Below are 57,671 nucleotides of genomic sequence, written 5' to 3'. Positions count from 1 at the left end.
CGGTCCGCGCGGAACGGCTGCGGGCACTCGGGCTCGCGGATATCCTGCCGGAGGCCGGTCTGACGCCCGAAATCGTTGCCAATGCGGTCAGCGCGGCGCTCGCAAAACCGCGGGCAGCCTCGGCATTGCTCGATCTCGGGGGGGCCGGCAAAACGGCATCAATCATTCGGTCCATGATCGGGTGAAAGCCTCGCACTTTGCAAAAATGATGTGATATAAACAACGTCCCGGCGAGAATCGGCATGACGATGGAAATCCGATGCGCCTTGTTTTCGTTATGAGATACGGCGGTCCGGTTGCATGATCCTGTTTTCGGCATTCCCTTTGGCTTCGCCGCAGGTTCACTGCCCCCAGATTTCCCAGGCAACTGACGGTTAGCAATGGAAAAAAGCCTCGCGCGTTACATCTGGTCGAACACGCGGCTGCAGCAGCTCTGGATTTTGGCAGTCGTTGCAGTCTCGATGATCCCCTACTTTCTGTCCTTCGACCTGCCGAAGCAGATCGTCAACGGACCGATTCAGGGCTCGGGCTTCGAGGGCGAAGGCGCAACGCAAACGTTCATGCGGTTGTCCTACACCTTCCCGGTCATCGGCGAGGTAGAGTTCTTCAAGGGCCTCCAGCTTGACCGCCTGCAAATGCTGATGGGGCTCAGCCTCGTTTTCCTCGCGCTGGTCGTCTTGAACGGCCTCTTCAAATTCTACATCAACACCTACAAGGGACGGCTTGGCGAGCGCATGCTGCGCCGCATCCGTTTCGAGTTGATCGACCGGGTACTCCGCTTCCCGCCGTCGCAATTCAAGCGCGTCAAGTCCGCCGAAATCGCAACGATGATCAAGGATGAAGTCGAACCGATGGGCGGCTTCACGGGGGATGCCTTCGTTTCGCCTGCCCTGCTCGGCGGGCAGGCGCTGACGGCGCTCGCCTTCATCATCGTGCAGAATTTCTGGCTCGGGATGATTGCCGCGGCGATCGTCGGCGTGCAGGCGGTGGTGATCCCGCGCATGAGAAAGCGCCTGCTCGAGCTTGGCCGCCAGCGTCAGCTGACAGCCCGCGAGCTGTCCGGCCGCGTCGGCGAAATCGTCGACGGCATCGGCACGATTCACGGCAACGACACATCGAATTTCGAGCGCGCCGACATCGCCACCAGGCTCGGGCTGATCTTCTCGATCCGTTATGACCTCTACCAGTGGAAGTTTCTGGTCAAATTCCTGAACAACTTCCTGGCCCAGGTCACTCCATTCCTGTTTTACGCCATCGGCGGCTATCTCGCGCTGCAGGGCCGACTGGACATCGGTCAGCTCGTTGCGGTCATCAGCGCCTACAAGGATCTGCCGGGTCCGCTCAAGGAACTGATCGACTGGGATCAGATGCGCCAGGATGTGCAGGTCAAGTATCAACAGGTCTACGAGCAGTTCAATGTCGAGCCGCTGATCGACGGCAAGATACAGGATATCTCGTCAGAAACGATCGGCGCCCTGACGGCTCCGCTCGTGGTCACAAATCTCACTGTGAGTGACGACAGTGGCGCGCGGCTGGTCGACCACGTCTCGGTCGAAATCAAGCCCAACGAAACGGTCGCGGTCGTCGGCCCGAACTCGAGTGGTGCCGAAGCCTTCGCGGAAGCCCTCGGTCGGCTTGTGTGGCCGGATTCCGGCCGCGTGACGATCGATGGCCATGACCTTCTCGATCTGCCTGAATCCATTACCGGCCGGCGCATGTCCTACGCCTCCGCTGACGCCTACTTCTTCCACGGGACGCTCAGGGACAATCTTCTTTACGGCTTGAAGCATGCCCCGATGCGCGACCCGCAGTACGACGGCAAGGAGGCTCTTGAAGCCAAGTGGCATGCCGAGGAGGCCGTCAAGGCCGGCAACCCGACAATGGATATCAACAGCGACTGGGTGGACTATCAGGCCGCCGGCGCAACCGGCCCCGAGGACATCCTGACGGCAATCCGTCCTGTGCTCGATGCGGTCCTCATTTCGCAGGACATTCTAGACCTAGCGCTTCGATCGACCGTCAACACGAGCGTGCATGTGACGCTTGCCGGACATATCGTCGATCTGCGTACGGCACTTCGCAAGCGCATGCAGGAGTCGGATCTTGGCAATATCGTCGTGCCGTTCGATTTCGATGCGTTCAATCCGCAAGCCACCGTCGGCGAGAATTTGCTCTTCGGCTCGATGAAACGGCCGATGATGAACAATCGCCGGCTGGCGGCTCATCCCTATTTCCAGGCGCTCTTCCGCGACACCGGCCTCAGCGACGATCTCTACGCCATGGGCTTGGAGATCGCGGAGAATGCCGTCGAACTCTTCCATGATCTGCCGCCGGATCACCCGTTCTTCCAGCAGCTGACCTTCATGACGGCTGACGATATCCCGACCTATCAGGCGCTGCTGCAGAAATTGCAGAGCCGACGGTTTGATGATGCAACGCCCGAAGAGCGCTCTGCAATCATCCGTCTCAGCTTTGCCTATATCGAGCCGCGGCACCGTTTCGGTCTTCTGACCGACGCGCTGATGGCCAAGATCGTCAGCGCCCGCAAACAGTTCCATGAGAATATTCCGGATGATCTTTCCGCCGTCATCGAGCGGTATGATCCGGAGGACTTCATCTCCTCGGCAAGCCTGATGGACAATGTCCTGTTCGGGCGCATCGCCTATCAGCAGGCTGACGCGTCCGACCGCATCCGGGCCATCATGGGCGAACTCTTCGACTCTCTCGAACTCTTCGACGACGTCTTGTCGATTGGGCTTGAGTTTGATGTCGGTTCCGGTGGCAAGCGCCTGACGATGGCGCAACGGCAGAAGCTGAACCTTGCCCGTGCGCTTCTCAAACGGTCTGACTATTTTGTCTTCAACCGGCCGCTATCCGCGCTCGACCAGCGTGTTCAGGATCAGATTACCCGAAATGTGGTCGAGGGATTGCACAAGGAAGGCGAACGGCCGGCCATCATCTGGGTGCTTTCGAACGCAAAACTTGCGGAATTGTTTGATCGAATCCTGCTGTTTGACCGCGGTGCGCTGGCCGAAGCAGGCAACTTTCCGGAGCTTTCCGAACAAAACGGTATGTTCAAGGAACTGTTATCGTAATATCCTAAAGGGGGACAATAAAGATGGTGCCCCCTTGCGAGGTGCCACGGTCAAGCGTCGCGCACCGGAAAGCGTGACGGGGGTAGTACGTATATGTTGCTGAGAGACGAAGTCGAAATGCTGCGGCGGGTGCCGATTTTCTCGCGAATTGCACCTGCAAAACTCAAATTGTTGGCCTTCACTTCCGATCGCATGACATACAACGTCGGGCAGGACCTCTTCCATCAGGGAGATCCGGGTGATGCAGCCTATGTCGTCCTGTCCGGAACGGCCGACATTCTTGTCCACTCACCTGCAGGCGAGATCAAGGTCGCCGATGTGGAACCCAACTCCATCGTCGGTGAAATCGCCATATTGTGCGACGTATCGCGTACCGCGACGATTCGCGCCACCTCGCCGCTGGAAGTGCTGCGCATCAGCAAGGAACACTTCCTTAAATTGCTCAGCGATTTCCCCGAAATGGCTGTCGAGATCATGCGCGTGTTGGCAGACCGTCTGAACCATACAACAGCGGAATTGACCGCAGCGCGCGCGGCGAAGCAGCCGCAGGTAGCCGCGATGTAGCGATTTCATCATCTCTGAATGCAAAGGCCTGCCTACAGGAACCTGAGGCAGGCCTTTGCTGTTTCTCGTGACTTTGGAACAGATCCTGTTCAATCCGGGTCATATCTGCAGCCCCGGCAGTTTGCGCATTCTGCAGGTGTCCAGACGCTGCTGGGGTGGATGAACGGCAGGTTGTTCCTGCTTGAATGTTGAGAAAGTGTTGGCGGCGATCCTCAAATTGGCGAGGTTGTCGTTATGGACGACCTGTCGTCCGCAAAACAGCCGATGTGAGCGAGGCTACCACGCACGCTGGGCTCACTCATATTTTCCGCTGCTTTACTGGCCCGACCGCAATGCCATCGAAAGCCTGTTCTCGAAATTGAAAGCCATGTTGCGGGCCGGGCGGAGCGTACGGCAGATGATTAGGGAACGCGGTTGGCGCGATCCCCGTTCACGTTTGCAGATTGCACAACCTACTTCAGAGCTGCAGGTTGGACCCGGATTGAACAGGGTCTTTTCTACTCGCGCTGTTCGAGCGCCCTGCTGAAGGCCAATGCCGCAAGCGTGCAGACCGCGCCGGACAGCAGGTAGTAGCCAACGAAAGGCAGTCCAAAGTGGCTGGACAGGGTCAGTGCGACGAGCGGGGCAAAGCCGGCGCCGACGAGCCAGGCAAGGTCGGAGGTAAAGGCCGCACCGGTATAGCGATAACCTCTGCCGAAGCGCGACGAAATCGAGCCGGTCGCCTGGCCAAAGGACAGTCCGAGGACGCCGAAGCCGATGATCACGAATGCACTCTGTCCCCCGGAGCCGGCTGCCATCAGGAGCGGACCGACAAAGCTGAAGATCGCAATCAGCACGGCACAGATCGCAAGCTGGGCACGCCTGCCGATGAGGTCTGCGATCATGCCGGAGACGACGATCGCGACGAGACCGACCACGGCGCCAATGATCTGCACGACCATGAAACCGCCGATCGGCTGAGTTCCGTAAAGATACACCCAGCCCAGCGGGAAGATCGTCACCAGGTGGAACATCGCGAAGCTCGCGAGCGGCACGAAGGCGCCGAGCAGGATGTCGCGACCATGGATACGCACCACGTCGCGGATCGGTGCCGCCTCGAGCTCGTGCTGTTCCAGTGCGGAGCCGAATTCGGGCGTCATGACCAGACGCAAACGCGCAAACAGCGCAACCACATTGATCGCAAAGGCGACAAAGAACGGATAGCGCCAGCCCCAGCTCAGGAAGTCCTCACTGGACAGATTGGCGATGAAATAGCCGAAAAGCGCGCTTGCCAGCGCAAAGCCGATCGGGGCACCGAGCTGCGGGATCATCGCATACCAGCCGCGGTGGTTTGGCGGCGCGTTGAGTGCCAGCAGCGACGCCAGGCCGTCCCATGCGCCGCCGAGCGCAAAGCCCTGCCCGAGCCGGAAGAGGGCGAGCAACGCGATCGACCAGGCTCCAATCTCGCTGTAGCCTGGCAGGAAAGCGATCGAAGCCGTCGAGCCCCCAAGCAGGAACAATGCAATGGTCAGCTTGGCGCCGCGGCCATAGAAACGGTCGATGGTCATGAACACAAGCGATCCCACCGGGCGCGCCAGAAATGCGAGCGAAAAGATCGCAAAGGAATAAAGCGTTGCCGTCAGTCGATCGGGCGCGAAAGGAAAGACAAGCTGAGGGAAGACCAGCACGGATGCCAGGCCGTAGACGAAGAAATCGAAAAATTCGGACGCGCGCCCGATGACGACGCCCATCGCGATACTGCCGGCTGATATCGGCTTGTCGGCATGAATTCGCCGCGCGTCCTGCTCCATCGATGTGGACGATGGTCCGTAGTGTGTTGTGCCTGCCATTAAATGCCTCCCTCATTGAGGCACCCTGTGGCAAAGCGCCTCACTAGCGATCTTGATCAAACCACTGCGCTTATCAAGTCCGATTGACGCAAATAGTTCATCATCCGGCTTGAAAATCAGATGTGGATGAAAAATCACGGTCATGCCGCGAAATCGGTCTGCAAAAGACTGGCATGATCGGCGTGTACGGATATATTAGCCCCTCAAAATGGATTGTGCGCAAGAATCCTTCGAATTTTCCTCAGGATTTTGACATCGTGCGCCACGTGCCTTATCCCGCAGTGCGGCATTTCTGCTGCACTGCGACCAAACACCTCATGTTGCTATCAGGTACGGTGCTTTAGTCGCGGTCTGGACGAAACAACAAGAGCATAGAGACGTGCAAAAACTGCCAAAGTTTTCCCGCCATCTCCTCATTCTGCCCCTGCTTCTGACGCTGGCGGGATGCAATTTGGTGGTCATGTCGCCTTCGGGCGATATCGCCATGCAGCAACGCGACCTGATTATCGTGTCGACGGTTTTGATGCTGCTGATCATCGTTCCGGTGATCTTCCTGACGCTGCTGTTTGCCTGGCGTTATCGCCGTTCCAATACGGCTGCCACCTATGATCCGGAATGGCACCATTCCACCCGTCTCGAAGTGGTCATCTGGTCAGCACCGCTGGCCATCATCATCGCGCTCGGGGCCATCACCTGGATCAGCACGCACAAGCTCGACCCATTTCGTCCGCTCGATCGGATTGATGCCGAGCGCGCCATCCCGGCCAATACCAAGCCGCTGACCGTCGAAGTCGTCGCACTCGACTGGAAATGGCTGTTCTTCTATCCCGAACTCGGGATTGCGACCGTCAATGAAATGGCAGCGCCAGTCGATGTTCCGATCAGCTTCAGGATCACCTCCTCGTCGGTCATGAATTCCTTCTACGTGCCTGCGCTTGCGGGCCAGATCTATGCAATGCCCGGCATGGAGACCAGGCTTCATGCCGTCATCAACCAGGAAGGCATCTTCGACGGCTTTTCGGCCAACTATAGCGGCGCGGGTTTCTCCCACATGCGCTTCAAGTTCCATGGCGTAAACCAGCAGGGCTTCGACCAATGGGTTGCGCAGGTCAGGGAAAAGGGAACTGCGCTCAATAGGGATACCTATCTCAAGCTCGAACGGCCGAGTGAGAGGGAGCCGGTGCGTTACTTCGCGACCGTCGACAAGGATCTCTTCAACGCGATCCTCAACATGTGCGCGGCCCCCGGTCAGATGTGCATGAACGAAATGATGCACATCGACCGTATGGGTGGCGGCGGCAAGGAAAGCGCCGAAAATCGCGAGAAGCTGCTCTACGACAACCGCCACTCCGATCAGGCCGGTGGCGGTCACGAAACGCCTGCGGGCGAAAGCCCCGATGCCAGCGAAACCAAGCCGGCAGACGCTCAAAACGGCGCCGGCCAGTCTGGCGGCACGCAGATGCCAGGAATGCAGCATGACGGGCACACGATGCCCGGCATGGACCACGGCACCGGCAGCGACCCGGCGCCTGCGCAATCAAACAGCAATTAGACCTGGCGCTTTGCGTCGATACGACATCAATGAACGGGTTCATCCATGTTTTCCAATCCTGACCTCCTGAAGTTCATCTTCGGTCGGTTGACCCTAGAATCGATCCCCTATCACGAGCCGATCCTGGTCGTGACCTTTGCGGCAGTCGCACTTGGCGGCATCGCGCTTCTGGGTGTTGTTACCTATTTCAAGCTTTGGGGTTATCTCTGGCGCGACTGGCTGACGAGCGTCGATCACAAGAAGATCGGCATCATGTACGTCATCCTGGCGCTCATCATGCTGCTGCGCGGCTTTTCCGACGCGATCATGATGCGTCTGCAACAGGCAATCGCCTTCAACGGATCCGCCGGCTACCTGCCGCCGCATCACTACGACCAGGTCTTCACGGCCCATGGCGTCATCATGATCTTCTTCATGGCCATGCCGTTCGTCACGGGCCTGATGAACCTCGTCGTGCCGCTGCAGATCGGCGCCCGCGACGTTTCCTTCCCGTTCCTGAACAATTTCTCGTTCTGGATGACGACCGCCGGTGCGATCATCATCATGATCTCGCTCTTCGTCGGCGAATTCGCCCAGACCGGCTGGCTTGCCTATCCGCCGCTGTCGGGAGCCGCCTATAGCCCGGGCGTTGGTGTCGACTATTACATATGGGGTCTGCAGGTTGCCGGTGTCGGCACGACGCTATCGGGCATCAACCTGATCGCGACGATCGTGAAGATGCGCGCACCCGGCATGAGCTTCATGAAGATGCCGGTCTTCACCTGGACCGCGCTCTGCACCAACATCCTGATCGTCGCGACCTTCCCGATCCTGACGGCGACGCTGGCGCTGCTGTCGCTCGACCGTTACGCCGGCACGAACTTCTTCACGAATGATCTCGGCGGCAATCCGATGATGTATGTCAACCTCATCTGGATCTGGGGCCACCCGGAGGTCTACATCCTCGTGCTGCCGGCATTCGGCATCTTCTCGGAAGTCGTTGCCACCTTCTGCGGCAAGCGTCTCTTCGGCTACGCCTCGATGGTCTACGCCACCTGCGTGATCATGATCCTGTCCTACCTCGTCTGGCTGCACCACTTCTTCACGATGGGTTCGGGTGCCAGCGTCAACTCCTTCTTCGGCATCACCACGATGATCATCTCGATCCCGACAGGGGCGAAGATGTTCAACTGGCTGTTCACGATGTACAGGGGACGCATTCGCTACGAAGTGCCGATGCTGTGGACGCTCGGCTTCATGGTGACCTTCGTCATCGGCGGCATGACCGGCGTTCTGCTCGCCGTTCCGCCGGCCGACTTCGTGCTGCACAACTCGCTCTTCCTGATCGCCCACTTCCACAACGTCATCATCGGCGGCGTGGTGTTCGGCCTGATGGCTGGCGTCACCTACTGGTTCCCGAAGGCGTTCGGCTACAAGCTCGATCCGTTCTGGGGCAAGATGTCCTTCTGGTTCTGGCTGATCGGCTTCTACTTCGCCTTCATGCCGCTCTACGTGCTCGGCCTGATGGGCGTCACGCGCCGCGTGTCGCAGTTCGAAGATCCGTCGCTGCAGATCTGGTTCATCCTTGCCGCCTTCGGCGCCGTCCTGATCGCGATCGGCATCGCCAGCTTCATCATCCAGCTCGTCGTCAGCTTCTTCAAGCGCGAGGAGTTGCGGGATACGACGGGAGATCCCTGGGATGGCCGCACGCTGGAATGGTCGACCTCGTCGCCGCCGCCGGACTACAACTTCGCCTTCACGCCCGTCGTCCATGACCATGATTCCTGGTACGACATGAAGGCGCGTGGCTATGCCCGTCCGCTGGAAGGCTTCAAGCCGATCCACATGCCGAAGAACACCGGAACCGGTGTCATCCTCGGCGCGATCAGCGTCGTGCTGGCATTTGCCCTCATCTGGTACATGTGGTGGCTGGTCGTGCTTTCGTTCGTCGCCATGATCGCCGTCGCGATCGGCCATACCTTCAACTACAATCGCGACTTCTATATCCCCGCCGAAGAAGTCACGGAAACGGAACGCAAGCGTACCGCGCTGCTTGCCGAGCAGGTGTAAGACCATGAGCGATGCTGTGATCGACAAGGCAGACAAGCCTGAATTCTACCTCACCGAGGAGCACCATCCGGAAGGCAGCACAATGCTGGGCTTCTGGCTCTACCTGATGAGCGACTGCCTCATCTTCGCGGTGCTGTTTGCAACCTTCGCCGTCCTCGGCCGCAACTTTGCCGCGGGCCCCTCGCCGGCCGATCTCTTTGATCTGCCGCTGGTGGCGATCAACACCTCGATGCTGCTTCTGTCCTCCATCACCTACGGCTTTGCGATGCTGCAGATGGAGCGGCAGGAGAAGGGCGCCACACTCTTCTGGCTGGCCATTACCGGCCTCTTCGGCCTGGCCTTCCTTGGGATTGAACTCTACGAGTTCTCGCACCTGATCCACGAGGGCGCAGGTCCAACCCGCAGTGCCTTCCTGTCCGGCTTCTTCACGCTGGTCGGCACACATGGTCTGCACGTCACCTTTGGTATCGTCTGGCTGATCACCCTGATGGTGCAGGTGTCGATCCGTGGCCTGATCCCGGAAAACCGCCGCCGCCTGATGTGCCTGTCGATGTTCTGGCACTTTCTTGACGTCGTCTGGATCGGCGTCTTCTCCTTCGTCTATCTTATGGGAGTCCTCGGATGACCTCTAACGCACCAGTAACCGAGGACGCCCACGAAGCCCATCATGGTCACAGCCATGGTCATGTGGCCGCCCACGGCACCTTCAAGAGCTATATGATCGGCTTCGTGCTGTCGGTAATCCTGACAGCGATCCCGTTCTGGCTGGTCATGGCCGGCGTCTTCGAAAATCCATCGGTAACGGCCGCATGGGTCATGGGGCTCGCGGCTGTCCAGATCGTCGTTCATATGATTTTCTTCCTTCATATGAACCCGCGCTCGGAAGGCGGCTGGACGATGATGGCGTTGATCTTCACGCTTCTGCTCGTCGCCATCGCGCTCGCCGGCTCGCTCTGGGTCATGCATCATCTGAATACGAACATGATGCCGATGAGCCCGGAAATGATGAAGAATATGCCCTAAAGGCAAGAGCGGGCGGTGGTGACGCCGCCCGCCAAGGTTTTCTGGCAATGGCCGACATCCCCTCCGAGAAAGCACAAAGACAGCATACTGCCGCCGGGCTTGCGATATTCTGCGGTCTCATGCTGGTGCTGATTGTAGCACTGCTTGCGCTTGGTGTCTGGCAGGTCGAGCGGCTTTCCTGGAAAGAGGATCTAATTGCCCGCGTCGATCAGCGCGTCCATGCGGAGCCGGTTCCCGCGCCAGTGCGCGCGCAGTGGGGACAGGTCAGCCGCGCCAATGACGAATATCGCCATGTGACTGCCGAAGGGATCCTGCAAAACGACGAGGAAACGCTGATCTACGCGTCGACGTCGCTCGGGCCCGGCTATTGGGTGATCACTCCCCTCAAGCTGGCCGACAGCACCTCGGTCCTGATCAACCGCGGTTTCGTCCCGACGGACAAGCGCGATCCGGCAACACGCAGCGAAGGGCAGATTGCAACCCCGGTGAAAATCGCCGGACTGCTGCGGATTACCGAGCCTGGAGGCACGCTGGTCAAGTCCAATGATCCGGCCAATGATCGCTGGTATTCACGCGATGTCGCCGCGATCGCCGATCGTCGCGGCGTGGCAGATCCCGCCCCCTACTTTATCGATACTGATGCGACGCCAAACCCAGGCGGCCTGCCGGTCGGTGGGCTGACGCAGATCGCCTTCCCCAACAACCATCTGGTTTACGCGATCACCTGGTTTGCACTTGCTTTCATGGCCGCTGGACTGCTCGCTTTCGTCGTCCGCGGCGAGTTGCGCGCGCGTCGGTCCTGATCAGACGGCCTTGCTCCGGGGATAGAAGCGCTCAGCCATATGTTCGCCAACCGCATAGGCCTGGCTGACGATCTCGGGCACGAGGTCGATGTCAGGCAGACTGCCAAGGCCGAGGGGCCCGACGGCAAACAGTCCATCGACCATTGATCCATCCTCAAGACAGGGCTGGCCCCGCTGATTGACGGCAAGTCCGAGCGACAATTCATCTGCGAGGGCCAAACCTCCGCTCACAAGGCTTGCCAGCAATGGCGAGGTCAGTTGCGGCGCGCGGCAGCGACAATCCAGGATACGCTCGGCATGAACGATCTCGTCGGCGTGCGAGCCGGCGGGCCGGAAGAAGAGACCGCTCAGGCCCTGCCGACCCACGACGCCACGACGCAGTACGGTATTGCCACTGGCGAGCTCGCTTTGGAGACGGGCGTAGATGGCCTCCGGCAAGCGGTTGCGGTGGCTGTCATAGATCGCCCGCAAGTGCCGGTTGAACTGATGCTTCTGATGGGCTGGCAGTGCGCGCCACAGAGAGCGGGCGTGTTTGCGCAGCCCGTTCATGACGGATTGCCAGCTTCTGCCCTCTTCCTCTGCCTCGCGGCAGGCCGTGCGGATGAAGCGCAGGATGTCAGGGAGGTTTGTTGGCAGCGCGTCGGCCGGAAAAACCGGGTCGGCGGAGTTCGGCGTATGGCTCTGCGGCAGGAAGCCATGTCGGGAAAGGATGGTAACCTGCCCTGCGTAGCCGGCGTCGCGCAATTGCAGGAGCTGATCGACAACCCTGATGCCGCTGCCGAGAAGGACCGTGTGTGGGCGCGCAACCAGGCGCTGGGCTCTCACCTGCGACGGCTCCTGCTCAGTCTCCTCGGTCTCAGGCAGACCATAGCCAGTGGCCAGTATGACGGTGTCGAACAGGGGATTGGCTGGATTGGCGCTTTCGAGAAGGAAACGGTTGCCGTGGCTCTTGCGGATCGCCACAACCGGTTCATGGCAGACCTGAACCGTAATGTCCTTGCGGGCGGACAAGGCTTCCGAGAAGCGCTGGTAGACGTAGTCGCTGAAAATGTCTTTCGGGACGAAGATCTGGCGAAATCCCGGGATCGCCGCAGGCACGGCGGCGCGGAACTCCGCGTTGCTACAAAGCCAGTCGTTGAAATCATCCGTATCGCCCACCGAGACGGAAAGATCGCGAACACGCGTATTCAGGATCGTGGAGGTCCGGGCCGACGAGAGTGCCTGCCCCCCGCTCACCGAAGAGTTGGGGTCGAAGAGTTGCAGATGAAAAGGCAGGCGCACTGTTTTCATCAGCGCGATCGCCATCATCATTCCGGAAAAGCCGCGGCCGACAATGGCAAAACGCGGCACGGCGGAGATCTTTGCTGCCGCCGCTGACTTCGAAGAAAACAAGCCTTGAACCGTCATCTCAACTCCCTTGCGACCGTCTGCGCATCGTGTCTCGATTGGTTTCAACGCGGGAAAAAACGCTCGCGCGTTGAGCTGGTTCACGCGGTTTTGAACCGCCCTATAGTCTATCAAACTGGTCGTGTATCAAAGCGCCAAAAGATGATTTAGGCAAGCCTTTGTTCCGAGTGCCAGCGTCTGGAGCGGATAAGTGTCTGAAACCGTTTCGACATTTCGAGACGCCATGGGCGGTCAAAATGGTGCTTCCCAGTCTTTGTTGCACTCACGATAAAATAACCAGTTGGTGAATTCTTGACTTGAAGGGCCGAAAGGAATCGGCAAAAGTAAGGGTGCTAATCAATCCCTTCATGGATTCGACGTCTTTCCGGACCAACGTCCGACCACACCTCTGTTTTGGAATATGACCGTGAGCAGCAATGCTTTAACACGCACGACGAAGCCATCCGCTTCGATGGCGAAGGCGACTGCGGCAGGCTGGGGCAAGGGCCTCTTTACGCTCGTCCGCATCACCGTCATGGCGTTCCGCCATCCCTGGCAATCCGGTTTCGCCATCGGCGCAACCCTTGTCGCCTCGACCTTCCAGCTGATGATCCCGCGTCTGCTCGGTCGGGCGGTCGACCACACGCAGGTTGCGATGGAAGGCGGCCAGGCGGGACAGATCGCACAGGATGCGCTGCTGACCACGGCGCTGATGCTGCTCGGCGCCAGCGTTCTGCGTGGCATCTTCACGATGATCCAGAACTACTACAGCGAGAGCGTCGGCCACCACATGGGCTACGAGCTGCGTCTTGCCTGTTACGAGAAAATCCAGCGCCTTTCCTTCAGTTTTCATGACAGCGTCCACTCTGGCGATCTGATCACCGTCGGTCTGCTCGACCTTGAAGGCGTGCGCATGTATTTCTCGACGGCGCTGGTGCGCATGGTGCTGTTGGCCACGCTGATCGGTATCGGCGCCTACATGCTGCTTTCCACCGATGTCGTCCTCGGCTTGCTTGCCTTGAGCTTCGTGCCCTTCGTTGCCTGGCGTTCCTCGGTCACGCAGTTGCGGTTGCGCGCGACGTGGCTCGACCTGCAGGAGCGGCTGTCGGTGCTGACCCGGATCATGGAGGAAAATCTCGGTGGCATCCGCGTGGTCAGGGCCTTTGCCGCCCAGGCGCACGAGATGATGAAGTTCGAGGGCGCTTCCAAGAACGCCTTGACGCTCGCCCACCAACGCGTCGGCATCCGTGTCATCAATACCAGCGCCATGACCTTCTCCTTCTTCGCTGCCATGGGCCTCGTCCTCTGGGTTGGCGGTGGCAAGGTGATGGCTGGCGAGATGACGGTCGGTACGCTTACTTCGTTCCTGACCTTCATGACGATCCTGCAGATGCCTGTCCGCCAGCTCGGCCTGATGGTCAATGCTTTCGCCCGCGCCTCCACCTGCGGCACTCGGCTGTTCAACCTGCTCGACCTCGAAATTGCCGTGCGGGATGCCCCTGACGCCAGGGATCTGGCGCTGACCGATGGGACGCTGCGCTTCGAGAATGTAAGCTTCGCCTATCCGAGCTCACCGATGCACGAGGTCCTGAGCAACGTCTCCTTCGAGGCAAAGCGCGGCGAGACGATCGGCATCGTCGGGCCACCCGGCAGCGGTAAGTCGACGCTTGCCCATCTGATCCCGCGCTTCTACGACGTCACCAGGGGCAAGATCACCATTGATGGACAGGATATCCGCAAGGCGACGTTGCAGTCGCTTCGTCGTGCGATCGCCGTTGTCCAGCAGGACTCCTTCCTGTTCACAACCTCGATTGAAAACAACATCGCCTATGGCGACCCCTGGGCAAAGGAAAGCCGCATCGAGCGCGCGAGTGAAAGTGCCCAGCTGCACAACTACGTGCTCGGCCTGCCGACCGGCTACGGCACGGTCGTTGGAGAACGCGGTGTGTCGCTCTCGGGAGGACAGCGCCAGCGCCTGTCGATCGCCCGTGCCCTGATGTTGAAACCCGCCGTCATGGTCTTCGATGATTCAACGGCGGCAATCGATGCGGCCACCGAACAGCGCATTCGCTCCGCGATGCGCAAGTACGCGGCTGATCGCGTGACCATCATTGTTGCGCATCGCCTGAGCTCGCTGATGCATGCCGACCAGATCCTGTTCGTCGAGAACGGGCAAATCGTCGAACGCGGCACGCACGAGGAGTTGCTGGCCGCGGGCGGGCGCTACAAGGCGCTCTATGATCTGCAGGTACGGCCGGGCGATGAGGCGCTTAGCGCCTAGGGAGGAATGAAATGGCCGAGGAACTGGAAACCGAACGCTCCGACGTTCGCGAGGATGGGCGCCGACCGCCGCGCGCCGTCGTTGGCTCGCATCGCATTGAAGAGGAGATGTTCGGCAAGGCCTTCGATGGCAACATCATCAAGCGCATCTGGGCGTTCGTGCACCCATACCGCAGGCAGGTTCTGCTATCGGTCGCTGCCGTCCTGACGTTCACGGCCATGCAGCTGCTGATCCCGCTGATCATCCGCTACGCCATCGATCACGGCATGCAGCCGGGTGGAAGTCATCAGGCGCTGACCTTCGCGATGATCGCCTTTCTCGCCGCGATCCTCATCAACTACTGCGCCAGTTACTGGCAAGAGACGCTGGTGGGCAACGTCGCGGAAGAGGTGCTCTTCGACATCCGCAAGGCGATGTTTTCGCATCTCCAGCGGGTTTCGCTCTCCTTCATGGACAAGACCGAGGTCGGCCGTCTCATGTCCCGCCTGCAGGGCGACGTCAATTCGATGCAGGAGTTCCTGGAAACGTCGGTCCTGTCTGTCGGCGATATCACGCTTCTGTTCGGCATCGTCTTCGTCATGCTCTATCTCGACTTCAAGCTCGGTCTTCTGACGCTCTCGGTCCTGCCGATCCTGTTTGTCGTTCGCCTCTTCTGGCTGCCGCTGGCGCGCAAGTCCTTCATGGCGGCACATGAGACCAATTCCGTTGCCGCAGGGGCGCTGGCCGAGGCCATCCACGGCGTGCGCGCCGTCCAGAGCATGGATCGCCAGGGCGTCAATTTCACACTCTATGACGACAAGGCCAGGGCAAACCTGAAGGCACACCTGACGGCAGCGCGCTATGCCCAGGTGATGGTGCCGATCGTGGATTCCCTGACCGGCGTTGCCATGGCGCTTGTCATTGTCGTTGGCGGTGCACGCGTTCTCAATCAGGCGCTCGATGTCGGCGTGCTCGTCGCTTTCCTGTTTTACATCCAGCGCTTTTTCGATCCGATTCGCTCGCTGACGCTGCAATATTCGGTCATGCAGCGCGCCATGGCGTCCGGACAACGACTGACCGAGGTTCTTGATGTTCCCGTCGAAATCAGGGACGCGCCTGACGCAAAGGAGCTTTCCTCCGATATGGATGGCTCCGTCGAGTTTCGCGATGTGGTTTTCGGCTATCATCCCAAGCACCCGGTCCTGAAGCATGTAAGCTTCAAGGTGAACCCTGGCGAAACCGTTGCGCTTGTCGGGCCAACCGGCTCCGGCAAGTCGAGCTGCATGTCGCTGATCCATCGCTTCTACGATGTTCAGCAGGGACAGGTTTTGGTCGGCGGGCATGATGTGCGCGACCTGACACAGGATTCGCTCGGCAACCAGATCGCCATGGTTCTCCAGGAGCCGTTCCTGTTTACGGGCACGGTGTTCGAGAACATTCGCTATCACAAGGTGGAAGCGACACGCGAACAGGTCATTGAGGCGGCCAAGGCGGTCGGCGCTCATGACTTCATCATGCGCCTGCCGCAGGGCTATGACAGCATGCTCGGCGAGCGCGGTGGCAATCTCTCGCTCGGCCAGCGCCAGCTTTTGAGCTTTGCCCGTGCCCTGGTCGCCGATGCTAAAATCCTGGTGCTGGACGAGGCAACCGCCAATATCGACAGCTATACCGAGATGCTGATCCAGAAGGCGCTCGTCAAGCTGCTCGAAAACCGAACAGGGCTGGTCATCGCACACCGCCTCGCCACCATCAGAGAGGCGGACCGCATCATCGTCCTGCAGAATGGCGAGCTGATCGAAAGCGGTAACCACCAACAGCTGATGAAAAACCGCAAGCTCTATTCGCGGCTCTATAACCTGAACTACGCGTCCTTCGACGATATTCCGGATGCCGTGCTCGAAGAGACGACGGCGAACGGTTCAGCGACATAAATCTCGCCTTCCAAGCAACGTCACTATTCGAAGAGGAGGATCTTCCATGGATTACCGCAAGCTTGGCCATAGTGGAGCAATTGTAACCGCCTACTGCCTCGGCACCATGACGTTCGGTGCGGAGGCCGACGAAGCTTCCTCGCACAAACTGCTCGACGATTACTTCGCCTGGGGCGGAAACTTCATCGACACAGCCGACGTCTACAGTGCCGGCAAGTCGGAAGAGATCATCGGAAGCTGGCTGAAGGCGCGCCCGAGCGAGGCAAAGCAAGCCGTGATCGCGACCAAGGGACGGTTTCCGATGGGGTCAGGTCCGAACGACATCGGCCTTTCGCGCCGCCACCTGAACCAGGCGCTTGACGCCTCTCTTTTGCGGCTCGGCGTCGAGCATATCGATCTCTATCAGATGCATGCATGGGACGCACTGACCCCGATCGAGGAGACGCTGCGCTTCCTCGACGACGCCGTCTCTGCCGGAAAGATCGGCTACTACGGCTTCTCCAACTATGTCGGATGGCAGATCGCCAAGGCAGCCGAAATCGCCAAGGCCCGCGGCTACACTCGCCCGGTAACGCTGCAACCACAGTATAATCTGCTGGTGCGCGACATCGAGCTGGAAATCGTCGCGGCATGCCAGGATGCCGGCATGGGGCTACTGCCGTGGTCGCCGCTCGGCGGCGGCTGGCTGACGGGCAAATACCGGCGCGACCAGACGCCGACGGGCGCTACCCGCTTGGGGGAGAACCCGAGCCGCGGCATGGAATCTTACGCCCAGCGGAATGCGCAGGAGAGGACATGGGCGATCATCGAGACGGTAGAGGCGATCGCCAAGGCCCGTGGTGTCAGCATGGCACAGGTCGCCCTTGCCTGGACGGCAGCGCGACCAGCGGTAACATCCGTCATTCTCGGAGCGCGTACGAGCGAGCAGCTCGCAGACAATCTCGCTGCTGCAAAGCTTCTGCTTTCCGAAGAGGAAATGACGAAGCTTAGCGATGTCAGCCAGCCGCATGTGGCCGACTATCCCTATGGGGCTGGCGGCACAAACCAGCGCCATCGCAAGATCGAAGGCGGGCGGTAAGATTAGTGTGCGGCCGGAATTTTCCGGCCGCCTTATACTTCAGAGGCGCACGCCGCTCGCGTCGTCGAAGAGGTGCAGTTGCGATGGATCGACGGTCATGCCGACCGTTTCGCCTGCGCGTGCTGTACCGCGGCCCGTCTCGACGATCGTCAGCTCGGGGGTCGTCGCCGCCGTGACGAAGGTGGATGAGCCGGTGGATTCCACCACCGCGACAGGCACATCGAAGGTGCCCTGCCCGGGTGCGGTTACGCCGATATGCTCGGGACGAATGCCGGCAGTCACCTTGCGGCCTGGCTGGATCTGATGGTCGATCGCGATCTTGTGCTTCACGCTGCCGAGATCGATGGTCAGGCTGCTGCCGTCTTCGCCTGCTACCGCCGGGATGAAGTTCATGGCCGGTGAGCCGATGAAACCTGCAACGAACTTGTTGGCGGGCTTGTCGTAGAGATCGAGCGGCTTGCCTTGCTGCTCGATCACGCCCTCGCGCATGACGACCACATGGTCGGCCATTGTCATGGCCTCGATCTGGTCGTGGGTGACATAGACCGAGGTGGCATGCAGACGGTCGTGCAGCGCCCGGATTTCCTTGCGCATGTGAACACGCAGTGCGGCATCGAGGTTGGAGAGGGGCTCATCGAACAGGAATGCTTTCGGATGGCGGATGATGGCGCGGCTCATTGCAACGCGCTGGCGCTGGCCGCCGGAAAGCTCGCGCGGGTAACGCTTCAACAGATGCGACAAGCCAGTTGTAGCAGCGACCTCCTCCGCCGCCTTTTTGGCTTGCGCCTTGGCGACGCCGCGAATGCGCAGGCTGTAGGTCAGGTTCTCCTCGACGGTCATGTGCGGATAGAGCGCGTAGGACTGGAAGACCATGGCGACATCGCGCTTGCGCGGCGGCACGTTGTTCATCAACTCGCCGGCGATCTTCAACTCACCCTCAGAGATACTCTCAAGGCCTGCGAGCGAACGAAGCAGTGTGGACTTGCCACAGCCGGACGGACCGACGAGTGCAACAAAGGTGCCCTTTGCGATCGACAGGTTGATGTTCTTCAGGGCATGAAACGCGCCGTAGTGCTTGTTGACGCCGCTGAGCTCGATCTGATTGGTCATTTAAGGGCTCCAGAGGTGAGGCCGGATACGATGCGGCGCTGCAAGAGAACGAAGATGGCGAGGATCGGCGTCACATACATCGTGGCGTAGGCCATGATGTTGTTCCACTCGTTGGTGTTCGGTCCCATGAAGGAGTTGAGACCGACACTCGCCGGCTGAAGCTCGGCAGCCTGGATCATCGACTTCGAATAGACGAACTCACCGAATGCCTGCATGAAGATGAGGATGGCGCTGACGAGGATGCCATTGCGGGCAAGCGGCAGCACGATACTGAAGAAGGCACCGACGCGGCTGTTGCCGTCGACCAGCGCTGCTTCCTCGAGTTCCATCGGCACCGCCATGAAGGTGGCGCGCACCAGGACGACGAAGAAGGGCATGCTCTTGGCGGCGATCGCGATGATGACGGCAAGGCGCGGATAGTCGAGCATGCCCAGTTGCGAGAAGCCGACGAAGATCGGGGTCACCATCAACGATGCCGGCAGGACCTGCAGCATCAGGATCATGAACAGACCGATGTCGACCCAGACGTTGCGGTAGCGCGCCAGAACATAGGCGCAGCCGACGCCAAGAACGGTGATCAGGGTAACGGCGCCGACGGCGATGACCAGCGAGTTCCAGAGATACCGGCCCATGCCGCGGCTTTCCCAGACATAGCCGAAGGTTCCCCATTGCGGGTCGCCCGGCCAGAAGCTCGGGGGCGTTGCGAACATCTCGGACCCGCCCTTGAGGGCCGTGATGTACATCCAGTAGAGCGGGAACAGATAGATCGCCGCCATGAGGATGGCGATCACGAGCATAATTCGATTGCGTGTCGTATCGCTCATCCGCGCACCTCATGACGTGTGGAGCGGACATAGACGACCGAGGCGAACATGACGAAGATGATCATGATGACGGAGATGGTCGCGCCCTTGGCGAAATCATACTGGCGGAAGGACAGGTCCCAGGCCCAGTACTGCGTGACGTTGGACGAGTTGTTCGGGCCGCCCGAGGTGATGGCGGCAAAGAGATCGAACTGCTGCAGCGTGAAGATCAGCCCAAGTGCGATGATGGCGCCGATCGTGGAACGCATCATCGGCAGCGTGATCGTCCAGAAGCGTTGCCAGGCATTGGCACCGTCGAGTTCGGCGGCTTCATAGAGGTCACCGGGGATGCCGGACAGGCCGACCGACAGCAGGATCATGTTGAAGGCGGTTCCCAGCCAGACATTGGCGATGATGACCGCATAGAGCGAAAAATGCGGATCGGAGCGCCAGAAGATGTTGCTACTAATGATGCCGCTCTCCTTCAGGATGAAGTTGAGGACGCCGAAATCGCCCGAGAGAATCCAGTTCCAGATCGCTCCGACGACAAGGCCGGGCATGACCCAGGAGACGAGAAACAGGCCGCGCAGCCACGAGGCGCCGGGGAAATTGACCCAGAAGAACAGCGCCAGGCCAAATCCGATCAGAAACTGACCTGCGATCGAGCCGACGACGAAGATCACCGTATTGCCGAGGATCGGCCAGGTTTCCGGCTGGGCAAAGAGATCGGTATAGTTCTTGAAGCCGACGAAGGGGCGCGAGAAGGTTCCGAGGCTGAACATGTCAACCTCCTGGAAGCTCATCACCACATTGTAGATGAGCGGCAGTCCCGCCATCAGGAACAGGAAGGCCAGCGGAAAGGCGACCAGGGTGATGTCGAAGCCGCGGCCGTCTCTGACGCTTGAAAGAATCCGTTTCATCGATCCTCCAATACTCCGAACGGGGCTGCCTGAAGCTTGCGCTGCAAGACAGCCCCTGCCGGGAGGAAATGGTAGGGACGGCCCGAAAGCCATCCGGTTATGCAGAGTGGATTAGCCGAGCACAGCCTTGATCTTGTCGGCAGCCTGATCGAGCGCGTCCTTCGGGCTCATCTGGCCGGTCAGGGCAGCCTGGATCGCGTCCTGGATCGCCTTGGAGATCTTCGGCCATTGCGGATTCGGGCCGCGAGGCTTGGCGTACTTCAGCTGTTCGATGAAGACCTTCAGCGCCTCATCCTTGAGCTTCTCGCCGGTTTCCGGGATGGTGATGTCGGAACGGGCCGGAAGCTGGCCGTAGTTCTTGAACATCTTGTCGTCCTTCGAGGCAAAGAACTCCAGTGCCTTGAAGGCTTCGGCCGGATGCTTCGTGCTGGAGAAAATAGCCCAGTTGAAGTCGCCCATTGCCGAGGAACGCTCAGCGCCTTCCTTCGGAACCGGAAGCAGGGCAACGCCCCAGTCGAACTTCGCCTCCTTGGTCATGCGGTCGAGTTCCCAAGGACCGGAGATCGCCATCGCGGCATTGCCGGAGTTGAAGGTGCCGGTCGAATCCCACTGGCCGCGCGTCAAGGTGTCCGGAGAAGCAAGCTTCTCGTCCATGATCGTCTTCCAGGTTTCAAGCGCCTTGACCGCGCCTTCGGCATTGATGTTCTGATAACCGCCGCCCGCCATCTGGGCCCAGGGAAGGAACTGGAAGGTGCCTTCCTCGTTTGCCTTGGCCGAGAAGGCGAGACCATAGACGTTCTTTGCGGGGTCGGTCAGCTTGCGGGCATCCTCGACAAGCTCGTCCCAGGTCTGCGGCGGCTTGTTCGGGTCGAGGCCCTTCGCCTTGAACATGTCCTTGTTGTAGTAGAGCGCGATCGTGTTGGTCGCCTTCGGCACGCCGTAGTACTTGCCGTCCCATTCGACGGACTTCAGCGGACCTGGGAAGTAGTTTTCCGGCTTGATGACCGATGATCCCTTGATCATGTCGGTAATGTCGAGGAAGGCCCCGCGCGAAGAGAACATCGCGTGCTCGGGGTTGTCGACGGCGATGATGTCAGGGGCCTGGCCGGTGGCATAGGCGCGCATGGCCTCGGTGACGACATCATCGAACTGGATCAGACGATATTCGATCTTGATGCCATTGTTCTGGGCGTTGAATTCCTTGACGAGGTTCGGCGCCGGCTGGATGTCCTTGTCCAGCGACCAGAGGGTCAAGGTGACGTCTTCGGCCTTGGCGGCCAGGCCGAAGAGAGAAACGCCTGCGAGCGCCAAGGCGCCGATCATTGCAAACTTGCGGATACCCATAGTTCTCCTCCTTTGTGGTTATCCTGTCGGAAGCCGGCGATTCCTCCTCGCCGGCCGCGATGTCATCAAACCGGATCGACGACGAAATCGGCGCCCCGGGCATGCTTGAGATGGTTGAGCGCATAAACCTGACCGGTCATTTCCAGCGCGTCGCGATAAACCGGGTCGTGCCAGCCTTCGATATCGATCGAACCGGACCAGCCGGCAAGCCGCAATTCGGAAATGATGTCCGTCCAGTTGCTGTCGCCGAAGCCCGGCGTACGCATGAAGACAAACTTCTCCTTGCCGAAAATGCCATGTTCCTTGATGACGTCCCAGCGGATCGTCGCGTCCTTGCCGTGCACGTGGAAGATCTTCTTGGCCCACTTGCGGATCTGCGGCAGCGGCTCGATCAGATAGACCATCTGATGGCAGGGCTCCCACTCAAGGCCGATATGATCGTCCGGCGTTTCGTTGAAGATCAGTTCCCAGGCATCCGGGTTGTGCGCGATGTTCCAGTCGCCGGTCGCCCAGTTGCCGTCCATGGCGCAGTTTTCGAACGCGATCTTGACGCCCTTGTCGGCGGCGCGCTTTGAAAGCTCGCTCCAGATTTCCTTGTAGCGCGGCAGGCTGTCGGTCAGCGGCTTGTTGCGGATTCGACCGGTAAAGCCGGCAACGCAGGTTGCGCCGAAATGGTGAGCATTGTCGATGCAATCCTTCCAGCCCTGCAGCGTCTGCAGGTCGATGTCGGTCGTTTCCAGCGGATTGCCGAACATGCCGAGCGTCGAGATCGTGATGTCACGGTCACCGATGGCGTCGCGTGAGCGTTTGCCGAGTTCGGCCAGATTCTGGCCGTTGGTCGTCTGCCAGAAGAAGGGTTCGAAGCTTTCAAAGCCCATATCGGCAATCTGGCCGATGCGCTTGTCGGCGCCGCCCTTGGAGGCGCTGACCATGGTGCCGATACGAATGGACTTGGCGGGGTTGCTCACAATCGCTTTTCCTTATGCTGAAATTTCGATGCGCTTGCCGGTCTTGGCGCTTTCGATCGCGCCGAAGACCATGGCGAGGCTTCTGATATTGTCGGAGCTTGCGGTTTCGGGCCGCTTGCCTGTCTTGATCGCCTCGACGAAGCTTGCAATGACGCTGGCATGGCCGTGCGTTTCTTCTTCGTGCGCGGGCTCGGGAACGTTTACGGGCGTAAAGCCGTGCAGGAGGCCGGGATCCTTGCCGGCGACAGCTGCATTGAATGTATCGCCGCCATCCCAGGTCAGCATGCCCTTCGAGCCGACGAGACGCCATTCGCTTTCCCAGCTCGTGCGCTCACCTTCAGCGCACCAGGAGCCGCGATAGGTGAAGACGACGTCGTCGGAAAATTCGAAGGTGGCATTGGCGGATGCGCCGTGCTTGTACCAGGATCCGGTCGGATTGCGTTCGACGCAATAGACGGCAAGCGGCTTCTTGTCAGCGACATAGCGTGCTGCGTCGAAGGTATGGATAGCCATGTCGAGCAGAAGCACATTGTCCATCTCCTCGCGAAAACCGCCGAAATGCGGGCCGAGGAAGAAGTCGCAATGGATGGCGGTCAGGTCACCGATCGCCCCGCTCTCGACGAAGCGGCGCATGCGGCGGACACCGGAGATGAAGCGGCGGTTCTGGATGATGGCGTGGATCTTGCCGGTCTCGGCGGCGAGATCGATCAGCGCGGCTCCTTCTGCAAGCGAGGTCGCCATCGGCTTTTCGCTGAGAACATGGCAACCTCCCTTCAGCGCCGTCGAGACGACATTGAAACGGGCTGTCGGTATGACGACGTCGAATACGATGTCGGCCTTGGTCCTGGCGATGACGTCGGCAAGATCGTTGCCGATGACAGCGCCCTCAAGACCGAACTCGGCGGCAAGTGCTTCAGCGGCTGCCGGATTGACATCGACGAGGCCCTTGACCTCGATCGCGGCTGCAAGAGCCGGGGTTTCCTTGATGGCGCGCAACCAGCCTTTGGACATGGCTCCGCACCCGCATAGAACGGCATTCAAAATCACGATTTCCTCCGGTGGATCGTTTCCGGTTTTCCTCCCGAAACGCATCCCGTAAACGTTTACGATACTAAGCGGAAACGTTTCTTGGTGTCAATAGTGGTTCAAACAGTGCGAAATGCTGCGGAAAACACCTGCAAACCTAGGGCTTTAGATAAATACGTGCTGCACCGCAGCACGGAAAAAATCTGACTGATCTCGCCGCGGTAAATGGCTTCGGACCTGCGCGTGTCCGGCCCGCCCGTTCCCGATGCCAGCGACCAGAGAGGCCGCCTAAAGCACGGCTTTGGCTTCGTCCATTGTATAAGTTCGATCTGCGCTGTTGACGGAGCGGTACGCGGGCAGCGTCACTAAGGCGAGAGGGATGGCGTTCGGAAACAATTCCCCAAGGCTCTGCTCTCGCGCTACTCAACGACTGTCCTTAGGTTCTGAATACGTTGCTTGACGGTATTGTTGGAGATATCACCCTTCTGCAGCATGGCGCACTTCCACGCCTCAACGTCCTTTGCCGTGAGAGTTGCTACGGTGGGACCCTTCCGTGCAAGGCCCCACGGTCGCCCGCAGAGATGCGCTCTTGCAAGGAGAGCCAAGAGCGCCAGACGCTTTCCTCTCCAGGCTCAGCAGTCTGCCGTTCGACAAGACGACGACAGGCCAGCCCCGCAAGGCCCCACGATATCCTTGAAGGCCAGCGGCTGCGGTTCTTCGCGTAGCGCCCTGAACTCTCTATCCTTCTGAAAGTCCATTTCCCCGCACAGGCGTTTGGCCTCTCTTGGGTCCTTAGTTCGGAGGGAAATCGAGTAGCGCTCTTTACCAATCTTGGCGATCAGGTCTTTGGGAACTCGCTTGACGCAGTAGTAGACGCCCTTCGGGCCTTTGGTCGGATTCGTGATCAAATGCACCATGTACGTCACCCGTGTACACGACTCGGGTCTCAGGTAGCCCTTGATATAACTTAGGTTTTTGAAACGTAAGGGAGAAGAATGGTGGGCGATGAGAGACTCGAACTCCCGACATCCTCGGTGTAAACGAGGCGCTCTACCAACTGAGCTAATCGCCCTCGCGAAATCGGTCCCGTTTGGTCCGCCGCGTCGGTGGCCGTGATTTATGCGGATCGCGGGGAAACCGCAAGAGCGTTTGTGAAGATTTTTTTATTTTTTCGGAAGGGATTTGCAGGGCTCGAACCACTAGGGGCCAACCAAGCCGATGCGCGGTGGCAAAAACCGCCTGCACTGGGAAGCGATGAGCAGGGCCTTCCGACCACGCTGGAGACTATGCCTCCAGCGAAAAGGCGTCGCTCTCGCCCGGGACGAGCTCAAGGGGCCAGATCGTGTTGCGGGCACCCCTGGGATAATGCTCTGCGTAAGCCGGCATCGTCGCGAGCAAGGTCTCGGCGAGCTCGACGCCGAGATCGCGCAGTGACATGCGGAAGCAGGTTAGCGATGGCTGCAGAAATTTTCCGCGAGGTTCCTCACGAAAGCCGATAACCGCCAGATCTCGACCAGGAACGATGCCCGCCTCGTTCATACGCCGGTAGAGACCAATCGCCATCAACTCGTAGATCAGAATGATGGCCGTCGGCTTGCTGTTGAGCCGTAGCATCTCATGACCGGCCTGATAGCCGCCCTGCTCGCTCGATTTGACGCGGATTACCAGCGACGGATCATAGGCTATTCCGTGGCGCTCCAGTGATTGGCGATAGGCATCGACGAAAATATAGCCGAGGTTGATGTCATTGGATGGCGCCGCGATCGCGATACGGCGATGTCCCTTCGACACGAGACGATCGACAGCGCAGGCTGCAACGCCCTCGAAGTCCAGATCGATCCAGGGGTGGCTTCCGCCGGACGTGCTGCGGCCAAGCGCGACGAAGGGTATCTTGGCCTTCACCAGAAGATCGATGCGCTTGTCGACCCGCTGCGTCGCCGAGATGATCATCGCATCGACGATGCGTCGCGCGACCATGCGCTTGAGGTATTCATGCGGATCCTCGTCGTTTGGGCACGGCAACATCAACAGATCAAGTTTGTGACGGGACAGGACACTCTGCAGGCCACCAGTAACGCCGAGGAAGAAGTTGTCGCTGTTTTCGACCGTTTCCTTGCTGGACTCGATCATCAGGCCGATGACATTGGTCGTGCCCTGTCGGAGGCTCCGGCCGGACTGGTTTGCCACATAACCCAGCTCCTCTGCCGCCGCGAGCACGCGCTTGCGGGTTTCCTCGTTGACGTCGGGCCTGTCGTTCAGCGCACGCGAAACGGTCCCGATCGAAATGTCGAGATGCTTGGCGAGTTGGCGAATTCCCTTCATTTGCGACAATCTTCCTCCCGGATTGAACGCGGCAGGTCCCTATCTGCCACACAAAAACGTTTCCGGAAAGCGCGATTGCAACCGCAGCCGTAGCGTCAATTCTTGCTCAGGCAGCGGTCGACAGAGTTACTATCGCTGCCAAAGCGCCGGCGGCGGCTCCGACGGATTTCGCTATGGCGTCGGGCATTCGCGCATGTCGTGACGGCGACAGCAGTTGAAGTAATTCCGAAAGGCCGGCGCCGACAATGCATCTGATCGTAATCAGCATCGGAGACTGCGAATAGCCAAGCACAAAGAAGAAGGCCATCGCCGCGAAGCGAGGCTCCGGTCGAGATTGACATGCGTGATCGTTCGCGGACGCAGCCATATGGGAGCGATCGTCACGAAGAGGCACCTTGCAAACACCTGCAAACGATGACGAGCTAGTAGGCGTTGCGGCGGCCGATCACAGTGCCAATCGTCATGAAGACTATTTTCAGATCGAGCCACAGCGACCAGTTATTGATGTACCAGATGTCGTGGCGAACGCGGTCAGCCATGCGATCCACGGTCGGGGTTTCCCCTCGGCATCCGTTGATCTGGGCCCAGCCTGTCAGGCCTGGCTTGACGTGGCGACGGGATGCGTATTGGGCAATAAGCGCTCCGTAGAGATCATCGTGCACCAACGCATGCGGACGCGGGCCAACCACAGACATGTCACCTCTAAGAACGTTCCAGAACTGCGGCAGTTCATCCAGGCTTGTTGATCGAATAAAGCCGCCAACTCGGGTGACGCGAGGATCATTGCGTGTTGCCTGGCGCACGTCACCGGCATTTTCCATGACAGACATGCTACGAAACTTGAGGATCCGGAATGTCCGTCCGTTATATCCTTTTCGAGACTGCGCAAAGAAAATCGGTCCGGGACTGTCGAGCCTGATGGCGACGGCAACCGCAGCGCAGATCGGGAACATGACCACCAGCGCGGCTATCGAGAAGGCGATATCGAACGCTCTCTTCAGCCCGCGTTCGTAAAGCTCGAGCGGTGGGCGATGGGTCTGAAATACGCGCCGTTCTCCGACAGTCTGCGCGAAGCCCTCGACGACATCACCGACCACTCCGCCGAACATGACGTTTACCGGCACACAGAACTGGCGCAGGGTGTTCAGACACTCCTCGAGCGCCCGCAAATTGCCGTAGTCACTCCAGGCAACCAAGACCTCATCGACGTCGCCTATGCCGCTCTTCACATAAGCGTCGCTCGTAGAGGCCAGCGAATGATCACCCTCGGAAATTCGCATCGTATGCTCAACGGAGAGACCGCTGAGTGCGGCACGTTGAACAACCGGTTCCGTCGACATCGCGCCTGGGCATACAAGCAGGACCCGACGGCTGGGGAACGCCGCGCGCGCCATCGCCCTGTTAAGGTAGCGATACCAGAACAAGCGCAAAGCCGTCAGTCCGCTTAAAGAGAGGGCCGCACTTGTGACGATTGCGCCCAGCGATATCGTCATGTCGATCTTGAGGAACAGGATGACGGCGAAAAGGAAGAACAGGGCGGCCGGGAGGAACGCGACGATCAGCAACAATTGGCGACGGAAGGAGAACATTTCGCTTGGTCGATAAGCGTGGACGCTGAACATCGCCAGTACGAAAATCGTTGCCACAAGCAAACCGATCCCGATGTAGCGTGACGGGTCAGCCAGGGTGCCGTAGGTAATCTGCTCATAGAACAAATGCCCTGCGGCGCTCGCCGCAAGGAGGACGACAAAATCGAACGCCGCTGCGATGCAGGTAATCGCGATGCTGTGGAAGCCGAACCATTTCCGGTCGCTCTTGACCGAAAGATGCGGGCCCCAGCTCTGTTCGACTGGAATGGTCATGAAGCACACCCTCAACCCTGCCGTATAGTTAGCATGGGTTAAACGTGCCCAACAATTATCCTCGAATACGCCTTATTGCGTAACGTTGAGACAATGCCTGAATATATTTCGAATCATGGAAAGTATAGTTTTGGAATACGCAGCATAGATTGTATTTTCTTGATGGGTTTCTATTAATTTGTATTCGCGCAAGGTCTCTGATCCTGATCTGTTCTTTGGATCCGCCCACTTTCGCGTGTCGTTATCTCAGATCGGCGCTACATGCGCCGGATTCGTCGCCGACCTGCGCCATATTTGCCGAGCGGAAGCCAGGTCGTTGGTGCGATTTGCGCGCCGGAACCGCGCTTCCTGCCCTACCATGTAACCGGGATCGCTGTCGAACCTGAAAACATTGAGTTTTTCGGGAAAACCGCTGGACTCGGCTATCTCGGTACGTCCAGCTTGTTGACTGCGAACTGATAGTTGTTGCCGGTGCCCGCTCGGGTGACCACCAGCTTGCGTGTCCTTGTTGTGATACGAGCAAAATTCCCGTCCGTCGTGATCGACCGCGCGATCGAAATCTTGGCGGAGTCTATTCCCGGGAACTTTTCCGGGCATGCCTTGCCACCGATGCCATACATGCGCGTGCCGCCTTTTTCGTAACGTTGCAAAATGGGCCGGCCGCCCGGATCGGCAAGAACCTTGCAGCCTGGCGCATTTGGTACCGGAACCATCCGATACCAGGGGCTGTCACCGAAAGCGCTGAGCACGGATAATGACAGCAGGGCGGAGGCGACAAGAGATAGTCTCAGCATGGCCCGGATCCTTCGTTGCCAACCCTGCAAAGGTATATTAGCAAACACTGATCGACAAGATTCATCCGGGTTTCGGAAGAGACCCTGGGGCCTTGCAGGTGTCCCTACCCCTTCACGGCGCCAGCGGTCATTGAGCCGGAAATCTGCCTGTACATGACGAGACCGAGCACCGCAGGCGGCAGCGCGCCGAGCATCATGACGGCCGATGCGGTTCCCCACTGCACCCCGCCTCCGCTGGCGGCAAAGAAGAAGGAGGCGCCGACGGTCATTGGAACGGCCTGGCTGGTTGTCAGCATGAGGCCAAACAGGAACTCGTTCCAGGCGGTGATGAAGCCGAAGATGAAGGTGGTCACCAATGCCGGCCTGACGACGGGCCGGATGATCATCAGCATTACTTGCCAGGAGCTGGCACCATCCACCTTCGCTGCTTCGTCAAGTTCCAGGGGCACGTCGGAAATGGCATTGACCATGATGACGAGCGCAAGTGGAGTATTGACAATCGTCAAGATCAGGCCCAGCCCAAGCCGCGTATCCAAAAGACCAAGCCATTGATACATCATATAAAGCGGGATCGCGAAAATGATCAGTGGCACGGCCCGCAGGTTTATGATGACAGGCAACAGGGTGCGCTTGCCCGCCTCGCTTCGAGCAATGGCATAGGCCGCCGGGAAGGCCAGAAGGATCGCAAGGCTCGTTCCGATGAGCGAGGCAATCGTACTGTTGAAGAGATACGAGTAAATATTGAACCGATCCGTGTGGGTCAGAACCCGAAGGTAGTTCTCAAGTGTCGGCTGGCTTATCCAGAGACCGGGATTGATTGACAGTTCACTCGCGCTCTTCAACGAGGTGACGAGTGTAACGATGACCGGAAAGTTCATTGCGAGCGTAGCAATTGCAAAGACGAGCCAACGAGCAGTGTTCAGCATCGCTATGTCCTCCTGCGACCGGCAAGCCAGTTGAGACCATAGAGCACCGCAAGCGAGGCGACGAACAACATGACGGATGCCGCAACCGCCTTGCCGATGGCGCCCTCCTTGAAAAAGGCCTGGTAGATGTAGATCGAAAGCGATGTCGTTGATCCGCCGGCGCCACTGCCGGTCAGCGCATAAACGTTGTCGAACACGCGAAAACCGTCGATGAAGCGGATGAAGAAGGCGATGACGAGTGTGGGAAGCATCAGCGGCAGTTCGATCCACCACAGGATCTTGAACCAGGGGGCGCCGTCGAGCGCGGCCGCTTCCCGCACATCGAGAGGTATCGCAACGTAGGCCATATAAAAGAGCAGAAAGGCAAACGGCGTCCACTGCAGCGTTTCGACGACGATCAGCGTGCGAAAGGCATTATTGATGTCGAGGAAGGCCGGGCTGTCACCGAACCACAGGAAAAGATAGTAGGGCACCGGCCCGGCAAACTCATGCAGCACAAGCCGATACATCAGGCCGATCATTGCGGGAGCGACCATCAATGGCAGCATCAACGGCGCCATCAGAAACGATCGCTTCGCAAGCAGTGGCGCAAGGAAGATCGCAAGGAACAGGCCGATCAGGCATTCGGCAAGCGCGGTCAGGATGCCAAAGCGCATCGAGAAAGATACAGCCTGCCAGAACTCTCGGTCTACCAGCACTGATGCGTAGTTGCCAAGCCCGCTGAGGCTCGGACTGCGCAGGTTCTCGAAGCTGACGGTAGAGACCGAGTAGATGAGGTTGACGAGCGCAGGAAAGCCCAGAAAGAGAAGCAGGAATGCCACAAGCGGTGCGAGATAAGCTCTGCCTTCGGCACGTTTTACAATAGCCATTATGGTCCGCCGGGTGTGCCGGCGCCAGGCGAAACCTGACGCCGGGTTCGTCCTACTTCTTCAGGAGATCCTGCATGCCCGTCTTCACATGGGCAAGCGCGTCGTCGAGGCCCTGTTGGCCCGCCCAGTAGCCCGTGAACTCCTTTGCCTGAAGTTCATAGACCGACAAGGCATTGGCGGAGGTGGCGCCGTTCATCACATAGCCATACTTGCTCGCGAACTCGCCGAGTTTGACGAGATCAGGACGCTCGCTGGCAACCTTGGCGACGACTTCGGGCGAAAGGGCCGGAGAACCACCGCTTTTGGCATAGAGAAGTGCCGCATCCTCGCTTGCCAGCCATTTCAGGAACTTGGTCGCACCTTCCTTGTTCTTGGCATTCTTGTTAAGGCCAAGCCCGAGGCCGTGGATGTGGTCCGCGCGGCCGTCAGGGCCAGCGGGCGGCGCGACGATGCCGGTCACTCCGGCAACGGCCGGCGACTTTTCAGCGTTGGTCAGATCGGCCGCTGCTGCATTCCATTGCAGCGCAGTTGCAGCCTGGCCCGAGCCATAGGCGGCATTGGTCTCGGCGTACTCGTAGCTCAGCGAATCCTTCGGGGAAGCGCCTGCATCATAGAGCTTCTTGTAGAGCTCGAGGCCGGTTTTGTACGCATCGGAATCGACCGTGATCTTGCCGTCCTTGTCCATCCAGTTGCCGCCGTAGGAGCGTGGCAGGGATTGGAAGACCATCATGTTGAAAAGCAGGTTCTTCATCTGCAGGACAGTGCCGTAGCGCACGGGACTTGCCGAATTCGCCTGCTTGCTGAAATAGAGCGCAGTTGCTGCCCAATCGTCCCAGGTCCAGCTGTCGGGATCCTTCGGCTGGAGTTCCTTGCCGAGGTACTTCTGGGCGATTTCCCCGTAGGCCTTCTTGGCCGCCTCGTCCTTCATCAGGGCGTCGATGAGATCCTTGCGGTAGTACATGAAGTGCAGGGAGAGGTCTGTCGGCACGCCATACTGCTTGCCATCGAACTGCATCGTCTTGAGGACAGATTCACCAAACACCTTTGCGGCGTCCGAACCCAGTTCTACAGGCTCCATGTAAGGCGCGTAACGGCCAATCGAATAAGTGGCAACCAGATTGACGTCGAAAGCATCGGAGCCGGCGGCCATGTCGGCCTGCAGCTTGTCGAAGAAGCCATCGCGGTTGAAGAACAGCAACTGCACCTTGTCGGCGTCGCTGATGCCGGCCTTAGCATTGTAGGCTTCGACCGTAGCTCTGAGCGCGTTTTCCTCCGAGCCGCCTGGCCAGCCGAGCACGGTTACAGTCGCGTTTGCCAGACCCGGCAGTGCGACGCTCGCAAGGAGCGAAGCCAGTGCCGGAAGAGACCTGGTTATGGATTTCATCGTCGTTCCCTTTCTTTTATCAGGTTTCATGCCATTCGCCCGCCGCTACCTGCCCTCACCAGCAAGATCTGCAGCGCCAATGATACCGGCGCGGCGGCCGAGCTTTGCAGCCACCAGACGCGGAGTGAGCCGAGGTGACATGCCAGACAGATGGCTGCGCATCAGATCGAGATAGCCTTCCGCCAGGCCGATGCCGCCGCCGATCACGATCACATCGGGATCGAACATCAGCTGGATATCCCGGCAGAGCGTCGCGGCGCGATTGGCCGAAAGGGACATGATATCGGCTGCCCAAGTTTCACCGTTGCGCGCGCGCTCAAAAACCTCGACGGCGTCGATCGGGTGGCTGGTCTTCAGGGCCTCGCTCGCAATCCATCTGCCGGACGTCTGATCTTCGAAGGGAGCCTGTCCCTGCGATGGTGACCGGATCAGGCCAAAGTGGCCGGCAAGCCCCGACAGCGGCTTGCCGTTGATGACAACCCCTCCTCCGATACCGGTCGAGATCGTCAAAAAGACCAGATCATCACCTGACCCCGCCCCGAACTTGTATTCGCCCCAGGCTGCAGCCTGCGCATCGTTTACGGCAAAAGCAGGCTTGCCAAACAGTGCAGCAACGCGATCGACCAGAGGGTAGCGATCAGGAATGGAAAGCGTTGCCGGATTGAGCGCCGACCAGGCACCGCCTTCGATAAAGCCGGTCACTGCAATCCCGATCCGTTCGTACTGGTTCCGCCAGTTTGCCGTGCTCTCGGCCACCTTTAAAAGCCAGGCGTCCGGTCCAGCGTCGCGCGCGGTCGGAACGACGATCTCTTCCAGAACGGTACTGCCGCTGACGAGTGCTGCCATCGTCTTGGTGCCGCCAATGTCGATGGAGAGGACGGTTTCGCGGTTTGCGCTATTATAGGCCTTGGCGATCGCCTCATTGAACCATGAGGTCACATGCTCGGTGCGGGTAATGGCAGAACCAACGACGACCGCAAGCGCCCCCGCTTGCGCGGCCGCCAGAGCCTGCTCCGGCGAACGGATGCGACCTTCGGCGATGACATAGGGCGTGAGCTGTCGCATCGCCGCGATGAGCTCAATGTCCGGGTCCACGGGTTCCGGTCCGCCAACATAGCCCGAGAGTGTCGTGCCAACGAAATCGACGCCTGCGGCAAGGGCCCGCTTGGCGTCATCGAGAGAGGAGCAGTCCGCCATCGTCAGCTTGCCCCTCGCCTTGATGATGCGGACCAGTTCCTCCACCGAAGCCGGGCGAGGCCGATCCGTCGCGTCGAAGGCGATGACGTCGGCACCAGCATCGGCAAGCGCATCGGCGTCGGAGACGAAAGGTGTAATGCGGACCGGACTGTCTGGAAGATCCCTCTTGACGATGCCGACAATCGGAGCGGAAACGACGGGACGAACAGCTTTCACATAGGCAACCGACTCGATCCTCAGTGCCTTGGCACCGGCGTTCAGTGCCGCTTTCGCAAAGCCAGCGACGAAATCGGCACGATCCATCGGCCCGCCGGGAACCGGCTGGCAGGATACGATAAGGCTATTCCTGATGTCTTCCCGTTGCACTCGTGACACTCCATTTCGGTATCACGATAAAAGGAAAATACCAGATTACAACCAGTTTGTATCTGGTCTTATCGCTGCAGTTCGAAGACGAAGTCGTAGACGTCCCCTTTGTAGCGTGTCTCGCAGTACTCCACGATCTGCTCGTCAGGCAGGAAGCAGCGTCTTTCGGTCATCAAGAGTGGTGCGCCGACCTCGCAATGAAGATGGCGCGCATCTTCGCTGGTTGCTGCTCTCGAACGCATGCGCTGGATTGCCCGTTGCGGCATGAAGCCACGCGCCTCAAGCGCTTCGTATAGTGAATCCCGGACCAGATCGGGCGAGGGAAGAAAGCGCGTCGGCACGGTTGACGTTTCGACCGCGATAGGTGCGCCATCGGCTGTGCGGACGCGTTTCATGCGGATCACATTTGCATTGGCCGACAGCCCGAGCGCCATCATCTCCGTCGGCGAAGGTCGGCTTATGTGCTTGGAAATCCATACACATCCGGCCACCATGCCGCGAGCGCGAATGTCTTCCGAAAAACTCGTCAAGGTCGACATCGACTTCTCGACGCGCGATCCGACCTCCGTCTTGAAGCCGTGTCGGCGATTGAGAAGGCCCTCTTCCTCAAGCAATGCCAAGGCTTTGCGAACCGTCACACGTGAGAGGGACAGGCTCTCGGCAAGAACCCGCTCTCCCGGCAGAACGGCGCCGGCCTTCACGGCATTGGAGCGAATGGCAGCTTCAAGGGCCGATTTGAGCCGCTTGTAAAGCGGCACATCGGGCGCCGTCAGGCTCAGTTCCTTGCTGACGAGTTCGATCAAGCTCATATCTGGCATGCCTGTCCCCGTAACAGATCGATTGCCAAAAAGATTCTTGGAAATCGCCATCTGGAGCTATACTGGTATTATGCCGGTCATGCAATTGCTCTCGAATTGCATGATGGCGCTGCACCTCTTAAGGTTCTTCGGAAGCCCCGCCTGAGGGCAGAAGGGTGATGATTGCGACCGGCGCCCGTTGCTGCGGCGGATCGCCCGGCTATTGACCGTCCTGACGCAGTGGCTCGAAAATAGCTTGTCTCTGCCAGTCCATATACGCGAATGGCGAACGAGGCAGGTGCGCAGAAGCTTACAATGACAGCGCGGCTAATGATCTATGCCGTCAGGCGGCGGGCAGAGAGCACCTGTCGGCGCTCCCACCATACAAGCATGAGGCTGGAGGCGACGATGAGGACTGCGCCTGCCACGACATTGACGGTCGGGACTTCCGACCAGATCAGATAACCGTAGAGAAAAGCCCAGACGAGGCCGCTATATTCCATCGGCGCAAGCGTTGATGCCGGGGCATGGCGGAAGCCCTCATAGAGCAGATACTGGCCGGCTGCAGCGACAATGCCGAGACCGATCATCAATGCCCAACCGAAAAGATCCGGCGTCTTCCACAGCCATGGCAGCATCGCGCCGCAGGCGACAACGAACAGGAAGCTTGTTGCCATCATCTGGTTCAGCGTGCTTTCGGTGCGGCTGACAAGACGAACGAGGACGGTGCTCCACGCCCAGCAGAAGCCTGCGAAGATGACCATCCCCGCCGGCACGAGACTTGGCGCTTCTGCCGGATTGGCGGCAAGCAGCACGCCGGCGAACCCGCCGATGCACGCGAGCCAGCGCATCGGCCCGACGTTTTCCTTGAGAATGAGGATCGACAGCACCACGACCATGATGGGTGCTGAGAAATACATCGTCGTGATCTCGGCGAGACCGAGATGGCGTGCAGCCGTATAATAGGCCATCCATGCCGAAAGCATGAGCCCCGCCCGCAACAGCAGCGATTTCCGGTGCGGGCTCTTGAGTATTGACGGATGCCGCAGCCGGCGGACCATGATGCCGGCGATAACAACAATCATGATGCTGCGCATGAAGAGGATCTGCGGAACAGCGTAGTCCGCCACGAGCCACTTCACGACTGCGTCCTGGATGGCAAAAAGTGAATAGCCCGAACATGCGAGCGCAATTCCGACGAGCGGGCTCGGGGCGTGGTCAGGGGATCGTTGGAGCATTGGCCTGCGGCGGGAGTTACGTCTTGTGCGTGACGCCTATCAAGAAGCTCGCCTCGTGACAATCGCAAGAAATCGTAATGCAAAGCTGCGTCGGCCTATGCGGTCGTGGCCCTTCCTGGATACACAACGCGCTGCCTGATGTAGGAAGAACGTCGCATCGGGCCTTGCCTCGCGGGCGCAACTGCGGTGTATCATGCGCCGTCTGACGCAAGGCAGAAGGGTGCGTGTGATGAATGAAGGCAAGTCGGCGCTTTACTTGGCGGCGTCGTGGGCATTATGGCCCGCACTTTTTGCGGCTGGATTGATCGGGGCGGGTTGGGCTTTTCACACAGAGGCACCGCTGTTGTGGTTCAACGTCGTCTATCTGACGATCGTGGCCGCGATCGCAGGGTTCGAGCGGCTGATGCCTTATGAACAGGAATGGCTGAAGCATGATGGCGAAACATTCAACGACATCGCACATACGCTGCTGACAAAGGGGGGCGTGCAGCTTGCCGCGGCGATCGGCGCGTCCGCCCCGATGGCGATTGCCACCGTGGTACAGCCGGCAGTCACATCGCCAACATCAATTTGGCCGGATCACTGGCCTGTCGCCTTTCAGGTCGTGCTGGGGTTGATCATCGCTGAGTTCGGTCTCTACGTTGCGCACCGCGCCGCGCACGAGTTTCTTTCGCTGTGGCGGTTTCATGCCCTGCATCACAGCGTCGAGCGCCTGTGGGTCGTCAACACCGGCCGCTTTCACGTCGTCGATTCGCTCTTCAAGATCGCGCTTAGCCAGATCCCCCTCTATCTCTTGGGCGCGCCCTTGCCCGTCTTTCTCTGGACCAGTGCCGTCACGGCCTTCATCGGTCTTCTCACCCACTGCAACATAGATGTCAGGACAGGTCCGCTCGACCGGATTTTCAGCACACCCCGATTGCATCGATGGCATCACTCCAGGGTGTTGGCTGAGGGCAACACCAACTACGGCGAAAACCTTGTACTGTGGGATCAGATATTCGGCACTTATTTCAATCCCGCGCGCAGGCCGCCTGCAGAGATCGGAATCAGTGGAACGGTCGCCGAGGGTTTCCTGGCTCAGCTTGTGCAGCCGTTTTCGGCAAAGGGATTCAGGCAGATTCTGGGGCGTCGTGTAGAGCCACAGATGAGCGCCACGCCTGAAAAGGAACGGGCTGAAGCCTGATATACACCGGCAAGTGCCGGCATTTCCGGCTTTTGCTATGAATGAGGTGGGACAAGGTATTTGCAGAGGCGCTCAGCCATTTGCTGAGCGCCATCTGTCGAGACGTAGAGTCTATGTACTGGGAGATACGAGCGGCAAGAATTACTCGGTTGAGGTCGCCCAGCCTCTATCGCTACTGAAACATATCATTCAGCTTATAAGCAACTTCCGTTCGGTTCGTTGCCTTCAGCTTCTTCATGATGTTCCGGATGTGAACCTTCACAGTGCTTTCGCGCAGATTGAGTTCATAGGCGATGATCTTGTTCGCCTTTCCCTTGCGAAGTGCTTGTACGACCTCGGCTTGCCTCAGCGTAAATATGCGCGTGAGCTCGTTCGGTCGCTGCGGCTTCTGGCTCATGTCGATCGAGGCAGTTTCTCCTGCAGACGGAGAAAAGCTGTTACCCGCGACGATGAAGGTGCCGCCTGCAACCGCAAGAGCAAGTGCCTCGACGCATACCTCAATTCCGACGGACGTCGGTATGAAACCGCGCGCGCCGCATTGGAGCATCTTCAAGGTTTGGTTGAGGTCATCGCCATCGGCGAGGATAACGACCGGAGCCGGCGCAAGCTCTGCGGTGATCGTAGCGATTTCTTCGGACAGGGCGGCATCGTCGGCCTTCCGGCCGGCAATGTTGAGAAGGACCGCGCCGACGGGTCGGTTCGTATCCTTCTTGCGCTGCCATTCTTCAATTGAGCCGACGGCAACAGCACCCATGCTGAGGCCGTTCGCTTTCAAGGTCGCCGCAAGGCATTCGCGCTCGAGCGTTCTGGCGTCGATAATCAGCAGGCACTGGTCATCGCCGCGCTCCCTTTCAGTATGCTCGAATTCCGTGCTTGCCTTGGAGAGTGTCGGTACAGGCCGGAGCCTGTTCAATGCGATTTTGCCATTTTCGAATTCCGAAGGTACGTAATTCATACTAGCCCTCATACCCTTTAGTGCTGGGGGACGGTTCGCATCAAGTATACGCAATACTTTGCGACGGTCCCCTGAACGCAGTGGTGATCCCCTTTAGTATGCACAAAGTAGAGATCCAACTTATGCCCAACAACTATTTTGTCGATGTCGAATTTCTACTTTATTGAGAAGCTACATACATAGGTGCTAATAAGCAATACAAAAATATTTCCAAAGGTTAACGCTGGAAAGGCGGGCATACAAATTTATACCTATCTTTATAAAATCTTGAAATTCAGTTTCACTAAAAGAAAAACGCAGTATTAAAAGGCCGTATCAACTGAATGGCGTTGGAATAAAAATCCTGAATTATGTTACAGGCTGGATCGTTATTAACCAAAAATACGCCCGAAAATCGCATTTTATATATTCTTAACGCCGTTGGTTGTGCCTAAGTAACTGTTTAGTTTTCCAACAATCGACGAATATACAGAGGTTGCTCTACTATTCTTATATGGCGTTCGTTGCGCGCTCCCGACCGATATTATTCCTGTGCTGCCGTGGTTGCCTCGCCATGAGGGGCATCTCTCATGGCTGGCCTATTTTCTGTCACGAATGAAAGGGCCTCGCTGCTCGACGTGGATGGATCAGGAAGCCGATTGGGGTAGAGAGGTGCCTAACACCCGCCGTGAATACCAAGGTTTAGGAGGAGACCAGGAATGCCGCCGGTTCGTTTTGCCCTCAACCATATGGCAGCCCCGTCGCTGCCGATCGAAGATTTCTTTGCGTTGGCGACGTCGCTTGGCATTGATGCGGTTGAGATCCGCAACGACCTTGCGGGCAATGCGATCCTCGATGGAACCTCGCCCGAGACCGTTGCCCAGGCCGCAGAGCGTCACGGGCTGACTATCCTCTCGATCAATGCGCTGCAGCGCTTCAACGAGTGGAAAGCCACCCGTGCGGACGAAGCCCGAGAACTGATCGACTATGCCAAGGCTTGCGGCGCGCGCGCACTTGTTCTTGTCCCGAAAAACGATGGCACTGGTCGTGCAGATGGCGAGCGGCAGGAAAATCTCCGCCAGTCGCTGGCTTCGTTGAAGCCGATGCTCAATGCCGCCGGAATCATGGGACTTGTCGAACCCCTCGGCTTCGAGATTTGTTCGCTCCGGTCAAAGGCGGAGGCTGTTGCGGCAATCGACTCTGTGGCTGGACGATCCACATTCAAGCTGGTGCATGACACCTTCCATCATCACCTTGCCGGCGAAGAACAACTCTTCGCTGACTTGACCGGGCTGGTTCATATCTCCGGCGTTAGCGATCCTGCCGTCTCGATCGCGGATATGCGCGATCCTCACCGCGTTCTGGTGGCGGCAGATGATCGCCTGGACAATACCGGGCAAATGCGTGCCCTTATAGAGGCGGGCTACGCCGGACCGTTTTCCTTCGAACCGTTCGCGGCTACGGTACATGACCTCAAAGATCCGGCAAAGGCGCTGCGGGCGAGCATGGACTACCTTTCCGCCGAGGTCTGAGGCGCGCAGTCCCCTCCCCTACTCCCGGCCGCGAAAGCGTCGCTGGTAGGACGCATCATAGAGCGAGCTCTCGCGAAAGCCGCTGGCAGCAAGCGTCTGGCCGACGAAGATGATCGCCGTTCGCTCGATGGGCGCGGCGGCCAGCTTTTCCTCGATGTCACGGAGCGTTCCCCGGACGACCCGCTCATCTGGCCAGGACGCCTTGGCGACGACCGCAACCGGGCAGTCAGCGCCGTAGAGCGGTGTCAGTTCGGCAACAACCTGCTCCAATGCATGAATGGCCAGGTGGATGGCCAGCGTCGAGCCCGTCGCTCCGAATTTCGCCAGAGTTTCCTCGTTGGGCATCGGCGATGCGCGGCCGGAGACACGCGTAAGCACGAGGCTCTGCGCTACTGCTGGAATGGTCAGTTCCCTGCCAAGGCTTGCCGCTGCCGCCGCAAAGGCAGGCACGCCAGGCGTCATCGTATAGCCGATGCCGTGCTTTTCCAGCCGGCGGATCTGTTCGGCAACGGCGCTCCAGACGGAAAGGTCGCCCGAATGCAATCGCGCAACGTCCTCCCCGGCTGCGGCGGCCCGCAGGTACTCGGCCTCGATTTCATCAAGCGACATCGGTGCCGTATCGATGATGCGTGCGCCGGGCGGGCAATATTGCAATAATTCCGGGGAGACGATCGAACCCGCGTAGAGACAAACTGGGCATTTGGCGATGAGGTCACGGCCGCGCACCGTAATCAGGTCCGCTGCCCCCGGCCCCGCGCCGATGAAATGCACTGTCGTCATCTGCTTTCTCTCACTTCTTTATATAGCGCCATTGCGTGACGGGCATCGCCGGACGCCAACCGGTCATACCGCCAAGGGGCGCCGCGCGCGCTATTTCGATACGTGTCAATGTGCCGCCATGCTGCCGCTGCAACGAAAACAGCAGGGACTCCATTTCAAGGGTCACGGCATTGGCAACGAGACGCCCTCCCCTCTTCAAGGCGTGAAGCGCGGCCTCGAGCACACCTTCCTCGCTGCCGCCGCCGCCGACGAAGACCGCGTCGGGCTCGGGCAGGTTCGCAAGCGCCTCGGGGGCGGTTCCTTCCACGATCGCCAGCCCTGGAACGCCGAAGGAAACCGCATTTCTTGCGATGCGTGCGGCCCGTTCACTCGATTGCTCGATGGCGACTGTCCGCAGTGACGGGTCGGCGAGCATCCATTCGATGCCGATCGAGCCGGAGCCGGCGCCAATGTCCCAAAGCAGTTCACCATGGCGCGGACCCAAGGCTGCGAGCGTGATCGCACGGATCTCCTGTTTGGTGATCTGGCCGTCGTGTTCAAAAAGCGCGTCGTCCAGCCCCGGTGTGAAGGCGAACGTTCGCGCCCCCTCCCCTGCCACGATCTCGATTGCGCAAACGTTGAGCGGGTCAATCTCCCCCAGGTCGAGACGATCTGCACGTCCACTGCGCTGCCTTTCGCGATCCCCGCCAAGTGCCTCGAGGACGTGCATGCGGGATTCGCCGAAGCCGGTGACGCGGAGGAGCTCCGCAAGTTGCGCCGGCGTCTCGCCATCGGAGGTCAGTACGATGATCCGCCTTCCGTGGTGCAGGTGTGGCCGGATCAGATCCAGCGGCCGGCCATGCAGCGAAACGGTCGCCGTCTCTTGCAGTGGCCAGCCAAGACGCGCTGCAGCCAGACTGAACGAGGAAGGCGCCGGGATGGCATGCATTTCCTCGGCACCAATGCGGCGCGACAGCGTCGCACCAATACCGTAGAGAAACGGATCTCCCGACCCGAGGACGACGACCGGTGAGCCCCGGAGTGCCACGACCGCCTCAATGGACGTCTCGAAAGGGCTTTCCCAGGCGAGCCTCTTGCCGGTGATGAGCCCTGCCGCTAGCTCATGATGCCGCTTGCCACCGAAGACGACGGGCGCGGCAGCGATCAGCCGCTTCGCCTCGTCACCCAGTCCGGCTGGACCATCTTCGCCGATGCCGATAATAGTCAGCCAGCGTTGGCCGGGAGCAAAAGGCATATCAGACATGGGCAAAATCCGCATCCTGATGCTCGGAGGCACCGGCGAAGCGCGAGCTCTCGCTGAAGCGCTTGAGGGCACTGGCCGGTACGATATTTTGCTCTCGCTTGCTGGTCGGACGGAGAAACCCTCCAATCAGCCAGTTCCGCTGCGCATAGGCGGTTTTGGTGGTGCCGAAGGTCTGGCCGCCTTTCTGCGTGATGGTGGTTTCGACCTTTTGATCGATGCAACGCACCCGTTCGCTGCTCGCATCTCCAGAAGCGCCAGTGAGGCCACAGCTGCAGCGGGCATTCCCGCACTGGCCTTGCGCCGGCCGGAATGGATGGCTGAGCCGGGTGATCGGTGGACGCCTGTTGCGACCATCGTGGAAGCGATAGAGCGGCTTGGCCCCTCCCCTCGCCGGGTCTTCCTGGCAATCGGGCGCCAGGAAGCCCATCGCGCCGAAGCCGCCCCCCAGCACTCTTACCTCGTTCGAAGCGTCGATCCTGTCGAGCCGCCGCTTGTTCTTCCCGACGTCCAGCTCCTTCTCGATCGCGGCCCCTACTGTGTTGAAAGCGAAGTTTCGCTGCTCCGTACGCATCGCATCGATGCTCTTGTGACCAAGAACAGCGGCGGTTCGGCGACTTATGCGAAGATCCAGGCTGCACGCCAGCTCGGCATCGAAGTATTCATGGTCGCGCGGGCGCCAGCCGCCACCATGGAGACGGTTGCCACTGTTGAAGCGATGCTGGCGGCGATCGATCACCTGTTTTCCCCTGCGATGAACCGCGGAGTGTAGACGAGGTCCGGCTTTCCGTCTCGAGTGATCACCTTTGTCTCGGGCGAACCGATAATGACACAGGTTGCCATATCTGCCGTCGTCGCGTCGGCTTCGGCAAGCGGCTGGACGGTGATGCGTTCGTCGGGGCGTCCTGCAGCTCTACCGAAAATCACTGGTGTCGTTGCCGGCAGGTCCGAGCGCAGCAAGTCGAACGCCTTGCCCAATTGCCAGGGCCGTGCCTTGCTGATCGGATTGTAGAGCGCAATGACGAAGCCCGCTTTTGCCGCCATTGCAAGACGGTTTTCTATTATATTCCAAGGCTTTAGGTTGTCAGACAGCGAAATGGCGCAGAAGTCATGGCCAAGCGGCGCACCGATTCGAGCGGCAACCGCAAGCATGGCGGTAATCCCCGGCAGCACCACGAGGTCGATCGCGCGCCATTCTTTCGGACCGTTGTCTATGGCCTCGCATACTGCGGCCGCCATCGCAAAGACTCCCGGGTCTCCGCCGGACACGACACAGACGGTTGCGCCAGTTGCCGCCGCCCGCAACGCGGCCGATGCCCGATCCAGCTCTTCCCGGTTATCGGAGGCCTGTCGCCGCTGATCGGACCTGAGGTTCAGCCGGTCGAGATAGGGTCCGTATCCATAGAACTCCGTTGCCTTGGAAACCGCCGCAGCCGCCTCCGGTGTCATTTGATCCGGATTGCCGGGACCGGTCCCGATCACGAAGAGCCTGCCGGTCATCGGCGAGACTCCCAGCCGGGCACGAGCACCAGTGAAAAGTAGGGTGCGTCGCCGTCGGGCCGGTCGGCGAGTTTCGTCATCGCCGCATTGACCATGGTGCCTCGCTCGACATAGACGGCCTCGGCAAGGCGTCCGGATGCCTCCAGCGCGCGGCGGATCTTGGGAAGGTTGCGTCCGACCTTCATGATCACCGCGGCCTGTGTGTCTGACAGTCGGCGCTGCAGCTCGGCTTCAGCCATCGTACCCGGCAGTACGGAAAGCACGTCATCTCCCTGAACGATCGGGAGGCCGGCGAGCGACCAGCATCCGGACATCGCGCTGATCCCCGGGATCACCTCGGTTGGATAACGGTTCGCCAGGCGTACATGCAGATGCATGTAGGAGCCGTAGAACAGCGGGTCACCCTCACTCAACACGGCAACGGTGCGGCCTTCCTCCAGGTGAGCCGCCACGGCGGCGGCCGATTGATCGTAGAAGGCGGTAATCTGGTTTCGATAGGCCGCGTCCGTCTTTTCGACCTCGGTCGTCACCGGATAGTAGAGCGGCAGCAGCATCTTTTCCGCGGTCAGGAGATGCTCGACGATCGCCTTGCCGTTGCCGCCCCTGCCCTGCTTGGCAAAATACGCAACGACATGTGCGGCCTCGATCGCCTTGACGGCCTTGACCGTCAGGAGTTCCGGGTCCCCGGGACCGGTGCCGACGCCAATAAGACGGCCAGGATTCGTCATAGGCCGGGCCTCGCAAGGGCATTCAGGGCAGCGGCCGTCATGGCGCTGCCGCCGAGACGGCCACGCACGATCGCGAACGGTACGCCATAGGAGTTTTCAGCCAGCGCATCCTTCGATTCGGCCGCGCCAACGAAGCCGACCGGCATGCCGATGATCGCAGCCGGTTTCGGTGCGCCATCTCGAAGCAATTCAAGCAGATGGAAGAGGGCTGTCGGAGCATTCCCGATCGCAACGACGCTGCCGGCCAGCCGGTCCAGCCAAAGATGGAGCGCTGCTGCCGAGCGGGTATTGCCGCTCTTTTTCGCAAGCTCCGCGGTGCGCGGATCGTGCAGCGTGCAAAGCACGTCGTTGTGGGCGGGCAAGCGTGTCCGGGTGACACCGTGCGCCACCATTTCCGCATCGCAGAAGATCGGTGCGCCATCATGCAAGGCGGCGCGTGCGGCGCTAACGAAGCCTGGCGAGAACACAAAATGCTCTGCCGCCTCAACGAGCCCGCATGCGTGAATCATGCGCACGGCAATATCGGCTTCCTCGACAGAAAACCGTGAAAGGTCGGCTTCGCTGCGGATGATCGCAAAGGACCGCTGGTAGATGGCGTCCCCGCTGTGAATGTAGTCGTAGTCAGGCATTCCTATTCCTGTCGCAGCGCCTTTATGGCGTCTTGTTTGCCGATCCGTCTAAGGCAGTCGGCAGCCGATTCGCCAGCTTGTCTCTCGTTTTTGATGAGGCGAGCGAGTTTCTCTATAGCGGAATCGATATCGCCGCCAGCAATCTGTGCATCGGGAATGTCCGATGCCACGCCGTCCAACATGAGATGATAACCATCGTCTGCGCCGACAACGGCAAGAGCGGGTCGCGGATGGGCGCAGCCCTTGGCGCAGCCGGAGAGGTGAACAGTCATCGAACCGTCCAGCAGTTCCGGTGCTTTGGCGACCAATCTCTCGGCGCAGGCCTTGGTCTGAAAGCGGCCGAAAGCACAGGCGCCGGCGCCGGCACAAGTGGCGATGTGCATCGACGGATCGTCGCCGTCGACTGACAGTCCGTACCGGGGCGCCATCTCCGCAACGGTTGCGGCTGATTGGCCGTCGAGCCCCACCAGGAAGAAAATGCGCCCAGGGCCAGGCCGGACTTCTGTTGCGCCCAGCGCTTCGGCTTGTTCAAGAAATGAAACAAGCTCGCCGGCATGCATCTGGCCGAAGCGCGGTCTGAGGCCAAGGATTGCCGAACCGTCAGGCAAGGCGAGGGTGCCGACCAGAGGATCTTTGCGCTTGGGCGCTCTTGCGAGCGTCATCGCCTCCATCGAAGGAAAGGCTAACAGTAGAGATTCACGCTCGATATCCCGGCATCGTTTGTGCCGGCCGAGCAGAACAAGCAGGCGAAGAAGCTCACCGATCGCCCGAACTGCTTCATCGGCATTTCCTGTCAGTAACGGCAGCGCCGTTCGTTCGTCACCGTTGATCGCAACCTGCCAGACACCAACAGAAACTGCGCTCACGCGAATGTCGCCGGTGACAGCAGCAAGGCCACCGATGCCGCCGCCATCGAGCACAATCGACAGCTTCGGGGCCAGTAGCGGCGAGAGCAGTTCGACAGCGAGTTCTTCGCGAAGCCGGGCTTCGATCTCGGCCGGATTCCCGATCTCGTCGGGTCCGATGCCATGCAAGGGCGAGAGCTCGATGACCGGGCCGGCGGGAATCGAGATGCCTGATGCCGCGAGATCGGCCGCGAGCGCCTGGACCGAGCCTGATCGAAGGCCGCGGATCTGCAGGCTGCCGCGGGCCGTGATCTCGACGATCCCGTTTCCATGATTTTTTGCGGCCTCGGCCAACCGGATGAATTGCCGGACAGTCAGAATGCCGCCGGTGGGGCGCAGCCGCGCCAGGAGGCCGTCGCCGGTTTGCATCGGTTCCAGCAGCGTCGGGCAGGCGCCACGGCGCTGCCAGGTCGAGGATGCCTCTTCCCGGCCGCTATGTGCCGCTTGTTCGCCCAATGTCATCACTGCCAGTTCCTTCGATCACGTCCTTATATAGCCGGCGTGATCATCGCAAAACCTGATCCGTGTCAAAGATCGTCGAAATCATGTCCCTTGCGAAGCAGGTAGATATCCATGATCCAGCCGTGACGCGCCCGTGCTTCAGCCCGGAGCCGGACTATCTCCTCTGCAACGTCAGCCAATCGGCCGGCCCGAGTAATCTCGTCCGGCGTTCCGAGGTAGGCGCCCCAGAAGATTTCCGCGTCGGGGTTATCGATCTTCGAAAAGGCGGTTTCGCCATCGAGCATCACGACTGTGCTCTCGGCCTGACTGCCTTGTTCGAGAAGACGTCGGCCCGTGGTGATTTCAAGCGGCTTTCCAACAAGGTTGATCGGTATGCGGTGGCTTGCGGCGAGTGCCTGGACGCTCGTAATACCCGGAATGACACTGAACTCGAAGGCGAGGGGGCCGGCTTGTCGGGCGCGCTCGAGGATGCGGATGGTGCTGTCATAGAGGCTGGGGTCGCCCCAGACGAGGAATGCACCCTCGCCGCCTTCCGGTAGCTCTCCGATGAGGCGTACATAGGTCTCGGCAATGGCGGCATGCCATTCATCCACACTCTTAAGATAAGTCCGGTCGGTGGTGGCGCGCTTCGGTACCACAAATTCAATGATGGCGGTGCGGCTGTTTGTGACGTATCGGCTGCAGATCTCCAGGCGCACGGCCGCAAGTCCTTCCTTTTCAGCGCCTTTCGTCGGAATGAAGATCGCATCGACGGCATTCATCGCGTTGATCGCCTGGACGGTCAGATGCTCGGGATTTCCTGTCCCGATGCCGATGATGTGGATATGACGCACGCCTTTTCCTCTTTGGTTCTGTCCGTTTCTGGCGCAGCCAGCCTGTCTCCGCAAGGGGCAAGGCGAGAAGTTGGCCGCGGCCAACTTGGCAAAGGCCAGCATGGCGGTTGTTGTCGCGATTCGCGAATCATGGCATCTTCGATACGCTTTTTAGCGCGATGTTGATAGAAAAGCGCATTGATAGGGATCGGGTGTTTTGGACAACATTAGCGTATCGACGACGGACGTCCGCATCGAGCGGCACGCCAATCAGCTTTCTCGTCAGCTGAAGCTCCTCCGCGAAAAGCTCTTCCCTCCATTGTCGCAAAAGACGTTGCGGACATTCACTTCAGGGGAAGCAGCGCAGATGATCGGCGTGTCGGACGGATACCTGCGGCAGCTCTCACTCGACGGCAAGGGGCCGCAGCCGGAGCTCTCCGGAAACGGTCGGCGTTCCTATACGCTCGGCCAGATCAGCGAGTTGCGACAGCATATGGCCAGGATCAAGCCGAAGGACGCGCTGTCCTATCTGCCGTGGCGTCGGCCGGGTGAAAAGCTGCAGACGGTTGCGGTGACGAATTTCAAGGGCGGTTCGGCGAAAACCACGACAACGCTTTACCTCGCCCAGTATCTGGCGCTGAACGGCTATCGCGTGCTGGCAATCGACCTCGATCCACAGGCATCGCTGTCGTCGATGCTTGGCGTGCAGCCGGAATTCGATCTTGCTGACGGCGATACGCTGTATGGTGCGATCCGTTATGACGGGAGCCGCCGCTCGCTAAAGGACGTGGTGCGGAAGACCTATTTCGACGGTCTGGATCTGGTGCCCGGAAATCTCGAATTGATGGAGTTCGAGCACGAGACGCCGCGCGCGCTCGGTGATCGCCAGCGGACCGGCGAGGTGTTCTTCCGGCGCGTCGGCGTTGCCATTTCGGAGGTTGAGGCGAACTACGATGTCGTCGTCATCGATTGTCCGCCACAGCTCGGCTATCTGACGCTCGGCGCCGTCTGTGCCGCAACGTCGCTTCTCATCACCATCCATCCGCAGATGGTCGACGTGGCTTCGATGTCGCAATTCCTGCTCATGACCTCCGATTTGCTGTCGGTCGTACGCAAGGCAGGCGGTGACCTGCAGCATGACTTCATCAAGTACGTGGTCACGCGCCATGAGCCCTTCGATGCACCGCAATCACAGATCGTTGCGCTACTCCGCAACCTGTTTGGTGACGATGTCCTGACGGCGACCATCCTCAAGTCCACGGCGATTGCCGATGCCGGGCTGACGAAGCAGTCGCTCTATGAGATCGAGAGGGGTCAGGTCCGGCGTTCTACCTACGACAGAGCGCTGGAGTCGGTGAACGCCGCCAATGGTGAGGTGCTTGCCGGAATTCACAAGGCATGGGGCCGGACATGAGCAGACGAGATCGACTGAAGGGGCTGTTCGACGATACCGCACAGGAGTTGGCCGCGGCCAACCCGGAAGATGAAGCGCCCATGCGCGGTCCGGCCGGTCCGGTCCGCTCGATGGCGCTGACGCTCGGGCGCATGGAAGAAGAGAGCAGGGCGATGCAGGAGGCGCTGCTGTCAGGTGAGCGCGTCGTCGAGCTCGATCCTGAACTCGTGGACACGTCCTTCGTCAGGGATCGTCTTGCCGACCTGCCGCAGGATCTTGCCGATGAACTGGTGCGCTCGATCGAGGAAAATGGGCAGGAGGTCCCTATTCTTGTTCGCCAGCATCCTGACGACGATGCGCGTTACCAGGTGGTCTACGGCCATCGGCGTCTCCAGGCGCTGCGACTGCTCGGGCGCAAGGTACAGGCGATCATCAGGACGCTCGACGATGTTGATGTCGTCATTGCACAAGGTATCGAGAACTCCGCGAGGCGCAACCTGTCCTATGTCGAGCGGGCTGTCTTTGCCTTCAATCTCGAGAGCAAGGGCTTCGAGCGATCCGTCATCATGAAGGCGCTTTCAACCGACAAGACGGAATTGTCGAAACTGATCTCGGTCGCCAGGACGATCCCGATGGACGTGATCAGAGCGATCGGTGCGGCGCCGGCTGCCGGACGGCGCAAATGGATTGCCCTTGCGCAAGGTTGGACGAATGCGACGACCTCGCGCCTGCGCAAGCTCCTTGGCTCCACTGAGTTCGCTGAACAGGACAGCGATCGACGCTTCGAGCTCGTTGTCGCCGAACTGGCAAGGAAGCCGGAGCGGCAAGCGGTGAGCGAGTATGACTGGGCTCCGAAGCAGCCGGGTAAGATCAAGGGCCGTATCAGGAGCGCCGGTGATTCGTTCACCATCACGCTGAAGACGGGCGATGCAGCAGACTTTGGCGACTATATTTCGCGTCACCTCGACGATCTCTACGACGCGTTCAGGGGCGGAAAATGACCTTCCGAGGCCGGGGACAGCACTGAACCTGCCAATAAGCTCTGGATCTTCAGTATCAGGCGAGAATTTAGTCGTCCGGCGATTTGAATGTGCTCTCCACTCATGTCATACATGACGGAAGTTAACGGTGATTTGGGTTCCGTTGCGGGGAAATCGAAATAGCTAACAATGCGCTATGAAATCGACAGTCCTTTGCTGGTCAGTCTGTTGCCGACGATTGTCGAGGCCGAAGATGGCCTGGCGAGGCTCGATGAGCGTGCGGCACGCGCAGCGATCGCTGAAGGCTTTGCCGAGCGCCGGCATTTTTTTGATGCGGTCGGTGCTCTGTGGGTCGCAGGCGAGTTGGTTCACGTCGAGGACCTTGTCCTGCATGACGCACATATGGACACACGAACGCCAAGCCACGAGTTGACGATTGCCCATTCGATCCTGCGCGCACGACGGCGCATCTGGACGGCAGCGCCGGACTGGGCCTTGAGCGGTTCAGGATTGTCGATCCTCGGCGGCGACACTCAAGGGGAGGGGGCTGCTCCAGAGACCAGGAGCGCAAAGGCGTTGGTCGAAGACGACGATGCCGAAAATGGAGCAGATGCGCTTCTCTCCGCTGAACTGGCCGAGATTGATGCGATCCTGGAGAGATCGCAGCGCCTATTGGACAGCCATGGCAGTCCTGGTGCGCCGGAGCCGCGTGAGGCGCCTGACCGCGTTCGCGAGAAGCGGAGCGACGACCCTCTCGGTCTCTTCGACGATGAAGAATGGGATGAGGCGGCGCGCCTTCGCGCGTGGCGCAAGACCATTTCGATCGCCGACAGCCTGCCCCCAGCGCTTGGTGCGGCCTTACTGTTTGATGCGTGGGAACGGATGGAGCCACTTCGTCGTCAGCATTGGCTTGGTGGGCTTCTTGTTGCCAGCTATCTGCGCGCCCGCGGCAAAGTCACATCGCACCTTTTCGCCTTCTATGCCGGCCTCAAGACGGTACGCTATGAGCGACGACGTTCGCGCGATCGCTTGACGCGACTTCAGGCCTTCCTTGAAGCGATGGCGGAAAGCGCGGCTGCGGGCTTGAAGGAAATGGACCGGCTTTCGCTGGCGCGTACACAGATGGAAATCCGCTTCAGGGATCGTCGCTCGAACAGCAGCCTGCCGCAGCTTGCGGATTTTGTCCTGTCGCGGCCGATGGTTTCCTCGGCAATGGTGGCCCGCGAGTTGCGGATAACGAGCCGTGGCGCGCTCAATCTGCTGAATGATATCGGCATCCGGGAAATCACCGGGCGAGGGCGCTACCGCGCCTGGGGCATCATCTGATCTCAGAAGAAACGAAAGCGGCCGGGCGTGGAGACCCGGCCGCTGTCGTTAGTGAGCACCCGATCCGCGCATCCTGTCACAGAGTGCGAACCGGGTGCCTAGCGCTTCCATTGCCCCCAGAAGCGCTTAGCCCTATTCCCGCTCGCCCGTGAAATTGAGCAGCAGCTGGAAGATGTTGACGAAGTTCAGGTAAAGCGACAGCGCGCCGAAGACGGCAAGCTTCTGGTTCGATTCCTGATCATAATTCTCGGAATACTGTTCCTTGATGTTCTGCGTGTCGTAGGCGGTCAGGCCGACGAAGACAAGGATACCGATCACCGAGATGGCGAACTGCAGGGCGCTCGAGCCAAGGAAGATGTTGACGATGCTCGCGATGACGACGCCGATCAGGCCCATCATCAGGAACGAGCCGAAGCGCGAGAGATCCTGCTTGGTCACATAGCCGTAGAGGCTGGTCGCGCCGAACATGGTCGCGGCGATAAAGAAGGTGCGTGCGATGCTCGTGCCTGTAAACACCAGGAAGACAGATGCGAGCGACAGGCCCATGACTGCGCAGAAGGCCCAGAAGGTCATCTGGGCCGCACTGGCCGACATTGTCTGAAGCTTGAACGAGAAGAAGAAGACGAAGGCAAGCGGCGCAAACATCACGACCCACTTCAGCGGGGACTGGAAGATCGGCACGTAGAGCGCCGGTGTGCTGCCGACGATGAATGCGACGACGCCCGTGATGACGAGGCCGAGGCCCATGTAGTTGTAGACGCGCAGCATATGCCGGCGCAGGCCCTCGTCGAACAGCGCCTGAGAGCCGGCGGCCGAGCCGTAGCCAAAACGCGGATTGGTGGGGTTCATGCTGATCTCCTCGGTTGAACGAACTAGTAGAGGGTGCGGGCAAGCCGATCGGCTTCCGCATCGAGATTTATGTCGCGATCGCCGGTCACGAGCGCATAAGCCACTTCGCCGATCTGCCAGTAGGCTGCTTCGGCCTTGTCGAGGGCGACATGCTTTACGGATTGCACGGCAAATGCACCCGGCCGGACGGCAAAAAGCGAGATCTGCTTGTCCTCAGGCGTCTTGATCGCCATTTCGACGCTCGGACCGAATTCGGACGGGAAGATCTGTACGTCGGAGATCTTCCAGTTCTCGGGCAATTGCGGCATGACGATCGCAGTTGCTGCGCGAATGTCCTCGGCCTTGTAGCTCGCGACGGGCTGAGACGGCACGGACTGGCGAAGCAGCGCCGTCTGATAGGCGCGCACTGCATCTTCGACATAGGCCGGTGCCGGCACAGAGGCGGCTACTTCGGTCGCAGTAAACGCGCCGAAGGAAGTGTGGGCGACCCAGCCTGCGGCGATGAACACGCCGACAGCCGCAATCCGCTGCATCGAATGGAAGATCCGACCATAGGTGAGGCCGCGCTCCAGGCGTCGAGCAGCGTCGCGCGTTTCCGGGCGGCCGAAGGCGTTTTCGCTGGCAAGCGCAAGGCGCAATTCGCCCCTCATGCTGAGGTCAGCCATGACCTTGGCGGCAATCGCCGGGTTCTCTGACAGGAAGGATTCCACCTGAATGCGGCGCGCCACATCGAGTTCGCCGTCGACATAAGCATCGAGATCAGCGTCGACGATAGGATCAATTGCCTTCATTGCCGTTCCCTCCGATTAGTCTCAGATGTACTGCGCGCGGCGTCTTCTCCTCGAACTCGCGAAGCTGGGCACGGGCGCGTGAAATGCGCGACATCAATGTGCCGATCGGTATGCCGAGGGCCGCTGCCGCCTCCTGGTAGGAAAGGTCCTCGATTGCAACGAGATGCAAAGCTTCGCGCTGTTCTTCCGGGAGATGGAAGAACGCGTCGCGTACCTGCTGGAGACGAACCGCGTGTTCCTGGCCGGCCTGCAAAGACTGTTCGGTCTCCAGCGCTGCCTCGTCGTGCCGGCGTGCCAGGGAGCGGTCCTGGCGGATGCGGTCGATATGAGCATTGTGCATGATCGACAGCAGCCACGTGCGCAGGTTGCCGCCACGGCGGAAACTCTGCTTTTTCTCGTAGGCGCGCATCAGCGCGTCGTGAACGAGGTCTTCCGCATCATCCGAATTGCGCACGAGCGAGCGCGCATAGCGCCGAAGCGCCGCAAGCTGGCTGATGACATCGAATGGGCGTTCTTTCCGTTCCATGACTGAGTATACGGATGCGAGTGAAGAGTTATTCCAGCCGCAACAAAAAAATTTTGGTTTTCCGCGGATCGGTAGGAATCCGGAGGGCTGGCGTAGCGATGACGCTGAGGCAAAGACATGAAGGAGCTGCGGGACCTTATTCAGGCCGAGCGTCCGACAGCTCCTCAAGGATGGGGCAATCAGGCCGGTCATTGCCGTGGCATGCGTGGACCAGATGCTCCAATGTCCGGCGCAGTTCAGTAAGTTCCCTGATCTTCCGATCGATCTCCGTCAGCTTCGCCTGCGTCAGTTCCTTTACATCCGAACTCGCCCGGTCCTTGTCTTCGTAGAGTGCCAGCAACTGGCGGCATTCCTCGACGGAAAAACCAAGGCCGCGCGACCTTTGAAGGAAGCGCAGTTTGTGAACATCGGCTTCGGCATAGTCGCGATAGCCGTTTCCGCCCCGATCGGGGCGGATCAGGCCAATATCCTCGTAATAGCGGATAGTCTTCGGAGCCAGTCCGGAGTGTTCCGATGCTTGCCCAATGTTCATGGCAATCTCCTATAGTTTGACGAGCCGCAGTCTAAGCGCGTTGGTGATGACCGAGACGGACGACAGGCTCATGGCGGCCGCGGCAATCATCGGCGACAGTAGCAGGCCAAACACCGGATAGAGCACGCCCGCCGCGAGCGGCACGCCGAGGGCGTTGTAACCGAAGGCAAAGCCGAGGTTCTGGCGAATGTTGCGCATGGTGGCCATGGCAAGGCGTCTGGCGCGCACGATCCCCGTCAGATCGCCCTTGACCAGGGTCAGGCCGGCGCTTTCCATGGCCACATCGGCACCGGTGCCCATCGCGATACCCACATCGGCTGCCGCGAGCGCAGGTGCATCGTTGACGCCATCGCCTGCCATTGCGACCACGGCACCCTTGCCGCGCAATTCGTCGACCAGAGCCTTCTTGCCTTCGGGCAGGATATCGGCACGCACCTCGTCGATGCCGAGGCTCTTTCCAACGGCGCGCGCAGTACGCTCGTTGTCGCCGGTGGCCATGATGATTTTCAGGCCGTGCTCGTGCAACGCCTTTATCGCAGCCGCCGTGGTTGGCTTGATCCTGTCGGCGACGGCCACGAAACCGGCGAGACCTTGATCGATGACGACGAACATCACCGTCTTGCCCTCGTCGCGCAGTGACCGAACCTGCTCGGCGAGCGGCGTGATGTCCGTACCGAGATCATCCATCATTGCGGCGTTGCCGAGCGCAACGACTGTCCCGCCGGTCTTGCCCACGACACCCTTGCCCGTTCGTGCTTCAAAGTCGGTGACATCGCTGAGCTCAATGCCACGCTCCTCGGCACCCGATACGATCGCCTCGGCCAGCGGATGTTCGGATCCACGCTCCAGGCTGGCGGCCAGCTTCAGCAGGCGAACCTCTCCTATGCCGCCAAGCGCGACGACATCCGTAAGCCTCGGCTTTCCCTCTGTCAGCGTGCCCGTCTTGTCGACGATCAGAGTGTCGACGCGCGCGAAGCGCTCAAGCGCTTCTGCATCCTTGATGAGAACGCCTTCCTGAGCGCCGCGCCCGGTCGCGATCATGATCGACATGGGGGTTGCAAGACCAAGCGCACATGGGCAAGCGATAATGAGCACGGCAACGGCGGCGAGCAGGGCATGCGCCATGCGCGGTTCGGGGCCACCAAGGCTCCAGACAACGAAGGCTGCGACAGCCGCGGCAACGACGGCGGGTACGAAGACGGCAGAAACGCGGTCCACCGCGCCCTGGATCGGGGCGCGCGAACGCTGTGCCTTTGCGACCAGGTCGACGATGCGCGACAGGGTCGTGTCGGCGCCAACCTTTTCTGCCACCATCACCAGTGTGCCATTCTTGTTGATGGTACCGCCGGTAACCGCGTCGCCTTTCTGTTTTTCGACCGGGATGGGTTCTCCAGTTATCATCGACTCGTCGACCGTCGACTGCCCCTCACTAACGGATCCGTCGATCGGGATGCGCTCGCCCGGGCGAACTCGCACGTGATCGCCAACCCGGACATCGTCGACCGGTACGTCGGTTTCAGAACCGTCCTCGTTGATGCGGCGCGCGGTCTTCGGCGCAAGATCAAGCAATGCACGGATGGCCGAACCGGTTTTCTCGCGGGCCTTCAGTTCCAGAACCTGACCCACGAATACCAGAGCGACAATGACGGCGGCAGCCTCGAAATAGACAGGAACCGTGTCGCCATGGCCGCGGAAGGTGTGGGGGAAAATGCCGGGCAGGATCGCCGCCACGACACTATAAAGATACGCCGTCCCGACACCGAGGCCGATCAGGGTCCACATGTTCGGGCTGCGGTTGACAAGCGAAGCCCAGGCGCGGCGGAAGAAGGGCAGGGCGGCCCAAAGGACGACAGGTGTCGCAAGAACGAGTTCGATCCACGTCGCCTGCGGCTCTCCAATCCAGTCACGCAGCGGCAGGCCGATCATCGGCCCCATGCTGATTGCAAGCAGCGGGATCGAGAGCAGACCGCTCACCCAGAGCCGGCGGGTGAAATCCACGAGTTCCGGGTTGGGACCTTCATCGATGGGTGGAATACCCATCGGTTCCAGGGCCATGCCGCATTTCGGGCAGTCGCCCGGATGATCGCTGACGACCTCGGGGTGCATCGGGCAGGTATAGAGCGTCCCTTTCGGCATCGGCTTTGCGGCGGGCCGGTTTCCATCGCGATAGGCGGCGGGATCTGCCTCGAATTTCGTTCTGCAGCCGGCCGAGCAGAAATAGAATTTTTCGCCCTCGTGCTTCAGGAAATGCCGGGCGTTCGCCCGATTGACGGTCATGCCGCAGACCGGATCCTTTGCTGTCAGGTAGTCTTGTGGCGCAGCCTCGAATTTTCGCCGGCAGCCGTCCGAGCAGAAATGATAGGCGTGCCCGTCATATCGGAGCGAGGGCTTGCCTGCCGCGGGATCGACCGTCATGCCGCATACAGGATCGCGCACAACGTCGTCCGCAGTGGAAGCGCCGTGCTCATGACCATGATGCGCGTGATTGTGATTGTCGTGCGTTCGATCCATACCATTCTCCCTTGCCCTGATGCGGCATTGGACACCCTTATGAACCTTCCAGCAACTGGAAGGTCAAGGGGAAAGTTGCGCAACGGCGAAAGTGGATAGAACAGCGCAATCGGACCTGCGGCCGCATTTCGACGCGCTTCTGACGCGCCTGTCGTCAGGTTGCCCGGGCGAACGGGAAACATGGCCCGAGTAGCAGAACCTCTCACGGCAAAGACAGCGGTTGCGACAGTTGAGGCTTCGGTCGGCGCGCCCCTGATCATCGCCTCAAGAAACGGCGTGAAACAAAAAGGCCTGCCGCGAGGCAGGCCTTGCATGAGATAATGGCCGATATTGAAATATGACTCGTAACAAATTCCGCATCCTGCGAGATATAACACCACACCCGGCTAACGGTCGCACCTCAGGAAAAAGCAGTATCGAGGCCCGTCATTTGGTCAGGAGGTCAGTTCTTGCGAGGCTGCTCCTGATCGTCCGCCGGGCCCTCATCAGCCTGAAGGATCAGAAGAGTTCCAAGCGCTCTGGCAGATTCTCGTGGCAGGGCGTAGTGCAGCCATCCATAGCGAGGATCGCGAATGTGCAGAAGCGGTTCGCCAAGCAATGCGTCGGCTTCCGAGTACCAGCGTGGATCAAGCACGGCGTCGACCATTTGGCCACCTTCCCAGGTCTCGTCGTGAGGCGGCGGCATTTCCGCCCTGATCTGGCCGGCGCCTTCAATGAGCTTTGATACGGCCTCGGTGTCAAGCACGAAAGCGACGGGTGGATCTGTCGGAAACGTAATCATTAACGTCTTGAACTCGTCGTCGAGCTCCCACTGAGGTTCTTTGCTGTTGTTCATGTTCACGTCCCTGTTGATCGCACTGCGGGATGCAGACTTGGCTTGCCGACGACGCAAACAAGGAAAAGCCGACGAAGAGTGATGGGGTATCCAAGACAACCGATCGTTCTGGTATGATCCAATAGTGTCGCAACTTCCCTTTGATGGCACGTACTCCGTTGGGTGTAGCCACAGGCAAGTACATTCCGTGGCCCTGCGCGCTCGTATCGCCACGCTCTGCGCCCACCAGCATCGGCCGGTCAAAGCTGATGGGGTCGCATCTCTAGGCTGGCGCACTGAAACCGAAGGGTCCGAGTGGGAAGAGACTTCGTAAGTCGTATGTTTCGAGCTTTATTTTACGACTGTTCATTACTTACGAAAATGGCAGCTTCCTTCGCGCGATCTGACGATCCATCGACGTTTCAGTCGATTGGTTCACCGACTTCATCTCGTGCTCGTCCGCATATCTGCTTGCAACTGCCGCAGCGCGCTCAGTCGCCTCTGAAGGGTCTCAACATTCCAAAATCTGCGTTGATTTGAGGACTTGCCGCGGTTTGGCCCGCATTGGCGCGTCTCTTGTTCGCGAATGATGCCGCTCTTTTTGAAGCTGTCCGCACGCGATCAATGCCTCTGAGAATGGCCAACATGTGCTTGGCTTCCTCCGCATCCATCGCAGACAGCGGGATACCGTCCAGGCGCGCTGGCTCGTGCGTCGCCCGATCGATGATAGACCAACCTGAGTCTTCAGTACGGAGACTATATTCCTCAGCCATCGACAATCCCCATTTGTAGACACCTGCATTCTGAACGTGTGGGGTGGAACGCGCTACTTCCCAAATTGGTCGATTTTATCGCTCAAAAGTTGTACATTCAGATGTAGTAATATTGAAACAATGAGAACATCTCCCGTGGCGCCACCATGCTCGAAGCCGGAATTCTCCATCCAGTTGGCAAAAACACCTGTTGGTGCAATGAAATGCATGGTTTAGCCGACCAACCCGACTGGATACAGCCGGAGCACTTCGCTATCCTGAGTACATGCTTCTCGACCGACTCCTGAAGATCGCCGCTTGGTTATCGCTTGCCGCCATCCTGTTTGTGACTGTTTCGCCGATCGGTCTGCGACCGCACGACGTCATGTCCGTGCGCGATGACCGGGCGCTCGCCTTCACGACAATGGCTTTCCTGTTCGTCGTAGCCTATCCCCGCCGTTTTTGGGTTTGCGCTGTCCTGGTCATATTCGGAGCGGCCGCAATAGAGTTCCTTCAGTATCTTTCACCAACCCGGCATGCGCGGCTTGAGGACGCTGCTGTAAAAGCTGTCGGTGCAGCGATTGGCGTGGGCCTGGGGTATGCGGCAAACTGGATCCTCCGGCCGCGCGCGGACTAAATTAGTCTCACGAACCGCGATGGTTATCCAGATTGTTCGGCGAACCACGCTTGGGGCCAGTCGAGGCGTTTTGGATTGTCTAGAGCGGATCATTGCTTATCGGAATCGGTGCGGGATTCCCAAATCAGCAGATTTGTGATTCATCATGGATGCTGGAATGGAGGCCAGCATCCATGACGCGACCCTATTCGAATGATCTTCGCGAGCGAGTCGTCGCAGCGGTTGTGGACGGTCAGAGCTGCCGGGTGGTGGCGGAGCGGTTCGACATAGCTGTCTCATCCGTGGTGAAGTGGTCGCAGCGTTATCGGGCCACCGGCAGTGTGTCACCCGGCAAGATGGGCGGCCATCGCCGACGTGTG

Annotated in this window: 51 protein-coding genes and 1 tRNA gene (1 of these 52 running past the window's edge); 19 read left to right on the top strand and 33 right to left on the bottom strand. The window is 59.6% G+C overall.

Going from position 1 to position 57,671, the window contains the following annotated elements; genetic code table 11:
• From AF71_RS25095 to AF71_RS25085, 3 genes are all read left to right on the top strand, one after another.
• Nucleotides 1–185, top strand: the 3' portion of a protein-coding gene (locus AF71_RS25095) for a glycosyltransferase (RefSeq protein ID WP_169683716.1). 949 nt of this gene lie to the left of the window's left edge; only the last 185 of its 1,134 coding nucleotides appear in the window; its start codon lies beyond the left edge, outside the window; it ends in the stop codon at nt 183–185.
• Nucleotides 186–380: 195 nt separating this feature from the next.
• A complete protein-coding gene (locus AF71_RS25090) occupies nt 381–3,095 on the top strand; it encodes an ABC transporter ATP-binding protein (RefSeq protein ID WP_169683715.1) in 2,715 nt (904 codons plus the stop codon).
• Nucleotides 3,096–3,188: 93 nt separating this feature from the next.
• The gene (locus tag AF71_RS25085; protein WP_112657292.1) at nt 3,189–3,659 is read left to right on the top strand and encodes a Crp/Fnr family transcriptional regulator; all 471 of its coding nucleotides are present in this window, start codon (nt 3,189–3,191) and stop codon (nt 3,657–3,659) included.
• A gap of 497 nt (nt 3,660–4,156) precedes the next feature.
• Here the strand turns inward: AF71_RS25085 and AF71_RS25080 are convergent, their stop codons facing one another.
• Entirely contained in the window at nt 4,157–5,488 is a 1,332-nt protein-coding gene (locus AF71_RS25080; RefSeq protein WP_025658243.1) for an MFS transporter, read from the bottom strand.
• A gap of 379 nt (nt 5,489–5,867) precedes the next feature.
• Between AF71_RS25080 and cyoA the strand changes: the two genes are divergently transcribed.
• From cyoA to AF71_RS25055, 5 genes are read left to right on the top strand one after another with little or no spacing between them, the layout of a single operon-like run.
• Nucleotides 5,868–7,040, top strand: a complete 1,173-nt coding sequence (gene cyoA / locus AF71_RS25075; RefSeq protein WP_169683714.1) for a ubiquinol oxidase subunit II — start codon at nt 5,868–5,870, stop codon at nt 7,038–7,040.
• A gap of 45 nt (nt 7,041–7,085) precedes the next feature.
• Nucleotides 7,086–9,089 carry a cytochrome o ubiquinol oxidase subunit I gene (cyoB, locus tag AF71_RS25070; RefSeq protein ID WP_025658241.1) on the top strand — a complete coding sequence of 668 codons (2,004 nt, stop codon included), beginning with the start codon at nt 7,086–7,088 and terminating at the stop codon, nt 9,087–9,089.
• Nucleotides 9,090–9,093: 4 nt separating this feature from the next.
• Nucleotides 9,094–9,714, top strand: coding sequence for a cytochrome o ubiquinol oxidase subunit III (cyoC, locus tag AF71_RS25065; RefSeq protein WP_018856668.1), 621 nt, complete (start codon nt 9,094–9,096; stop codon nt 9,712–9,714).
• Nucleotides 9,711–10,112, top strand: coding sequence for a cytochrome o ubiquinol oxidase subunit IV (gene cyoD / locus AF71_RS25060; RefSeq protein ID WP_025658240.1), 402 nt, complete (start codon nt 9,711–9,713; stop codon nt 10,110–10,112). The genes cyoC and cyoD overlap by 4 nt, the downstream gene beginning before the upstream one ends.
• Nucleotides 10,113–10,159: 47 nt before the next feature.
• The gene (locus tag AF71_RS25055) at nt 10,160–10,915 is read left to right on the top strand and encodes an SURF1 family protein (RefSeq protein ID WP_169683713.1); all 756 of its coding nucleotides are present in this window, start codon (nt 10,160–10,162) and stop codon (nt 10,913–10,915) included.
• On the opposite strand, the gene AF71_RS25050 is transcribed toward AF71_RS25055, so the two are convergent.
• Complete coding sequence (locus tag AF71_RS25050) at nt 10,916–12,322, bottom strand: FAD/NAD(P)-binding protein (RefSeq protein WP_169683712.1); 1,407 nt, start codon at nt 12,320–12,322, stop codon at nt 10,916–10,918.
• A gap of 451 nt (nt 12,323–12,773) precedes the next feature.
• On the opposite strand from AF71_RS25050, the gene AF71_RS25045 reads away from it, so the two are divergent.
• From AF71_RS25045 to AF71_RS25035, 3 genes are read left to right on the top strand one after another with little or no spacing between them, the layout of a single operon-like run.
• A complete protein-coding gene (locus tag AF71_RS25045) occupies nt 12,774–14,582 on the top strand; it encodes an ABC transporter ATP-binding protein (RefSeq protein ID WP_169683741.1) in 1,809 nt (602 codons plus the stop codon).
• Nucleotides 14,583–14,593: 11 nt separating this feature from the next.
• Nucleotides 14,594–16,492: an ABC transporter ATP-binding protein gene (locus AF71_RS25040; RefSeq protein ID WP_169683711.1), complete on the top strand. Its 1,899-nt coding sequence runs from the start codon at nt 14,594–14,596 to the stop codon at nt 16,490–16,492.
• 46 nt (nt 16,493–16,538) lie between these two features.
• Nucleotides 16,539–17,570 carry an aldo/keto reductase gene (locus AF71_RS25035; protein ID WP_169683709.1) on the top strand — a complete coding sequence of 344 codons (1,032 nt, stop codon included), beginning with the start codon at nt 16,539–16,541 and terminating at the stop codon, nt 17,568–17,570.
• A 39-nt stretch (nt 17,571–17,609) separates the two neighbouring features.
• Here the strand turns inward: AF71_RS25035 and AF71_RS25030 are convergent, their stop codons facing one another.
• The 17 genes from AF71_RS25030 to AF71_RS24950 form a co-directional block, all read right to left on the bottom strand.
• Nucleotides 17,610–18,680 (bottom strand): ABC transporter ATP-binding protein, encoded by a 1,071-nt coding sequence (locus AF71_RS25030; protein WP_169683708.1) that lies wholly within the window; start codon nt 18,678–18,680, stop codon nt 17,610–17,612.
• A complete protein-coding gene (locus AF71_RS25025; protein WP_113161420.1) occupies nt 18,677–19,504 on the bottom strand; it encodes a carbohydrate ABC transporter permease in 828 nt (275 codons plus the stop codon). The genes AF71_RS25030 and AF71_RS25025 overlap by 4 nt, the downstream gene beginning before the upstream one ends.
• On the bottom strand, nt 19,501–20,403 hold the full coding sequence (locus AF71_RS25020; protein ID WP_018856679.1) for a sugar ABC transporter permease: 903 nt from the start codon (nt 20,401–20,403) through the stop codon (nt 19,501–19,503). The genes AF71_RS25025 and AF71_RS25020 overlap by 4 nt, the downstream gene beginning before the upstream one ends.
• Before the next feature lie 111 nt (nt 20,404–20,514).
• Nucleotides 20,515–21,747: a sugar ABC transporter substrate-binding protein gene (locus tag AF71_RS25015; RefSeq protein WP_018856680.1), complete on the bottom strand. Its 1,233-nt coding sequence runs from the start codon at nt 21,745–21,747 to the stop codon at nt 20,515–20,517.
• A 65-nt stretch (nt 21,748–21,812) separates the two neighbouring features.
• Nucleotides 21,813–22,715, bottom strand: coding sequence for a sugar phosphate isomerase/epimerase (locus tag AF71_RS25010; RefSeq protein ID WP_169683707.1), 903 nt, complete (start codon nt 22,713–22,715; stop codon nt 21,813–21,815).
• 12 nt (nt 22,716–22,727) lie between these two features.
• Nucleotides 22,728–23,762, bottom strand: a complete 1,035-nt coding sequence (locus AF71_RS25005; protein ID WP_169683705.1) for a Gfo/Idh/MocA family oxidoreductase — start codon at nt 23,760–23,762, stop codon at nt 22,728–22,730.
• Between the two features lie 611 nt (nt 23,763–24,373).
• A complete protein-coding gene (locus AF71_RS25000; protein WP_169683703.1) occupies nt 24,374–24,658 on the bottom strand; it encodes a DUF6538 domain-containing protein in 285 nt (94 codons plus the stop codon).
• A gap of 79 nt (nt 24,659–24,737) precedes the next feature.
• A tRNA-Val gene (locus AF71_RS24995) sits at nt 24,738–24,813 on the bottom strand.
• A 212-nt stretch (nt 24,814–25,025) separates the two neighbouring features.
• Nucleotides 25,026–26,063, bottom strand: coding sequence for a LacI family DNA-binding transcriptional regulator (locus AF71_RS24990; RefSeq protein WP_169683701.1), 1,038 nt, complete (start codon nt 26,061–26,063; stop codon nt 25,026–25,028).
• 422 nt (nt 26,064–26,485) lie between these two features.
• Complete coding sequence (locus tag AF71_RS24985) at nt 26,486–27,925, bottom strand: exopolysaccharide biosynthesis polyprenyl glycosylphosphotransferase (protein WP_210258384.1); 1,440 nt, start codon at nt 27,923–27,925, stop codon at nt 26,486–26,488.
• A 422-nt stretch (nt 27,926–28,347) separates the two neighbouring features.
• Nucleotides 28,348–28,719, bottom strand: a complete 372-nt coding sequence (locus tag AF71_RS24980) for a hypothetical protein (RefSeq protein WP_169683700.1) — start codon at nt 28,717–28,719, stop codon at nt 28,348–28,350.
• A 104-nt stretch (nt 28,720–28,823) separates the two neighbouring features.
• The gene (locus AF71_RS24975) at nt 28,824–29,645 is read right to left on the bottom strand and encodes a carbohydrate ABC transporter permease (RefSeq protein ID WP_025658223.1); all 822 of its coding nucleotides are present in this window, start codon (nt 29,643–29,645) and stop codon (nt 28,824–28,826) included.
• 2 nt (nt 29,646–29,647) lie between these two features.
• Nucleotides 29,648–30,514 (bottom strand): sugar ABC transporter permease, encoded by an 867-nt coding sequence (locus AF71_RS24970; protein ID WP_169683698.1) that lies wholly within the window; start codon nt 30,512–30,514, stop codon nt 29,648–29,650.
• A 52-nt stretch (nt 30,515–30,566) separates the two neighbouring features.
• Nucleotides 30,567–31,898 (bottom strand): extracellular solute-binding protein, encoded by a 1,332-nt coding sequence (locus tag AF71_RS24965; protein WP_169683697.1) that lies wholly within the window; start codon nt 31,896–31,898, stop codon nt 30,567–30,569.
• A gap of 45 nt (nt 31,899–31,943) precedes the next feature.
• A complete protein-coding gene (locus AF71_RS24960; protein ID WP_169683696.1) occupies nt 31,944–33,461 on the bottom strand; it encodes a putative N-acetylmannosamine-6-phosphate 2-epimerase in 1,518 nt (505 codons plus the stop codon).
• A 68-nt stretch (nt 33,462–33,529) separates the two neighbouring features.
• Nucleotides 33,530–34,279: a GntR family transcriptional regulator gene (locus tag AF71_RS24955; protein WP_169683695.1), complete on the bottom strand. Its 750-nt coding sequence runs from the start codon at nt 34,277–34,279 to the stop codon at nt 33,530–33,532.
• A gap of 314 nt (nt 34,280–34,593) precedes the next feature.
• Nucleotides 34,594–35,496 (bottom strand): DMT family transporter, encoded by a 903-nt coding sequence (locus AF71_RS24950; protein WP_113469903.1) that lies wholly within the window; start codon nt 35,494–35,496, stop codon nt 34,594–34,596.
• A 229-nt stretch (nt 35,497–35,725) separates the two neighbouring features.
• Here AF71_RS24950 and AF71_RS24945 point away from each other — a divergent pair, with 229 nt between their 5' ends.
• The gene (locus tag AF71_RS24945; protein ID WP_210258383.1) at nt 35,726–36,679 is read left to right on the top strand and encodes a sterol desaturase family protein; all 954 of its coding nucleotides are present in this window, start codon (nt 35,726–35,728) and stop codon (nt 36,677–36,679) included.
• 172 nt (nt 36,680–36,851) lie between these two features.
• Here AF71_RS24945 and AF71_RS24940 read toward each other — a convergent pair whose 3' ends face one another.
• Complete coding sequence (locus tag AF71_RS24940; protein ID WP_169683693.1) at nt 36,852–37,634, bottom strand: response regulator transcription factor; 783 nt, start codon at nt 37,632–37,634, stop codon at nt 36,852–36,854.
• A gap of 698 nt (nt 37,635–38,332) precedes the next feature.
• Here AF71_RS24940 and AF71_RS24935 point away from each other — a divergent pair.
• On the top strand, nt 38,333–39,145 hold the full coding sequence (locus AF71_RS24935) for a TIM barrel protein (RefSeq protein ID WP_169683692.1): 813 nt from the start codon (nt 38,333–38,335) through the stop codon (nt 39,143–39,145).
• A gap of 18 nt (nt 39,146–39,163) precedes the next feature.
• Here the strand turns inward: AF71_RS24935 and cobM are convergent, their stop codons facing one another.
• Both cobM and cbiE read right to left on the bottom strand, forming a co-directional pair.
• Nucleotides 39,164–39,925 carry a precorrin-4 C(11)-methyltransferase gene (gene cobM / locus AF71_RS24930; protein ID WP_169683691.1) on the bottom strand — a complete coding sequence of 254 codons (762 nt, stop codon included), beginning with the start codon at nt 39,923–39,925 and terminating at the stop codon, nt 39,164–39,166.
• Between the two features lie 10 nt (nt 39,926–39,935).
• The gene (gene cbiE / locus AF71_RS24925; protein ID WP_169683690.1) at nt 39,936–41,168 is read right to left on the bottom strand and encodes a precorrin-6y C5,15-methyltransferase (decarboxylating) subunit CbiE; all 1,233 of its coding nucleotides are present in this window, start codon (nt 41,166–41,168) and stop codon (nt 39,936–39,938) included.
• Here cbiE and AF71_RS24920 point away from each other — a divergent pair.
• On the top strand, nt 41,167–41,937 hold the full coding sequence (locus AF71_RS24920) for a cobalt-precorrin-6A reductase (protein ID WP_169683688.1): 771 nt from the start codon (nt 41,167–41,169) through the stop codon (nt 41,935–41,937). The two genes, cbiE and AF71_RS24920, sit on opposite strands and share 2 nt — an antisense overlap.
• Here the strand turns inward: AF71_RS24920 and AF71_RS24915 are convergent.
• From AF71_RS24915 to cobF, 5 genes are all read right to left on the bottom strand, one after another.
• On the bottom strand, nt 41,901–42,665 hold the full coding sequence (locus tag AF71_RS24915; protein WP_169683687.1) for a precorrin-3B C(17)-methyltransferase: 765 nt from the start codon (nt 42,663–42,665) through the stop codon (nt 41,901–41,903). The genes AF71_RS24920 and AF71_RS24915 overlap by 37 nt on opposite strands.
• On the bottom strand, nt 42,662–43,393 hold the full coding sequence (locus tag AF71_RS24910; protein ID WP_169683685.1) for a precorrin-2 C(20)-methyltransferase: 732 nt from the start codon (nt 43,391–43,393) through the stop codon (nt 42,662–42,664). Before AF71_RS24910 ends, AF71_RS24915 begins: the two co-directional genes overlap by 4 nt.
• The gene (locus AF71_RS24905) at nt 43,390–44,022 is read right to left on the bottom strand and encodes a precorrin-8X methylmutase (RefSeq protein WP_169683683.1); all 633 of its coding nucleotides are present in this window, start codon (nt 44,020–44,022) and stop codon (nt 43,390–43,392) included. The genes AF71_RS24910 and AF71_RS24905 overlap by 4 nt, the downstream gene beginning before the upstream one ends.
• A 2-nt stretch (nt 44,023–44,024) precedes the next feature.
• The gene (gene cobG, locus AF71_RS24900; protein WP_169683682.1) at nt 44,025–45,389 is read right to left on the bottom strand and encodes a precorrin-3B synthase; all 1,365 of its coding nucleotides are present in this window, start codon (nt 45,387–45,389) and stop codon (nt 44,025–44,027) included.
• A gap of 65 nt (nt 45,390–45,454) precedes the next feature.
• A complete protein-coding gene (gene cobF / locus AF71_RS24895) occupies nt 45,455–46,222 on the bottom strand; it encodes a precorrin-6A synthase (deacetylating) (protein WP_169683681.1) in 768 nt (255 codons plus the stop codon).
• Between the two features lie 196 nt (nt 46,223–46,418).
• On the opposite strand from cobF, the gene repA reads away from it, so the two are divergent.
• The 3 genes from repA (at nt 46,419) to AF71_RS24880 (ending at nt 49,900) form a co-directional block, all read left to right on the top strand.
• Nucleotides 46,419–47,615 carry a plasmid partitioning protein RepA gene (gene repA / locus AF71_RS24890; RefSeq protein ID WP_169683680.1) on the top strand — a complete coding sequence of 399 codons (1,197 nt, stop codon included), beginning with the start codon at nt 46,419–46,421 and terminating at the stop codon, nt 47,613–47,615.
• Nucleotides 47,612–48,595 (top strand): plasmid partitioning protein RepB, encoded by a 984-nt coding sequence (repB, locus tag AF71_RS24885; protein ID WP_169683679.1) that lies wholly within the window; start codon nt 47,612–47,614, stop codon nt 48,593–48,595. Before repA ends, repB begins: the two co-directional genes overlap by 4 nt.
• Before the next feature lie 168 nt (nt 48,596–48,763).
• A complete protein-coding gene (locus AF71_RS24880) occupies nt 48,764–49,900 on the top strand; it encodes an RHE_PE00001 family protein (protein WP_169683678.1) in 1,137 nt (378 codons plus the stop codon).
• 132 nt (nt 49,901–50,032) lie between these two features.
• Here the strand turns inward: AF71_RS24880 and AF71_RS24875 are convergent, their stop codons facing one another.
• The 6 genes from AF71_RS24875 to AF71_RS24850 form a co-directional block, all read right to left on the bottom strand.
• Complete coding sequence (locus tag AF71_RS24875) at nt 50,033–50,749, bottom strand: Bax inhibitor-1/YccA family protein (RefSeq protein ID WP_113469890.1); 717 nt, start codon at nt 50,747–50,749, stop codon at nt 50,033–50,035.
• 23 nt (nt 50,750–50,772) lie between these two features.
• Nucleotides 50,773–51,540, bottom strand: a complete 768-nt coding sequence (locus AF71_RS24870) for an anti-sigma factor (protein ID WP_169683677.1) — start codon at nt 51,538–51,540, stop codon at nt 50,773–50,775.
• Nucleotides 51,527–52,066, bottom strand: coding sequence for a sigma-70 family RNA polymerase sigma factor (locus AF71_RS24865; RefSeq protein ID WP_018856709.1), 540 nt, complete (start codon nt 52,064–52,066; stop codon nt 51,527–51,529). The genes AF71_RS24870 and AF71_RS24865 overlap by 14 nt, the downstream gene beginning before the upstream one ends.
• 136 nt (nt 52,067–52,202) lie before the next feature.
• Nucleotides 52,203–52,598, bottom strand: a complete 396-nt coding sequence (gene cueR, locus AF71_RS24860; protein WP_169683675.1) for a Cu(I)-responsive transcriptional regulator — start codon at nt 52,596–52,598, stop codon at nt 52,203–52,205.
• A 9-nt stretch (nt 52,599–52,607) separates the two neighbouring features.
• A complete protein-coding gene (locus tag AF71_RS24855) occupies nt 52,608–55,109 on the bottom strand; it encodes a heavy metal translocating P-type ATPase (RefSeq protein ID WP_169683674.1) in 2,502 nt (833 codons plus the stop codon).
• A 442-nt stretch (nt 55,110–55,551) separates the two neighbouring features.
• Complete coding sequence (locus AF71_RS24850) at nt 55,552–55,944, bottom strand: hypothetical protein (RefSeq protein WP_169683673.1); 393 nt, start codon at nt 55,942–55,944, stop codon at nt 55,552–55,554.
• Nucleotides 55,945–56,961: 1,017 nt separating this feature from the next.
• Between AF71_RS24850 and AF71_RS24845 the strand changes: the two genes are divergently transcribed.
• Nucleotides 56,962–57,312 (top strand): VanZ family protein, encoded by a 351-nt coding sequence (locus tag AF71_RS24845; RefSeq protein ID WP_169683672.1) that lies wholly within the window; start codon nt 56,962–56,964, stop codon nt 57,310–57,312.
• Nucleotides 57,313–57,485: 173 nt separating this feature from the next.
• On the top strand, nt 57,486–57,671 hold a 186-nt coding region (locus AF71_RS24840), incomplete at its 3' end, for a helix-turn-helix domain-containing protein (protein WP_169683671.1).

The sequence above is a fragment of the Rhizobium sp. 57MFTsu3.2 genome (genome assembly GCF_012932765.1).
Lineage (GTDB): Bacteria > Pseudomonadota > Alphaproteobacteria > Rhizobiales > Rhizobiaceae > Rhizobium > Rhizobium altiplani.
This window is presented reverse-complemented; position numbering and strand designations above follow the sequence as displayed.

What these genes read in the sequence shown, in the direction of transcription:
- AF71_RS25090 (WP_169683715.1), top strand. Translation starts at nt 381, where the DNA reads ATGGAAAAAAGCCTCGCGCGTTACATCTGGTCGAACACGCGGCTGCAG.
- AF71_RS25085 (WP_112657292.1), top strand. Translation starts at nt 3,189, where the DNA reads ATGTTGCTGAGAGACGAAGTCGAAATGCTGCGGCGGGTGCCGATTTTC.
- AF71_RS25080 (WP_025658243.1), bottom strand. Translation starts at nt 5,488, where the DNA reads ATGGCAGGCACAACACACTACGGACCATCGTCCACATCGATGGAGCAG.
- cyoB (WP_025658241.1), top strand. Translation starts at nt 7,086, where the DNA reads ATGTTTTCCAATCCTGACCTCCTGAAGTTCATCTTCGGTCGGTTGACC.
- cyoC (WP_018856668.1), top strand. Translation starts at nt 9,094, where the DNA reads ATGAGCGATGCTGTGATCGACAAGGCAGACAAGCCTGAATTCTACCTC.
- cyoD (WP_025658240.1), top strand. Translation starts at nt 9,711, where the DNA reads ATGACCTCTAACGCACCAGTAACCGAGGACGCCCACGAAGCCCATCAT.
- AF71_RS25055 (WP_169683713.1), top strand. Translation starts at nt 10,160, where the DNA reads ATGGCCGACATCCCCTCCGAGAAAGCACAAAGACAGCATACTGCCGCC.
- AF71_RS25050 (WP_169683712.1), bottom strand. Translation starts at nt 12,322, where the DNA reads ATGACGGTTCAAGGCTTGTTTTCTTCGAAGTCAGCGGCGGCAGCAAAG.
- AF71_RS25045 (WP_169683741.1), top strand. Translation starts at nt 12,774, where the DNA reads ATGGCGAAGGCGACTGCGGCAGGCTGGGGCAAGGGCCTCTTTACGCTC.
- AF71_RS25040 (WP_169683711.1), top strand. Translation starts at nt 14,594, where the DNA reads ATGGCCGAGGAACTGGAAACCGAACGCTCCGACGTTCGCGAGGATGGG.
- AF71_RS25035 (WP_169683709.1), top strand. Translation starts at nt 16,539, where the DNA reads ATGGATTACCGCAAGCTTGGCCATAGTGGAGCAATTGTAACCGCCTAC.
- AF71_RS25030 (WP_169683708.1), bottom strand. Translation starts at nt 18,680, where the DNA reads ATGACCAATCAGATCGAGCTCAGCGGCGTCAACAAGCACTACGGCGCG.
- AF71_RS25025 (WP_113161420.1), bottom strand. Translation starts at nt 19,504, where the DNA reads ATGAGCGATACGACACGCAATCGAATTATGCTCGTGATCGCCATCCTC.
- AF71_RS25020 (WP_018856679.1), bottom strand. Translation starts at nt 20,403, where the DNA reads ATGAAACGGATTCTTTCAAGCGTCAGAGACGGCCGCGGCTTCGACATC.
- AF71_RS25015 (WP_018856680.1), bottom strand. Translation starts at nt 21,747, where the DNA reads ATGGGTATCCGCAAGTTTGCAATGATCGGCGCCTTGGCGCTCGCAGGC.
- AF71_RS25000 (WP_169683703.1), bottom strand. Translation starts at nt 24,658, where the DNA reads ATGGTGCATTTGATCACGAATCCGACCAAAGGCCCGAAGGGCGTCTAC.
- AF71_RS24990 (WP_169683701.1), bottom strand. Translation starts at nt 26,063, where the DNA reads ATGAAGGGAATTCGCCAACTCGCCAAGCATCTCGACATTTCGATCGGG.
- AF71_RS24985 (WP_210258384.1), bottom strand. Translation starts at nt 27,925, where the DNA reads ATGACCATTCCAGTCGAACAGAGCTGGGGCCCGCATCTTTCGGTCAAG.
- AF71_RS24980 (WP_169683700.1), bottom strand. Translation starts at nt 28,719, where the DNA reads ATGCTGAGACTATCTCTTGTCGCCTCCGCCCTGCTGTCATTATCCGTG.
- AF71_RS24975 (WP_025658223.1), bottom strand. Translation starts at nt 29,645, where the DNA reads ATGCTGAACACTGCTCGTTGGCTCGTCTTTGCAATTGCTACGCTCGCA.
- AF71_RS24970 (WP_169683698.1), bottom strand. Translation starts at nt 30,514, where the DNA reads ATGGCTATTGTAAAACGTGCCGAAGGCAGAGCTTATCTCGCACCGCTT.
- AF71_RS24965 (WP_169683697.1), bottom strand. Translation starts at nt 31,898, where the DNA reads ATGAAATCCATAACCAGGTCTCTTCCGGCACTGGCTTCGCTCCTTGCG.
- AF71_RS24955 (WP_169683695.1), bottom strand. Translation starts at nt 34,279, where the DNA reads ATGCCAGATATGAGCTTGATCGAACTCGTCAGCAAGGAACTGAGCCTG.
- AF71_RS24950 (WP_113469903.1), bottom strand. Translation starts at nt 35,496, where the DNA reads ATGCTCCAACGATCCCCTGACCACGCCCCGAGCCCGCTCGTCGGAATT.
- AF71_RS24945 (WP_210258383.1), top strand. Translation starts at nt 35,726, where the DNA reads ATGAATGAAGGCAAGTCGGCGCTTTACTTGGCGGCGTCGTGGGCATTA.
- AF71_RS24940 (WP_169683693.1), bottom strand. Translation starts at nt 37,634, where the DNA reads ATGAATTACGTACCTTCGGAATTCGAAAATGGCAAAATCGCATTGAAC.
- AF71_RS24935 (WP_169683692.1), top strand. Translation starts at nt 38,333, where the DNA reads ATGCCGCCGGTTCGTTTTGCCCTCAACCATATGGCAGCCCCGTCGCTG.
- cobM (WP_169683691.1), bottom strand. Translation starts at nt 39,925, where the DNA reads ATGACGACAGTGCATTTCATCGGCGCGGGGCCGGGGGCAGCGGACCTG.
- AF71_RS24920 (WP_169683688.1), top strand. Translation starts at nt 41,167, where the DNA reads ATGGGCAAAATCCGCATCCTGATGCTCGGAGGCACCGGCGAAGCGCGA.
- cbiE (WP_169683690.1), bottom strand. Translation starts at nt 41,168, where the DNA reads ATGTCTGATATGCCTTTTGCTCCCGGCCAACGCTGGCTGACTATTATC.
- AF71_RS24915 (WP_169683687.1), bottom strand. Translation starts at nt 42,665, where the DNA reads ATGACCGGCAGGCTCTTCGTGATCGGGACCGGTCCCGGCAATCCGGAT.
- AF71_RS24910 (WP_169683685.1), bottom strand. Translation starts at nt 43,393, where the DNA reads ATGACGAATCCTGGCCGTCTTATTGGCGTCGGCACCGGTCCCGGGGAC.
- AF71_RS24905 (WP_169683683.1), bottom strand. Translation starts at nt 44,022, where the DNA reads ATGCCTGACTACGACTACATTCACAGCGGGGACGCCATCTACCAGCGG.
- cobG (WP_169683682.1), bottom strand. Translation starts at nt 45,389, where the DNA reads ATGACATTGGGCGAACAAGCGGCACATAGCGGCCGGGAAGAGGCATCC.
- repB (WP_169683679.1), top strand. Translation starts at nt 47,612, where the DNA reads ATGAGCAGACGAGATCGACTGAAGGGGCTGTTCGACGATACCGCACAG.
- AF71_RS24880 (WP_169683678.1), top strand. Translation starts at nt 48,764, where the DNA reads ATGCGCTATGAAATCGACAGTCCTTTGCTGGTCAGTCTGTTGCCGACG.
- AF71_RS24875 (WP_113469890.1), bottom strand. Translation starts at nt 50,749, where the DNA reads ATGAACCCCACCAATCCGCGTTTTGGCTACGGCTCGGCCGCCGGCTCT.
- AF71_RS24870 (WP_169683677.1), bottom strand. Translation starts at nt 51,540, where the DNA reads ATGAAGGCAATTGATCCTATCGTCGACGCTGATCTCGATGCTTATGTC.
- AF71_RS24865 (WP_018856709.1), bottom strand. Translation starts at nt 52,066, where the DNA reads ATGGAACGGAAAGAACGCCCATTCGATGTCATCAGCCAGCTTGCGGCG.
- cueR (WP_169683675.1), bottom strand. Translation starts at nt 52,598, where the DNA reads ATGAACATTGGGCAAGCATCGGAACACTCCGGACTGGCTCCGAAGACT.
- AF71_RS24855 (WP_169683674.1), bottom strand. Translation starts at nt 55,109, where the DNA reads ATGGATCGAACGCACGACAATCACAATCACGCGCATCATGGTCATGAG.
- AF71_RS24850 (WP_169683673.1), bottom strand. Translation starts at nt 55,944, where the DNA reads ATGAACAACAGCAAAGAACCTCAGTGGGAGCTCGACGACGAGTTCAAG.
- AF71_RS24845 (WP_169683672.1), top strand. Translation starts at nt 56,962, where the DNA reads ATGCTTCTCGACCGACTCCTGAAGATCGCCGCTTGGTTATCGCTTGCC.